The organism is Pseudomonas sp. AFG_SD02_1510_Pfu_092 (genome assembly GCF_003331055.1).
Lineage (GTDB): Bacteria > Pseudomonadota > Gammaproteobacteria > Pseudomonadales > Pseudomonadaceae > Aquipseudomonas.
In genome coordinates this window covers 1-57671 of record NZ_PUQD01000010.1, presented here as the reverse complement: position 1 = coordinate 57671, position 57671 = coordinate 1, and the positions used below count along the sequence as shown (strand labels likewise).

The window sequence follows — 57671 nt, the reverse complement described above, 5'->3', positions numbered from 1 at the left end:
CCAGTTCGCAGCCTTCGGCCTGCTGCACGTAGATGATGGTGTCGTGCAGGTTGCCGCGCCAGGCCTCTTCGTGGGTGACGTTGTCGTAGCCGTCATCATGCAGCTGGCTGCTCAGCAGGCTCAGCAGTGCGCTGTGGTCATGTTTCCTGTCGCACATCAGCAGGTGCAGGCGCGCGCCGGTGACCCCGGCGATCAGCTTGGCCCGGGTCAGCGCCCGGCTGTGGGCGTGCTCGGGGTCGAGGACGACGAGGATGCTGCGGACCGCTTGCATGGGGTCAACTCCGTTCAGAGAAAGTGGCAAGCCGATGGGCTTGGCAAACTATAGTCGGCACTCGCCGCGCGGGCGCTTGATGCACATCAAGCATAGTCACTGGCGCCGCCCGCCGCCGCCGGTATAATCGCCGGCCCTGCCTGTTCTGTGTGGTTGCACGCTTATGTCCCTGATTCCCGAAATCGACGCTTTCCTGGGTTGCCCGACGCCAGACGCCTGGATCGAAGCGGCGCTCGCCGACCAGGAAACCCTGCTGATCGACCACAAGAACTGCGAATTCAAGGCCGCCAGCACCGCCCTGAGCCTGATCGCCAAGTACAACACCCACCTCGACCTGATCAACATGATGTCGCGCCTGGCCCGCGAGGAGCTGGTGCACCACGAACAGGTGCTGCGCCTGATGAAGCGGCGTGGCGTGCCGCTGCGCCCGGTGTCGGCGGGGCGTTATGCCTCGGGCTTGCGGCGCCTGGTGCGCGCCCACGAACCGGTCAAGCTGGTGGATACCCTGGTGGTGGGCGCGTTCATCGAGGCGCGCAGCTGCGAGCGCTTTGCCGCGCTGGTGCCGCACCTGGATGAGGAACTGGGGCGCTTCTACCACGGCTTGCTGAAAAGTGAGGCGCGCCACTACCAGGGTTACCTGAAGCTGGCGCACAACTATGGTGATGAGGCAGACATTGCCCGCCGGGTGGCGCTGGTGCGCGCGGCCGAGGTCGAGCTGATCCAGTCACCCGACCAGGAGCTGCGCTTTCACAGTGGTATCCCGCTGGCGCAGGCCGCCTGATTCGCACCAGGCGGCGCCCGGCGTCAGTGACGGCGGCCCAGCAGCAGGCCGGCGACCAGGCCGAGGCCTGCGGAAATGGCCACGGTCTGCCACGGGTGGCCGCCGATGTAATCCTGGGTGGCCTCGACCACCGGTTGCGCGCGGCTGCGCACCTTGTTGGCGGCATGGCGCGCCTGGCGCAGCTTCAGGCTGACCTGCGCGCGCAGGGTTTCCGCCTCTTCACCGACCAGTGCGGCGCTGTCGTTGAGCAGTTTTTCCGATTCTTCGATCAGCGCCTGCAACTCGCTGAACACCTGGTCCTTGATTTGATCGCTGTCGGCCAGCGCGGCGTTTTTCCGGGCCATGAACTCGTCCTCGTCGATGGTGTGGTTTGAACAATGGATACTTGCGCGCCAGAAAAGTTGCTTCGGCGTGCGGCTGGGCTGTTGGTGTAAGATAGCCGCCATTTACCGTCAGGCAGGTGAGTCATGAGTTTCAATCTGGCCAACATGAGCTTCGAGGAACGGGCGCAGATCGAGGCAGAGAAGGCCCGGCTGTTCGAGCTGTGGCAGAACAACCTGGGCAAGGCCAAGGGCGAAGCGGCCCGGCTGATCGCCGAAAAGCCACGGCGCAAGGGCAAATGGGCCGAGTGGGTGCGCGCCGAGCTGGACGGCATGGCGCCGCCCGAATACGCCAGCATGGTGCGCAGCGAAGTCAACAAGCTGATGGCCGCCGCCAGCGCCAGCCGCTGACGGCACCGCGCCCGGCGCTTACCAGGCGGCGCCCTTGGGCAGGTCCAGCTTGCCCTCATCGGTAAAGCGCACGGTGCCCAGCAGGCCGCCGGCGAGCTTGCCGCGCAGCACGTAGGGCAAGCCCTGCAGCGAATCTACCCGGCCCAGCCCGTAGGCCTGGCGCAGGAAGGAAAACGCCGTGATGCTCACCGGCACCACGATCACTGCCTCGCCATAGCGGCCAATGTGCCCTTGCTGGTCACTGACCCCGGCCGCCAGCGGCTGGCCGTTCACGTCCAGTTTCACGGCAATGCCGTTGTAGTCGATCGGCGTCTCGTTGGGGTTCTGCACCCGCATCTTCACCGCCATGCGCAGTTCCAGCTCCTGCCCGGGCAGCGGCTCGATACCGATCACGCTGATGTTCACCGGGTCGCGCGCCTGCAACAGCGTGCAGGCGCCCAGGCCGCAGGCCAATAGCAGGATCAGCGACAGCCGGGCGTAGCGGTTCAGACGGGCAACCATGGGTACGACCTTGCCAGAGTGGGTGAGCGGGCAGTGTGGCAAATGCGCGTCGGCGTTGAAAGTCTGCCTGCAGATGAAAGATACTGTTTCTCATTAACGCCCGATAATTTCTCCTGATGGCGGTTCCCAAACCCATGCTGACCTCACCCGTGTCGGGCCTGCTGGCGAGTTTCCAGGAGCACTACGACGACCTGCTGCATTTCCTCACCCGGCGCATGAACGACCGTCAGCGCGCCGCCGATGTGGCGCAGGAAACCTACCTGAAGCTGGTCACCCTCGACCAGCAGGCGCTGCCGGTGCGGCATGCGCGCAGCTTCATCTTCCGCGTGGCCGGCAACCTGGCGATCGATGCCTTGCGTCGCGAGCGGCGCATTGCTGCCAACCATGGCGACAGCGACCAGGCGGGCGAGGTGGCCTGCCCGGCGCCGGCCCCCGAGGCAGCGCTGTTGGCCCGGGAGCGCCTGCGGATTCTCGACCAGGCGCTGCTGCAGCTGCCCGACAATGCCCGCCAGGCACTGCTGCTCAACCGCGTCGAAGGCCTGACCCAGAAGCAGGTCGCGCAACAGCTGGGGGTTTCCGAAAGCATGGTGGCCAAGTACATCGGCCAGGCCTTGCGCCATTGTCGCGACTGGCTGAAACAGGCCGGTGTGGCGGCTTCGGTAGTGGTGCTGATTGCCGCTGCAGCCGGTTGGCAGCAGGCGCCGCTGTGGCTGGCCGATTACCACACCGCGGTGGGTGAGCGGCAAGTGATCACCCTGGCGGATGGCTCGCGGATAACCCTGAACAGTGCCAGTGCCGTGAGCGTGGTGTTCGACGAGCACGAGCGGCGGGTAGTGCTGGATGCCGGCGAGGCGCTGTTCGAGGCCGCTGACGAGGCACGGCCGTTCGTGGTCGAAAGCGGCGCTGAGCGGGTGCAGGGCAACGCTGCCACCTTCAGCGTGCGCCGCGATGGCCGTGTGCTATTGGCACGTGGCCAGGCCCGGGTCGGCGAGCATGAGCTTGCGTTGGCGCCCGATGCCGAGGCGCAGACCGCCTGGCGGCGGGGCAAACTGATTTTCAACGGCAAGCCGCTGGGGCAGGTGCTGGCGGAGCTGGAGCGTTACCGGCATGGGCGGATCGTGTTGTCGGACAGCAGGCTGGCGGCAATGGAGGTCAGCGGGGTGTTCGACCTGAATGAGCCGGAGGCCCTGTTGCGGAGCCTTGAACAGCGTTATGGGCTGAAGGTGACCTACCTGCCGTGGTTGGCTGTGGTTCATTGATCAGTCTGTGCCGGCCTCTTCGCGGGTGAACCCGCTCCCACACGGGACGGCGTATGTCTCGGGAGCACACGGTACCTGTGGGAGCGGCTTTAGCCGCGAAGGGTCCGGCACAGGAATAAAAATATTTTCCATTCAGCACTGCAAGTTCCCGTCAGTCAGATCGTCGTAGTGGGACTGTCAGCAACCCATTCTCATTTACGACTTGTCTGGAAGCTCATTCGTGCCTCTGATGCTCAAGCCCCTACACCGCCGTCGCGGTACGTTTCACCACGCACTGATGTCCTGCAGCGCCCTGGCCATGCTGGTCGGCCCGCTGCACGTATCGGCCACCAGCGCTGCCGAACCGGCCCAGAGCCAGGCCCGCCAGGTCCAGCTCGACCTGCCCGCGCAGCCGCTGGACCAGGCCCTGACCTCGTTCGCCGACCAGGCCGGCCTGCACTTGCTGTACACCACCGGCGATGTCGCCGGCCAGGCCAGCCCGGCGCTGCGCGGCAGCTACAGCGTCGAGCAGGCATTGCAGCAGTTGCTGGCCGGCAGCGGCATGAGCTGGCAATTCAGCGATGCCCGCACGGTGACCCTGCGCAAGGCCGACGCCACGCCGCAGGCGGTCAACCTCAAGCCGATCGAGGTCAGCGTGGCCTCGCGCACCAGTACCGCGATCAGCGAAATCCCCGGCACCGTCTGGGTAGTTGACCAACAGCAGCTGCGTGAGCAGATCGACAGCGGCGTCAGCCTGAAGGAAGCCATTGGCAAGCTGGTACCCGGCCTCGACCTGGCGCCGGAAGGGCGCACCAACTACGGGCAGAACATGCGCGGGCGCAACGTGCTGGTGATGATCGACGGGGTCAGCCAGAACAGCTCGCGCGGCCTGTCGCGCCAGTTCGACAGTATTTCGCCGTTCAACGTCGAGCGCGTCGAAGTGTTGTCTGGCGCCAGCGCCATCTACGGCGGCGGCGCCACCGGCGGCATCATCAACATCGTGACCAAGAAGGGCGAACCCGGCCCGGCGCGCTTCGAGACCCAGCTTGGCGCCAGCAGCGGTTTCAACAACAGCGACGACCTGGCCACCCGCTTCGCCCAGTCGGTCAGTGGCGGCAACGAGCGGTTCAACGCCCGGCTGGGCGTTTCCGGCGAGCAGAACGAGGCCTTCTACGACGGCGCCGGCGAGCAGATCTTCATCGACAACACCCAGACCGACCTGCAGTACAACCGCACCCTCGACGTACTCGGCACCTTGGGGATGCAACTGAACGACCAGCAGAGCCTGGACCTGCTTGCCCAGTACTACGATTCGGGCAACCACGGCAGCACCGGTATCTACTTCCCCAACCTCAACCACAACGCCCCGTCCGACCTGGAAGACGCCGAATTGCGCAGCGGCTATTCCTCGGGCCTGGAGCCGCGCACCCGGCGCCTGCTGCTGAACGCCAATTACCACCACACCGACGTGCTGGGCCAGGATTTCTACTTGCAGGCCTCGTACCGCAAGGAAGACGACAATTTCTACCCGTTCCCGTACTACAACCGCGCCACGCCCACCGGTTCGCGCGGGGTGTACTTCGCCGCCTCGCAACAGAACTTCGAGGTCAGCAGCCTCAAGGGCCTGTTCGCCAAGCAGTGGGACACATTGAAGCTGACCTACGGCGTCGACCTGGACCGCGAGCGCTTCAACGCCGAGCAGACCACCTTCAACGCGCAGACCTCTTCCGAGTCCGGTGGCCTGCAGCTGGACAAGGACAGCAAGGCCGCACGCTACCCCAGCTACCGGGTCGATGGCGTGTCGCTGTACGGCCAGCTGGACTGGCATGCCAGCGATAACCTGACCCTGTCCGGCGGCGCCCGGCACCAGCAGATGGATGTGGATGTCAGCGACTTCAAAGGCGTGCCGGGCGGCAGCAACGACTACCAGGTCAACCTGTTCAACCTCGGCGCCATCTACGACTTCAACAATGGCCACCAGGTGTGGACCAACTACGGCGAAGGCTTCGACCTGCCGGACCCTGCCAAGTACTACGGCAAGCCCGGCCTGAGCGTGGCGGACAACCCGCTGGCCGGCATCAAGAGCCGCCAGGTGGAGCTGGGCTGGCGCTATGCCGACCTGGACTGGGATGCCCAGGCGGCGCTGTACTACATCTGGTCGGACAAGATCATCAACGTCGACTCGCAGAGCTTGACCATCGATGTGGAAGACCAGAAAAGCCGCGACTTCGGCTTTGAAGGTGCGCTGACCCGGCACTTCCAGAGCGGCTGGGAAACCGGTGGCACGCTGCACCTGACCCGTTCCGAGGAAGAGGACGTCGATGGCGGCTGGCGCAAGCGCGATGCCCGCTATGCCTCGCTGTCGAAGGCCACCGCGTTCGTCGGCTGGAAGGGCGATGGCCGCAGTGCGCGGTTGCAGGCCAACCATGCCTTCAGCCTGAAGGACGATGCCGACCACGAAATCGACGGTTACACCACCTTCGACCTGCTGGCCAGCCAGGACACCGGCTTCGGCACCTTCAGCGCCGGGATCCAGAACCTGCTGGACAAGCAGTACAGCACGGTCTGGGGGCAGCGTGCGACGCTGTTCTACTCGCCGACCTACGGGCCGGCGTACCTGTATGACTACCAGGGGCGCGGGCGCACCTACACACTGACCTGGAGCATGGCTTACTGACACTGCGCGGTTCTGTGGGAGCGGCCTTGTGTCGCGAAAGGGCCGCAAAGCGGCCCCGGCACTATGTGCTGCGGAGTTGAAGCCTGGGGGCGCTTCGCACCCCTTTCGCGACACAAGGCCGCTCCCACAGAGACCGCACATGCCTGAGGAAGTCGCGGTCCCTGTGGGAGCGGGTTTACCCGCGAAGAGGCCGGCTCAGGCGAATGCTGCCAGCAAATCCTGCGCAAACGCCTGCTGCGCCTCGCCAACCACCTGCGCCCGGTGCCTGGCCAAGGTAAACGGCACGACGAAATCCAGCCCCGGGTCCAGCGCCCACAGCAACCCCTCGGCCTGCCATTGCTGCGCGCAATGACACGGCAGATAGCCGATGTGCCGCCCTGACAGAATCAACGTCAGCACGCTCTCGATCTGCTCTGCCACCGCCATGCTGCGCCGGCTCTGGAACGGCTCGCCGCCCTTGAGCAAGCGGTACGGGTGGCGTACCTGGTCGATGTCCAGCAAGCGCTCGCGCCCGACATCCGCCGCGCCGAACAGCACATGGCCCTTGCCGCAATACAGCCGTTGCCGTTCTTCGAACAGCGGCTGGTAGTCGAAGGCGGCCTGGTTACCGGAAAAGTAGCTGATCGCGTAATCCAGCCGCTGCTCCAGCAGCAGCCGTTCCAGCTCTGCCGGCGGCGCGCTGATCAGCTCCAGCTGCACCGCCTCCTCGCGCCTGCGAAACGCTGCGATGGCCGCCGCCAGCTTCAGGCTCACCGTCTTGTCCTGGTTCTCCGCCATGCCGATGCGCACGGTGCCCAGCAGCCGCCCGGCAACGCCATTGGCCTGCTGGCGAAACTGCTCGATGTTCAGCAACAACCCACGGGCGGCGTCCAGCAGCAGCGCACCTTTTGCCGTCAGCTGAAAACCACCCTTGCCGCGGCTGCACAGGCGGTAGCCCAGGCGCGCTTCCAGCTGGGCCATGCGCTGGCTGATGGTGGGCTGGCTCAAACCCAGCACGCCCTGCGCGGCGCTGAAGCCACCGGCCTCGACTACAGTGACGAACAGCCGCAGCAGGTGCAGGTCCGGGTCGTGCACTTGTCCGAGCATTGCATTGCTCCTGATGAATGTCAGCTTTGCAAACTTGCCATTTCTGCAATGTAACCCGGCTGGCATGCTCGCGGCATCCACCCATTTGCCGAGGTGCCCGCCATGCGTCGATCGTTGTGTCTGCTGTCCCTGGTCCTGGCCTTGCCGTTGCAGGCCGAAGAACGGGTCGTCAACCTGTACAGCTGGGCCGATTACGTCGCCCCGCAAACCCTGCAGCGCTTCGAGCAGGAAACCGGCTACAAGGTGCGCTACGACACCTTCGACACCACCGAGGTGCTGGAAACCAAGCTGCTGACCGGTGGCAGTGGCTACGATGTGGTGGTGCCGTCCTCGGCCGTGCTGGCCCGGGCGCTCAAGGCCAATGCCTTGCAGCCGTTCGACCTGCAGGCCATGCCCGGCTACGCCAACCTCGACCAGGACCTGCTGGCCAAGCTGGCCGAGGCCGACCCCGGCAACCGCCATGCGCTGCCCTACACCTGGGGCACCCTGGGCCTGGGGGTGAATGTGCAGGCCGTACGCCAGCGCCTGGGCGAGGTGCCCCTGGACAGCCTCGACCTGCTGTTCAAGCCCGAGTACGCCAGCCGCCTGAAAGACTGCGGCATCGCCATGCCCGACTCGCCACAGGAGGTGATCGGCGTGGCCCTGAATTACCTGGGCAAGGACCCTTACAGCCAGGACAAGGCCGACCTGGCTGCCGCGCAACAGCTGCTGGGCCAGTTGCAGCCGTCGATCAGCTATGTCGCCAATGGCCGGCAGATCAGCGACCTGGCCAACGGCAGCGTGTGCCTGGCGCTGACTTACAACGGCGACGCGGCGATGGCCGCCGAACAGGCGCGCCGTGCCGGCAAGCCGTTCGAGCTGATCTACCGCATCCCCCGCGAAGGTACGCTGGTGTGGCAGGACAACCTGGTCATCCCCAGGGACGCACCGCACCCCGAAGCGGCGCGGGCCTTCATCGCCTTCATGCTCAAGCCCGAATCCGTGGCTGCGCTGACCAATACGCTGTTCTTCGCCAACGCCAACCAGGCCGCCACGCCGCTGGTCGACGAAGCGGTGCGCAACGACCCGGACATCTACCCGCCGGCCGAGGTGCGCCAGCGCCTGTATGCCGACCGCAGCATGGCGTTGGCCGACCTGCGCCAGCGCAACCGCTTGTGGACCGCCTTCCGCAGCCGCCAGTAACCCCCAACCACACAGGAGCCCGACCGTGGAGCAAGCAGCAGAAAACGACCAGGCCATGACCCGCGACAGCCTGTACGGCACCGCCGCGGAAAGTACCTACGCCGGCATTACCAGTTTCTCCCGCCGCCGCTACAGCCGCGACTTGCGCGGCGTCGATGTGGTGGTCAGCGGCGTGCCATTCGACACCGCCACCAGCAACCGGCCAGGTGCGCGCTTCGGCCCGCGGGCGATCCGCGCCGCCTCGGTGCAACAGGCCTGGGCCCGGCACTGGCCGTGGGCGTTCGACCCGTTCGAGCAGCTGGCCGTGATCGACTATGGCGATTGTGCGTTCGACAGCGGCACGCCGCAGGCGGTGCCAGACACCATCGAGGCGCATGCCGAGCATATTCTGCAGGCCGGTTGCGCCATGCTCACCCTGGGCGGCGACCACTTCATCAGCTACCCGCTGCTCAAGGCTCATGCCCGCCGGCATGGCCCGCTGGCGCTGATCCACTTCGATGCGCACAGCGACACCTGGCCGGACGAGGAGGGCCGGCGTATCGACCACGGCACCATGTTCTGGCATGCCGCCCGCGAAGGCCTGGTCGACCCGGCCAGCTCGGTGCAGATCGGCCTGCGCACCACCAATGAAGACAGCCAGGGCTTTGCCATCCTCGACGCCCGCCAGGTGCACCGCCAGGGCACCGAGGCGGTGGTTGCAGCGATTCGCCAGCGGGTGGGCGAGCGTCCGGTGTACCTGACCTTCGACATCGACTGCCTCGATCCGGCCTATGCGCCGGGTACCGGTACGCCGGTGTGTGGTGGCCTGAGCACGGTGCAGGCGCTGGAGATTCTCGGCGGCTTGCGTGGTATCAACCTGGTGGGCATGGACCTGGTGGAAGTGGCACCGGCCTATGACCATGCCGATATCACCGCGCTGGCGGGGGCCACCCTGGCGATGGAAATGCTGTGCCTGTATGCGGCGCGGCACAAGGTGGACAAGGGCCAGTGACCTGGGGCCGCTTTGCGGCCCATCGCGACACAAGGCCGCTCCCACAGGGATCGCGTACCCCTGTAGGAGCGGCCTTGTGTCGCGATGGGCTGCAAAGCAGCCCCCAGACCCCATACTGAAACATCAGGAATCATCTCCACCCGCATTCACACTTTTGCCGCGAACCCTTCGCGCCTTAGGCTATCAAACCCACCAGGCGCGGCATTTCGTGCAGGAGGTTAAGCATGACCCCGACATTGCCCATTCTGGCCCTCGGCCTGGTGCTTTGCCTGCCCGCGCAAGCGGCCGGCGAGTCACCCTTGCAACTCGCCGCCGGCAACAACAACCCCTACAACAGCCCGATCCAGCGCGCCAACCCCAATAGCCGCCAGGGCAGCGTGCCAGCCACGCCGCCCGTGCGCGGCCCGTCCACCGACCCGTACCAACGCACGCCCAGCCTGGACAACCGTGGCATCGGCAACGGCGACAACCTGCGCCGTCAACAGCAAACCCCCAACCTGGAACCCACCCGGCCACCGCGCGACAACCCGCGCGCGCCGTGACCTGCCGACGAAAGGAATCCTGCATGCTTCGAGCACCCTGGCTTGCCACCCTGACCGCCGCCGCCCTGCTGCCCCTGCTGGCGCAGGCCGCCAGCGAACAGCAGTTTCGCAGTGAACAAGGCACCTTGACCGTCAGCACCGTCGCCGACGGCCTGCGCAACCCGTGGGCGCTGGCTTTTTTGCCGGGTGGCAAGGACATGTTGATCACCGAGCGCGCCGGCAACCTGCGGGTGGTGAACGCCGAAGGCAAGGTCGGCGCGCCGATCAGCGGTGTGCCCAAGGTCTGGGCCGAAGGGCAGGGCGGCCTGCTGGATGTGGTGCTGTCGCCGGAATTTGACAAGGATCGCACCGTGTACCTGTCCTTCGCCGAAGCGGGCAGTGATGGCAAGGCGGGGACTGCGGTCGGCCGTGGCCAGCTGTCCGAGGACCGTGCCCGGCTGGAGAACTTCAACGTGATCTTCCGCCAGCAGCCCAAGCTGTCGGACGGCAACCACTTCGGCTCGCGGCTGGTGTTCGACCGTAATGGCTACCTGTTCATTGCCCTGGGCGAGAACAACCAACGCCCCACCGCGCAGGACCTGGACAAGCTGCAAGGCAAGGTCGTGCGCATTCTGCCGGACGGCGAAGTGCCCCGGGACAACCCCTTCGTCGGCCGCGACAACGTGCGCCCGGAGATCTGGTCGTTCGGCCACCGCAACCCGCAAGGCGCCGCACTCAACCCCTGGACGGGCCAGCTGTGGACCCACGAACACGGCCCGCGTGGCGGCGACGAGATCAACATCCCCAAACCGGGCAAGAACTATGGCTGGCCGATCGCGACCCACGGCATCAACTACTCGCTGCTGCCGATCCCGGAGGCCAAGGGCAAGCATGTGGAGGGCATGGTCGACCCGCACCATGTCTGGGAACAGTCGCCGGGTATCAGCGGCATGGCGTTCTACGACAGCCCGACGTTCAAGGCCTGGGAGCACAATCTGTTCATTGGCGCGCTGGCGACCCAGGAGCTGATCCGCCTGCAGCTGAAGGGCGACAAGGTGGTGCATGAGGAGCGTCTGCTGGGTGAGCTGAAGGCACGTATCCGCGATGTGCGGGTGGGGCCGGACGGCTATGTGTATGTGCTGACCGATGACAAGGACGGCGCGCTGTTGAAGGTCGGGCTGGGCGACACCTGATTTCTGACTGTGGTACTCGCCCTCTGTGGGAGCCTTTAATACTGTCGTTTTACCTGCGTAGAATGCCGCGCATGGCTATCGACCCCCACTCCCTCTACCAGCAAGCCCTGACCACCCAGGGCTACGTCGCCGACCCCGCCCAGGCCCGCGCCGTCGCGGCCTTGCAAGCCTGTTTCCAGGCCGTCGAACAGGGCCGGCCGACCCATGGCATCTACCTCTGGGGCCCGGTCGGCCGCGGCAAGACCTGGCTGATGGACCAGTTCCAGCGCTGCCTGCGGGTAACCAGCCGGCGCCAGCACTTCCACCATTTCATGGCCTGGGTCCACCAGCGGCTGTTCCAGCTCAACGGCACCGCCGACCCGCTGCTGGCGCTGGCCGGGGAGCTGGCCGGGCAGATTCGCGTACTGTGCTTCGATGAGCTGTTCGTCAACGACATCGGCGATGCCATCATCCTCGGCCGCCTGTTCCAGGCCCTGTTCGACCAAGGCGTGGTGATCGTCGCCACCTCCAACCAGCCACCCGAGCAGCTGTACCGCGACGGCTTCAACCGCGAGCGTTTTCTCCCGGCCATCGCCGCCATCCAGCGGCACATGCAGGTGCTGCCGGTCGCCGGGGAACAGGACCATCGCCTGCACCCCGGCGCCGAGCGCCAGCGCTACTGGGTCGCGCAAGCAGGGCAGGCCAGCCAGCTGGAGGCGGTGTTCCACCAGCTTAGCCCGGACGATGCGGGCTGCGCCCTGCCGCTGGCCATCGGCTCGCGGCAGGTGCAGGTGGTGCGGCGCAGTGCCCAGGCGATTTGGTGCCGTTTCAGCGACCTGTGCGAACAGCCGCTGGCGGCCATGGAGTTCATGGCCCTGTGCGACCGTTTTCCGGCCATTCTGGTGTCGGGTATTCCGGCTTTGGGCGGTGAGCAGCGGGCCGGGCGCATTGCCCGAGGCACCGAGGATGCGGCGGCGCGGGTGGTGGCGGGCGACCGCGAACTGCCGGCGCTGTCACCCAAGGACGATGCGGTGCGCCGCTTCATCGCCCTGGTCGACGAATGCTATGACCGCCGGGTGGCGCTGTACCTGGAAGCCCAGGTAGCGCTCGAGGCGCTCTACACTCAAGGGTATCTGGCGTTCCCGTACCAGCGCACCCTGAGCCGGCTACGGGAGATGCAGCTGCAACGCTTCGCCTGAAAAGGAGCCGAACCATGGAGCCGTTGTCGCATCACCTGCTGACCCAGGCCTACAACAATGGCTGGGCCAACCACCGCCTGTACAAGGCCTGCCTGCAACTGACCCAGGACGAGTTCGTCGCCCCGCGCTGCAGTTTTTTCCCGTCGATCAAGGCCACCCTCAACCACCTGCTGACGGTGGACTGGTTCTACCTGCACATGCTCGAGTGCGAGCAGCGTGGCGAATTGCCCGGCGCCGAGGGTGAGCGTTTCTTCGACCCCGAACAGCCGTTCGCCACCTGCACCGACCTGCATGCCGAGCAGGCCCAGGCCGACCACCGGCTGATTGCCTATTGCCGGACGCTGAGCGATAGCGAACTGCGCCGCTATGTGAGTATCGTGCGGCCCGAGCGGGTACAGCGCGAGCAACGGTTGCGGTTGTTGGCGCACCTGTTCGAGCACCAGGTGCACCACCGTGGGCAGGTGCATGCGATGCTCAGCGACACGGCGGTCAGGCCGCCGCAGCTGGATGAGTTTTTCTGCGAAGAAGAGGCGGGGTTGCGGGCGGTGGATTTTGCCGAGTTGGGCTGGACCGAGCAGCAGGTCTGGAAGGTTTGATGGCCGAACACCGGCGCAGCCGGTGCCATCTTCCGCGTCGTCTGCTTCGCGGGTGAACCCGCTCCCACAGGGAACGGTGCAGCCCCGGGCTTACGCGGTACCTGTGGGAGCGGCCATGGCCGCGAACACCGGCGCAGCCGGTGCCATGCACCGCGTGGTCTGCTTCGCGGGCTTGCCCGCTCCCACAGAGAACGGTGCAGCCCCGGGCTTACGCGGTCCCTGTGGGAGCGGCCATGGCCGCGAACACCGGCGCAGCCGGTGCCATGCACCGCGTCATCTGCTTCGCGGGCTTGCCCGCTCCCACAGGGAACGGTGCAGCCCCGGGCTTACGCGGTACCTGTGGGAGCGGCTTTAGCCGCGAACACCGGCGCAGCCGGTGCCATGCACCGCGTGGTCTGCTTCGCGGGCTTGCCCGCACACAGGGGACGGTGCCGCGCCGGATTTATGCGGCGCCTGTGGGAGCTGGCTTGCCGGCGATGGGCCGCACGGCGGCCCTCAGTTGACGGTCTGGCGCCCCAGCCACTCCACCAGTGTGCGGTTGAAGCGCAGCGGTTCTTCGATCTGCGGCGCGTGCCCCATGCCTTCGAAGATGATCAGCTCACCCTTGGGTATCAGCCTGGCCACCTGCGGCCCGAGTACCTTGTAGTTGCCCAGCTTCTCCTTCACCTGCGGCGGCGCGATATCACTGCCGATCGCCGTGCTGTCCTGATCGCCGATCAGCAGCAGGGTCGGCATCTGCAGGTCCTTGAACTCGTGGTACACCGGCTGGGTGAAAATCATGTCGTAGATCAGCGCCGAATTCCACGCCACCCGTTCATGCCCCGGCCCCTTGTTCAGGCCCACCAGCATCTGCACCCAGCGCTCGTACTCCGGCTTCCAGCGCCCGGCGTAGTAGGTCTTGCGTTCATACTCGCGCACGCCTTCGGCATCCAGCTTGAGCTCGCGGGCATACCACTGGTCCACCGTACGATAGGGCACGCCCAGGGCCTTCCAGTCTTCCAGGCCAATCGGGTTGACCATTGCCAGGCGCTGCACCTGTTGCGGATACATAAGCGCGTAGCGGGTGGCGAGCATGCCGCCGGTGGAGTGGCCAAGCACGATGGTCTGTTTCACCCCCAGGCGTTCGAGCAAGGCATGGGTGTTGCTCGCCAGTTGCTGGAAGCTGTACTGGTAATGCGCCGGTTTGCTGGAACTGCAGAAGCCGACCTGGTCGGCGGCGATGACCCGGTAGCCGGCCTTGCTCAGGGCCTCGATGGTGCTTTCCCAGGTGGCGGCGCAGAAGTTCTTGCCGTGCATCAGCATCACGCTGCGGCCGTTGGCCTGGCCTTGGGCGGGCACATCCATGTAGCCCATCTGCAGGGCCTGGCCCTGGGAGGTGAAATCGAAATGCTTGAGTGGGTGCGGGTAGCTGAAGCCTTCGAGCTGGGGGCCGTAGGTGGGCGATTCGGTGGCGACTGCCGAATTGCCGACGAGGCAGGCCAGGGCCAGGGCGGTTGCGCGCAGCATGGGGGCACTCCGTGTAAGGCCATGTAGGAAGGGGCGACTCTAGCAGTCAGTGGACCGCGCCGAGCGCAAAAGGTGTTACCAGGCGTGAAACCAGCCCAGGGTAACCAGCGCCAGCACGGCATAGCGGCCGGCCTTGGCCACGCTCACCAGCAGCAGGAAGCGCCAGAATGGTTCGCGCATGATGCCGGCAATCAGCGTCAGCGGGTCGCCGATCACCGGCATCCAGCTAAGCAGCAACGACCATTGTCCCCAACGCTGGTAGCGCCGTTGCGCGCGCTCCAGCTGGGCAGGGCTGAACGGGAACCAGCGCTTGCCCCGCAGCTGTTCGATGGCCCGGCCCAGCAGCCAGTTGACCACCGAGCCCAGCACATTGCCCACTGTCGCCACCAGCAGCAAGCTGGCCCAGGCTTCGGGCTGGCGCAGCAACAGGCCGACCAGCACGGCCTCCGATTGCAGCGGCAGCAGGGTGGCGGCGCCGAAGGCGCTGAAGAACAGCGCCCACAGGCTGAGCATCAGTAGTTGGCGACCACGCTGTCCTTGCCGTCCCGGGTCACGCCGATGACCTGGTAGGCGTCCTTGTGGTCACCCATTTCCATGCCCGGCGAGCCCATCGGCATGCCCGGCACGGCCAGGCCTTTGAGGTCGTTGCGCCCGGCCAGCAGGCGCACCTGCTCGGCCGGCACGTGGCCTTCGACGAACTTGCCGTCGATCACCCCGGTGTGGCACGACGCCAGGCGTGGCGCCACGCCCAGGCGCTGCTTGACCGCGCTCATGTTCGGCTCGACATGGTCGTTGACGGTGAAGCCGTTGTCGCGCAGGTGGCTGATCCAGGCCTTGCAGCAGCCGCAGTTGGGGTCGCGGTAGACGTCGATGGTCTCGGCCGCCTGGGCCAGGCCGCTGAGGGCCAGCAGACCCAGGGTCAACAGATGTTTGCGCAGCATGGTCAAGCACTCCTTCCGGCGGTAGATCGGCAGCATAGCCTAAGCGACTGGCGCGATGTTCGCCGCTGGCCGCTGACAGCCAGCTGAGGCGCACATTACAGGATTGTCAGCTGGCCGCCTCGTCGGCGCCGAGGTCGCGCATCAGCAGGGCGTAGTCGAGCGCGACCTGCTCCGGGATCGGCAGGTACACCACGTGGCCGTCACCCGGTGCCACCTCAATCGCCTGCTGCTGGCGGTCGCACAGGCGGTGCAGGTCGAAATGGTAGTTGCCGCGCGGCGTCATCAGCTCCAGGTGGTCGCCGATGGCGAAGCGGTTCTTCACCTTGACCTCGGCCAGGCCCTCGACGCGCACGCCAGTCAGCTCGCCAACGAACTGCTGGCGTTCGGAAACCGAATTGCCGCGCTGGTAGTTCTGGTATTCGTCATGCACATGGCGGCGCAGGAAACCTTCGGTGTAGCCGCGTTGTGCCAGCGATTCGAGGTTGTCCATCAGTGCGCGGTCGAAAGGCCGCCCGGCCACGGCATCGTCGATCGCCTGGCGGTACGACTGCACCGCGCGGGCGCAGTAGAAGTGCGACTTGGTGCGGCCCTCGATCTTCAGCGAGTGCACCCCCATGCCGGCCAGGCGCCCGACGTGCTGAATGGCGCGCAGGTCCTTGGCGTTCATGATGTAGGTGCCGTGTTCATCCTCGAACGCCGGCATGTCCTCGCCGGGACGGTTGCTCTCCTGCAGCAGGAACACCTGCTCGGTCGGTGCACCCAGGCCCAGGGTCGGCTGCACTTCGCGCACGATGTCGCCGCTGGCGTTTTCAGTGGCGGGCGTGGCGTCATACTTCCAGCGGCAGGCGTTGGTGCAGGTGCCCTGGTTGGCGTCGCGCTTGTTGAGGTAGCCCGACAGCAGGCAGCGGCCGGAATAGGCCATGCACAGGGCGCCGTGGACGAACACCTCCAGTTCCATGTCCGGCACTTGCTGGCGGATCTCCTCGATCTCTTCGAGCGACAGCTCGCGCGACAGAATCACCCGGCTGATGCCTAGCTGCTGCCAGAACTGCACACTGGCCCAGTTGACCGTGTTGGCCTGCACCGACAGGTGCACCGGCATCTGCGGAAAATGCTGGCGAACCAGCATGATCAGGCCGGGGTCGGACATGATCAGCGCATCCGGTGCCATGGCTATCACCGGCGCCAGGTCCTTGAGAAAGGTTTTCAGCTTGGCATTGTGCGGGGCGATGTTGACCACCACGTAGAAGCGCTTGCCCAGCGCATGTGCCTCCTGGATACCAGCGGCCAGGTTGCCGTGATCGAACTCGTTGTTGCGCACCCGCAAGCTGTAGCGTGGCTGGCCGGCGTAGACCGCGTCGGCGCCATAGGCGAAGGCATAGCGCATGGTCTTGAGGGTGCCGGCAGGGGCCAGCAGTTCGGGCTTGGCGGTAGGGATCATGTGCGCACCGGGGCAAAAGGTGCGGATGCTAGTGCCGGTGGACACGGTGAGTATTGATTTGCATCAAGCCAGGCGTGGCACTTTTACCCAGGCGGCGCGCACTAATATCGCAGAAGCCACTCGAGGACATGCGATGAACGAAGCCGCTTTACAGAACAAGGCCCTGGCAGTGCTGCTGGCGCTGGTGACCATTGCCTTCGTGTGGATCCTGTTGCCTTACTACGGGGCGATCTTCTGGGCGGTGATACTCGGCATCCTGTTCGCGCCGTTGCAGCGCCACCTGCTGATCCGCTTCGGACGGCGGCGCAACCTGGCGGCCGCCACCACCTTGCTGGTATGCCTGCTGGTGGCGGTGTTGCCGGTGATCATCACCAGTGCGCTGCTGGTGCAGGAAGGCGCCATGCTGTACCAGCGCATCGAGAGCGGGCAGCTGGACATCGCCGGTTATGTCGAACGCGGCATGGACATGCTCCCGGCCTTTGTCCGCCACGGCCTGGACAGCATGGGCATGGGCAACCTCGACGGGCTGCGCGACAAGATCAGCAAGTGGGCGACCCAGGGCAGCCAGGTGCTGGCCAGCCAGGCGTTCAGCTTTGGCCAGGGCACCTTCGAGCTGGTGATCAGCTTCGGCATCATGCTGTACCTGCTGTTCTTCTTCCTGCGCGAGGGCGCGGAAGTGGCCCGCCGTGTGCGCCTGGCGGTGCCGCTGCCCGAGCAGCAGAAGCGCCGTTTGCAATTGAAGTTCAACCGCGTGGTGCGAGCGACGGTGAAAGGCAACGTGCTGGTGGCCATTACCCAAGGGGCGCTGGGCGGCTTCATCTTCTGGGTACTGGATATCCCCAGCGCGCTGGTGTGGGCGGTGCTGATGGCGTTTCTGTCGCTGTTGCCGGCGGTGGGGGCGGGCATCGTGTGGGCGCCGGTGGCGGCGTATTTCCTGCTGTCCGGGGCGATCTTGCCGGGGGTGATCCTGACCGCGTTCGGGGTGCTGGTGATCGGCCTGGTGGACAACCTGCTGCGGCCGATCCTGGTGGGCAAGGACACGCGCATGCCGGATTACCTGATTCTGGTGTCGACGCTTGGTGGGCTGGCGGTGTTCGGGCTCAACGGCTTCGTCATCGGGCCGCTGATCGCGGCGTTGTTCCTGTCGAGCTGGGCGATCTTTGCCGCGACCAAGCCGCAGGTGCAGCTGCCGGAGTAACGCCCGCGGCAGCAGCTGCCTCGCTCGAATGTTAAAAGCTGGCGCGATCGGTGTGGGAGCCGGCTTGCCGGCGATGGGCCGCAGCGCGGCCCCGCCGGCGGGTCAGGCTGTTTGCGGCATCTCGCCCTTGGCCAGGCGCCGGTTGATATCAGCGATCACTTCAGGCAATTCGTTGATGGTGTCGATCAGGTAGTGCGGGCGGGAGCCGGCGAACAGTGCGTGGATACGCTGGCGCTCGCTTTCCAGCTTCTCGGCGCTCAACGCGCGGTAGCCTTCCCAGGTCAGCCCCAAGGCATTGCCCGAACACACCAGGGCGACGGTCCACATGCCGGCACGGCGGCCTTCGAGGATGCCCGGCACGGTATCGTCGACCTTCACGCAGGCCGCCACATCGTCAATGCCCAGGGCAATCACGTTGGCCAGGGCCTGGGCCGGCCAGGGGCGGCCATTCGGCGTCTCGTCGGTCGCCACCACGTGGTCGGCCACGTAGCCGTTCTGCGCGGCCAGCTCCACCACCTTGTCCATCACCACTTTCGGGTAACCCGAGCACGAGCCGATCTTCAGGCCGTCCTGGCGCAGCCCGGTGAGGGTGTCCAGCGCGCCGGGGATCAGCGCCGAGTGCACGGCGATCTTGTCGATCTGCAAGGGCATGAAACGGTTGTAGATGGCCGTGACATCCTCGTCGGTCGGGGTACGGCCGAACACCTTGCGGTAGCGCTCGGCAATTTCCGGCACGTCGCACAGGGTGCGGATGTGGTCCCACTTGCCCATGCCCATCGGGCCACGGGCCTCTTCGATGGACACCTGTACATCGAATTCGGCGAAGGCTTCGACAAAGATCTGGGTCGGCGCGAAGGAGCCGAAGTCGACCACGGTGCCGGCCCAGTCGAGGATCGCGGCTTGCAGCTGGGTGGGGTTGCTGTAGTTCATGTGCGCTAATTCCTGAAGTCGGGTGGGCAAAAGGTCAGATGTCCAGCACTTCCATTTCCCGCAGCACCTCGGCCACGGCATTCACGGCGGCCTGCATGCCGTCCGCACCGACCACGCCGATGCAGCCGACACGGAAGGTTTCCACCTGGGTCAGCTTGCCCGGGTAGAGGATGAAACCCTTGGCCTTGACCCGCTCGTAGAAGTCCTTGAACTGGTAGCGTGGATCGTTCGGTGCGTGGAAGGTGACGATGATCGGCGCCTGGATCGCGGCGGGCAGGAAGCTGCGCAGGCCGAGGGCGGCCATGCCGTCGAGCAGGGTCTTGCAGTTGTCGGCGTAGCGTTGGTGGCGGGCGGGCAAGCCACCTTCCTCGTTATATTGCTGCAGCGCTTCGTGCAGGGCGGCGACCACGTGGGTCGGTGGGGTGAAGCGCCACTGGCCGGTCTTGGCCATGTAGCTGTGCTGGTCGTGCAGGTCCATGGCCAGCGAGTGCGCATTGCCTTCGGCGGCGGCCAGGGCAGTTTTTTCGGCGAACACGAAGCCCATGCCTGGCACGCCTTCCAGGCATTTGCCGGAGGCGGCGATCAGTGCTTCGAACGGAATCTCGCGAGCGTCTATCGGCAGGGCGCCAAACGAACTCATGGCGTCAATGATCAGCCGCTTGCCGTGACGCTGGACCACCTGGGCGATCTCCGGCAGCGGGTTGAGGATGCCGGTGCTGGTTTCGCAGTGGATCAGCGCGACATGGCTGATGGCCAGGTCGGCGGCCAGCAGGCGGTCGACGTCGGCAGCCGTGGTCGGCTGGTCTTCGGCGGTTTCGAAGGTGCTGTAGGCGCGGCCCAGCACCTTGCAGATCTTTGCCAGGCGTTGGCCATACGCGCCGTTGATCAGCACCAGCACCTTGCCATTGCGCGGCACCAGGGTGCCGATGGCCGCTTCGACGGCGAAGGTGCCGCTGCCCTGCAAGGGGACGCAGTGGTGGCTGGTGCTGCCGTCGATGATGGCCAGCAGTTGCTCGCAGACACTGGCGGTCAGCTGGTTGAAATCGCGGTCCCAGGAGCCCCAGTCCACCAGCATGGCTTGGCGGGTGCGGATTGATGTGGTCAGGGGGCCGGGGGTCAGCAGAATCGGGGCGTGGCTCATTCCGTTATTCCTCACAAGCGGTGGGCTGAAACTACGGGGCCTAGGTTGCAATCGGCGCTGTCATCAATCAAATTGTTTGTTGTTATCCAAACTATAAGTCAGGCCGATGCCAATGAACCTGTTCCAGTTGCGTGCCTTCGACGCCGTGGCCCGTGAGGGCAGCTTTACCCGTGCTGCCGCCCGCCTGTTCATCAGCCAGCCGGCAGTGACCGGGCACATCAAGGCGCTGGAGGAGCACTACCAGATCACCCTGCTGCGGCGCACCGCGCGGCGCGTCGAGCTGACCGAAGAGGGCACCCGCCTGGCGGCCATCACCCGTGCCATGTTCGGCCTGGCCGAGGAGGCGCAGGCCATGCTTGAAGCCAACCGGCAGTTGCTGACCGGGCGCCTGGAGGTGGCCGCCGACGGCCCGCACCGGGTCATGCCGATGCTGGCGCTGCTGCGTGAACGCTACCCGGGCATTACCGTCAACCTGCGCCTGGGCAACGCCCAGGAAACCTTGGCGGCGCTGCTCGGCGAGCATGCCGACGTGGCCGTGCTGACCGAGATCGAGCCGCGCAAAGGCCTGCATCTGCAGAGCCTTTGCCAGTCGCGGCTGTGCGCCTTGCTGCCGGCGGGGCACGCCTGGGCCAACGCCAAGGAGGACTTGCCATTGGCCGAGCTGCACCAGCAGATCATGGTGCTGCGCGAACCCAGCTCGACCACCCGGCGCACCTTCGACAAGGCCTGCAGCACGGCCGCCGTGCAACCTCGCGTGCTGCTGGAGCTGGACAGCCGCGAAGCGGTGACCGAAGCGGTGGCGTCGGAGCTGGGCATTGGCGTGGTGTCGTCCACCGAAGTGGCCAATGACCCCCGGGTGGTGGCGCGCCCGCTGGCCGGCGAGGGCCTGGTCAACCAACACTTGATCGGCTGCCTCGAGCGCCGCCGCGAACTGCGCCTGATCCAGGCCTTTCTTGGCCTGGCGGCCGGGCTGTGATGGCTGTTTTCGACGAGGCGGCCTAAGATGGCCGGCATTCAGCCGACAGGACCGTCGATGAGCGAAAAAGACACCATTTCCATGCAGCTGGTGCGCGAGGCGCTGTTGCAGACCTGCCCTGCCGGGCAGCCCGATACCGGCCTGTTGGCCCGGGCCGGCATCGCTGTCGAGCAATTGCACCTGCCGGCGGCCAGGGTCAGCGCCGAATCCTATGCCCGGCTCTGGCGCTTGCTGGCGCGGCGCTGCAACGACGAGTTCTTCGCCATGGACCCGCGCGGCCTGCGCAGCGGCAGCCTGGCCTTCATGTGCCGCGCCAGCATGGGCCAGCCGACCCTCGGCGCGGGCCTGGAGACCGCGCTGGCGTTCCTCTCGCTGATGCTCGAAGACCTGCAACCGAGCCTGGTGCGTCAGCAGGGCCTGGCCGAGATCGTCATCAACGAACCGCGTGACGCGCCGCGCCGGGCGTTCACCTATTTCACCTTCTGGATGATCGTGCACGGCGTGGCTTGCTGGCTGGCCGGGCGGCGTATCCCGATCCTGGCCATCGACCTGCGCTGCGCCGAGCCACCGTTCTGCGACGACTACCGGGTAATGTTCTCGGAAAGCCTGCACTTCGAGCGCCCGCGCACGCGCATGATCATCGCCGCCGACTGCCTCGAGCTGCCGCTGCGGCGCACGGCGGATGACCTGCAGCGTTTTCTCGCCGAGGCGCCCGGCAACATCCTGGTCAAATACCGCGACCCGGCCAGCCTGGGCCGGCGCATCCGCGCCGACCTGCTGCAACTGGCCCCGGCCCGCTGGCCCGATGCCGACGCGCTGGCGCGCCAGCTGAGCCTGTCGCCCTCGACGCTGCGCCGGCGCCTGTCCGAAGAAGGGCAGACCTACCAAGGGTTGAAAGACAGCGTGCGGCGCGAACTGGCCATCGCCTGGCTCAGCCGGGCGGAGCAGCCCATGGCCGAGATTGCCGAGCGGTTGGGGTTTGCCGACAGCAGCTCGTTCTACAAGGCATTTCGCAAGTGGTTCGGTTGCAACCCAGGCCATTACCGGGCGTTGGCCCAGACGCGCGACACGCACGGTTGAGAGGCGGGTACTTCCTGCTGTCGGGCAGCGCCGCACAGGCGCAGGGTGGCGGCCGTACTTTCAACGGAATACGACCATGCCCGAATCCACGCTGCATCCCAAGCTGCAATCCCCGGCCAACGATTTCATTGTCGAACACCTGCCTGCCTGGCTGAAAGATGCCGGCCCTGCTCAACTCGCAACCTTGCGCACCCGCGTGGCGGCGCACCTGCAAAGCCAGAAGCGCATGGCGGCGACGTTGCAGAAACTGCTGCCACTGCAGCAGTTCGCCACTCGGCACTTCGAAACGGCGCTGAAAGCGCGGTTGCAACTGGATATCGAGCTGTCCAAAGCGCGCTGGCGAGAGGAGCGGCGGCGATTGACAGTGGTACAGGGCTCGCTGACAGAATTCGAGGCCTACTTCGTCACGGTGCCGCTGCTGCAGAAGCTCTTGCAGAACTTCAAAGCCGGCGAGTCGTTCTTTCCCGCCACCGCTGTCACTTGCGAACCCGCGGTGCTCGGTGGGCCCGAGCAGATTCTTACGCAGCGCATCGATGATGTCGTCAGCATGTGCCGCAGTGCCGACGTCGGGCTGGCTTATCAGCAGCACCTGGACCAGATACTCACCGCCCGCTTCAGCCACGAGCTGGCCGAGGACAGACGGCTGGAACTGGCCCTGGCCGTCGAGATCGCGGCCATGAAGGGGCAGTTGGCGGGCAGCGACCTGCGTATGCTGCGCCAGCTCGGCCAGGGCCAGACCCCGGAACTGCCTTCGACGTTGCGCCTGGCTGCCGGCCCTTTGCAGTTGCTGGGGCAACAGCTGGACGGGCCTCTGGCTTTCGAACTGATCGGTACCGTGAGCGGGATCGGCGGTCTGGTATTCAACCCGGAGCGTTTGCAGGCGGTGTTGCTCTACCTGCCGGATGATCGCGAGCAAGCGTTTCGCCGTTTTGACGATTGGTCATCGGCGAATCGTGCGCTGGTTACGGCTATGCAAGGTGCCGGCTTTCGCCAGGCGATCACCGGGCGTATCGCCCTCGAACACCGCTCGGCTTATCAACTGCTGTTGGGCAAACGCCTGCTGGATGACGCGCCGGATCTTGAGCCCGGCCGGGTTGCCGGAACGAGTGAAGTGTTCACCCGACTGGCTGCTGGGCATGTGCAACGGATCAAGGCCGATGCGGCGTTTCTGGCTGTGCCGACGGCTCAGGCGGACGCCGGGGCGGCCGCCGAGCGGTTACGCAGCCTGGAGGCCGCAGGGCTGGTGTTGCTGAACCTGGTGGGCACATTCGTGCCGGCCATTGGCGTATTGCTGTTGGCCGATCTGACCCGGCAGGTGCTTGATGATGTATTCGAAGGGGTTGGCGATTGGGCTCAGGGGCACCAGCATGAAGCCCTGGAGCACCTGTTGCAGGTCGCCTCGACAGTGGCCGCTGGCGCCGTGATCGGGGCAGGTGTGCATACCTTGCGTAGTGCTTTTGTCGAACAGCTGCAGCCGGTAACGACCGAGGCGGGCGGGGAACGGTTGTGGCAATACGACCTGCAGCCGTATGCGCTTACCACGCGCGCGCCCGTACTGACCGAACTCGATAATGGGCTACTCAGTGATGGCCAGACCTGTTACTGGCGCCGCGAGGGGGTGCTTTACCGGGTAAGACGGGCGCCGACGGGCACTTGGCGATTGCTGCATCGTGACGGCCCAACGGTGTTCGGCCCGGTACTGGAAAATAACGGCGAGCGGGCCTGGCGGTTGAGTTACGAGCGGCCGCTGGAATGGCACGGTGCGGACATGCTGCTGAAATGTCTGTGGCCTGGCGCGGCCGAGCTTGCCCCGGAACGGATCGAGCAAATACTGAACGTAGCGGACGTCGACGAGGCCCATTTGCGTGGCTTGTTGGTAGAAGGGCGGCCCATGCCGGTCAGGCTGCGCGACACACTGGAGCGTTTTGCCGTCGATGCGAGAATCGACCTGTTCTTCGCGCAGCTGGGGGGGCAGGCTGTCGATACCGAAGCCATGCAGTGGTGTGTCGACAGGCTCGGCCTGCAAGGGCAGAACCTGGAAGAACAGTTCGCCTCGATCCAGGCGTGGGCCGATGAGCTGCGCACCCCGATGCTGGAGCATTTTGCCAGTGCTTACCTGCCCGAAGACCCGCTGCTGGCCGTTCTGCAGCGCAGTTTTGCCGGGCTGCCGGACGCTTACGCGCTGGCGTTGCTGAAGGATGCCAGCGCTGCCGTGCGCCAACGTATGCTGAGCGAAGCCCGCGTGCCACTGGCGCTGGCTGAACAGGCACGGGCAATGCTGCAACAAGCCCGTTTGACCCGTGCGCGCGAAGCGTTCTATCTGCGTAGCAGCTACCATGCCGATGCCGTCACCCTGGCGTTTTCCCTGCTGCGTCGTCGCGGCCTGGCGCCTGGCGGGGTAAACCTGGTATTGCGCGAGCGCTCCAGTACCGGCCCAGTGTTGGAGCGGCTGTTTCCCGAGCAAGGCGGCGCGGGGCAGGTCACGGTGCTGGTCTGGCGCAACGGAGGGTTCGAGCTCTTCGACGACCGGGGCCGCGGCAGTGACATCGAGGTGGCACAACCACAGGGTTTGTTCGAGGTGCTGAGTGCCTGTCTGCCCCCTGCATTCATGCAACGTCAAGGATGGGCCGGCGAAGACGTCGCGGGCCACATTCGCTTGTCCATGCAGGGTTGGCTGCCGCTAGATCGTCTGCAACTGATACGGCTGCTTGGCTGGCGCGAGGCGAGGCCCGTGCCTGCGCCCCTGCATCGCTTGCCTGACGGGCGGGTGGGTTATCTGCTCAGTGGCCGCGGCGCTTCGGCAGGTCGGCATGGGCAGACGTTGCGTAACCGCATTCGCGGCCTGTACCCGTCGTTCGATGACGCAGGTGTCGAACGCTACCTGCAACTGTTGCTGAGCCATTCGGAACCGGCATTTTCCATTTTGTTGCGCCAGGAACAGGAGTATCGCCGGCTTGATGAAAGCCTGGGGCGCTGGACAGACGCCGTGGCCGGACCTGACCGTGGGCACCGGCGAGCAGTGGCAGACGCGTTTCGCCGGGCGTGGCGCCTGGAAGGTGAGCAACTGATCTACAGCAATGGCGACCCGGGCGGCATGCGCCTCAGTATCGTCGGCATACCTGCAGGTGGGCTGCCCGACCTGCCGGTCGGTACGGATTTTCGCCACATTACCGACATGGTACTCACCGGGTTGCGCCTGGAGGCGCTTCCGGCCGGGTTCCTGACGGGCTTTCCCGAACTGCGTCGCCTGGACCTGAGCAACAATGCCTTGAGCGCAATTCCGGATCACCTGGCCTGGTTGGCCAGGCTGCGTCATCTGCGTCTGGCCCGCAACCGCATTCGCATGACAGGGTCACAGGTGGAGGCGCTGACCAATCAGGTCCACCTGCGTACCCTGGACCTGAGCGACAACGCCTTGGGTTCGATCAGGTTGCGTTTCACTCAGCTGTCGCGTTTGCGTGAGCTCCATCTGCGCCGAACGGGCCTGCGAGCGGTGCCGGAGGGCCTTGAATGGTGTGGTTTGCTCGAACACGCAGACCTGCGCGACAACCAGATTTCCAGTTTGCCCGAGGCACTGCTCGACGCACCGAGGGCCCTGCGGCAGGTGGTGCAACTGCACAATAACCCGTTGTCGGTGAGCGACCTCGAGCGCCTGTACGCACCGGCAGCGGTTCGGCTCGATGGCCCGGCGAGCGATCCCCTCCAGGTCGAGGCGCAAGCGATCCTGCATGCCAGGGCCGCCTGGCTCGGAGCAGTGGACGATCCGGGCCAGGCGCTGAGGGCTGAACAATGGGACACGTTGGCGCTGGAACCTGGCCACCGGCAGTTTTTTCTGCTGCTGGCGGAGCTGACCGCTAGCTCGGACTTTCGCCTGGCGCGTACGGACCTGTCGCGCAGGGTGTGGGCGATGATCGAAGCGGCCAGCGACAGTGTCCAGGTACGTACAGAACTGTTCGAACGGGCAGCCGACCCGCGTACCTGTGTCGACAGCGTAGCGCACTGTTTCAGCCAACTGGAGGTGTATATGCGGGTGCAGCAGGTGACGCTTGGCGGGGACCCGCTTGCCACGCGCAATGCCCGATTGCTGCTGGCCCAGCGCTTGTTCCGCCTCGACCAGGTGGAGCGCCTGGCGCGCGCCGACTATCTGGGCCGGGCTGCCGAGGGCCGTGGGGTGGATGAGGTCGAAGTCAGCCTGGCCTACCGCACCGGCCTGGCGGGTAGCCTGGATTTGCTTGGTCAACCGCGCACCATGCAATTCCGCCCGGTTGCTGGTGTCGGCCAAGCACAACTCGACCAGGTATACGCCGCGGTGCTGATGGCCGAAGCGAGTCACGAGCGAATCCGTTATATCAGCCAGCGGGATTTCTGGTTGTCTTACCTGCGCGCCAGGTACCCCGAGGCGTTCGGGCGGATTTCCGACGATTTCGACAAACAGCTGGACGCGCTGGACGAACAGAAGGAAGCCCTCGGCAGCGGTGCTTACGTGCACCGCTGCGAGCAGCTCAGGGATGCGACCGGGCAAGCCTTCGAGGCGCTTGCCCTGCAGCTCACCGAAGATGAATTGAACAGGCCGTTGTAAGCAGTGCGCTGGCTCGGCGGCCGGGGCGGGACGCTTCCCTCTGCGTCGTGACCGGGCATTTGCACACCATGGTCGGCTCCTACCACGACCCAGGAGCCGACCATGTCTGATTATCTGACTGGCCCCGATCATTTCATCGCAGCCAGGCTACCGGCCTGGCTCAAGCGCGCTTCCAGGGCGCAGATCAGCACCCTGCGCATCAGCCTCAACGCTCACCACGCCAGCCAGGCCCGATTGCGCGGGCTCACCCAGGCGCTGTTGCCGCTGCCGCAGTTCGCCGAGAAGCACCTGACAACCCTGCTGGATAAGCCGTTACCTGACGGGCAGGCATTCGCCCAGCTCGAATGGCTGCAGGTACAACCGCGCTTCGGCAGGCAGCCAGGCACCTTGCAACTCACTTACGAATACAGCCAGTCGCGTGAAAACGGCTTGCTGCGGCTAATGCGCAACTTCCCTGGCAACACCACGTACTACGACGGCACAGGGCTGGTCCAGCCAGGCCGGGATCGCCCCTTGAATGCCTCGCTGGATACCCTGATCGCTGCTTGCCGCGCACTGGATGTCGGCCGGCGTTATCAGGATGAACTGGAACGCATCTTTCACCCGGCCGCCCAGGCGATTCTGGCCGAGGACAAGCGTTCCGGATTGCGGCTTGCAACCGAAGTGGCAGCGTTGCAGGGGCACATCCGCAGCGATGTGCAGATAGCCTTGCGCGAGCTGGCGGGGGACGGCCAGGTGCATCGACAGGGTGGGCTGAAAGGCCACCCCGGGTTGCTGGAAGCCTTGGGCCAGGCAGTGGCCGATGGCTTGCTCATAACGCTGCGCGATGAACAGGGCAATGCCCGTGGCGTCGTGCTGTTTCTGCCTAGCGACCCCGAGCAAGCGCTGCGCTATTTCGACGATGACATGTTGATGAACGAGGCCATGGCCCAGCTGCTGCAAAAGGCTGCCTACCGGCAGTATTTCATCCAACTGATCAGCCTTGAGCACCGTGCAGTATTTGCCGACACCCTTGCCAAGCGCGTGCAGGACGCTCAACCCGACCTGCAACTTGAAGGTGTCGCAGGCACAGGGGCGGTTTTCACGCAACTGGCCAGCCTTCAGGTGCAAAGGATCAAGCAAGATGCCCGGTTGTTGCTGGTGAGCACCGCCGATGCCGACAGCGCTGCCGCACGCGCCAGGCGCGAGGCCTGGCAGGCCGCCGGGCTGGACCTGGTGAACCTGGCCGGCTTTTTCATACCAACCATCGGTGCCTTGCTGCTAGGGCAGTGGGTGGTTCAGACCTGCTCGGAGGTGTTCGAAGGGGTAGCGGCCTGGAGCAGAGGCCACCAGCACGAAGCACTGGAACACATGCTGGGGGTTGCCGAGACCTTGGCGGCGACGGCGACAACCGTGGCAGCTGTGAGTTTCGTTCGCAGTGCATTCGTCGAAAGCATGGAGCCCGTCAGCCTGGGCGGCGGGCGCAGTCGCCTGTGGCATTTCGAGCCTGCCGATTATGAGTCCACGCCGGGCACCATTGCCTTGCGCAGCGACGGGCTCTTCGGGGTTGGCGGCCGCCGCTGGGCGCGTATCGACGGGCATTACCTGGAGGTGCATCGGCCGCTCGCCGATGGCCCTTACCGCTTGCGCGGAGCAGCGGGAAGCGGCGGTTATGGCCCGGTCGTGCTGCACAACGGTGAGCGTGGCTGGCGCCTGATGCGCGAGCAGCCGCTGACCTGGCAGGCGCCGGCACGCATGCTCGATGCGTTGTGGCCGCAACACCCGCCCCTGAACCCACAACGGGCCTGGCAAGTACTGCAGGTGGCGGGGGTCGACCTGGACGAACTGCGTGGCGTTCTGGTCGAGAACCGGACGGCGCCGGTGAACCTTCGGCAAACGCTGCAAGCGTTCGAAGCGCAGGCGCGTATCGACACGTTCTTCGAGCGCCTTGATCTGCAGGCCCTGATGCCGGCAGACAGTGAACTGCTGGCCTGGTGCGAGCTGCAGCCAGAGGTGGGCAAGGGGCTGGAGCGGGTGCAGGGGCAGGCAACCGCGTTGCGGCCGCGCTTGTTCGCCCACCTGACACAGCAACCGGTCAGCACCGGGCCACTGGCCGGTCTGGTCCGGCAGGCGTTTCCTGGCCTGCCTTGGGCTTACGTGGACGAGGTGGTCAGCCAGGCGGACGAGCACGCGCACGAAGCGGCAAGGGTCGAGCAACGCCTGCTGTTGTCGTGCGCGGAACAGGCCCGCTCGGCGTTGCGCCTGGCACGTTTGAACCGGGCGCTGGCCGGGCTCTACCTGAGTGCAGCCTACAACGATGAAACCGGCGCTTTGGTGCTGGCGCTGCTGGACAGCCTGGAGCTTGAAGGGCTCAGCATTGCCCTGCACGAGGGCGCGGTGGATGGGCGCCTGATTCACCAGGCCGGTGCCGGCGGGCAAGGCGCGCAGGCGCGGATACTGGTCCGCGACGATGGCCGCTTCCGGATCTACAACGGCCTGGGAGAGGAACAAGTGGTTGCGCTGGGCGACCCGGGCTGCATCTTCGAGGCTATCGTCGCAGCGCTTACCCCAGCGCAAAAGGCCGCGCTTCAGCTGGTAGATGGTGCCGCGATGGAGCAGTTGCGTGAACAGCTGTTGATGCATCTACCGGCTTCGCATCGGGGTGTTGCCCGCCTGCTGCGCTGGCCGGAGTCGGGCGCCTGGCTCAACCTCGGGCATTGTCTGGATGACGGACGGGTGGGGTACCTGTTGAGTGGCCGCCCGTCCACGGCGGCCAGCAGCCTGCAGGTAACCGTACGTGAGCGCCTGCGTGCGCTGTATCCAGGCCTGGATGATCAAGCGCTGGCAGAGGAAGAACGGCGTTTGCAGCGAGGTACGCGACCGCTGCTCGAGCGCCTGGTCGAGCTGGAAGATGACCATGAGCAACTGACGCAGCATCTGAATCGCTGGGTCGGTAGCGAGTTGCAGGAAAGCCGGCAAAGCGCGCGCAGGGCAACGGCAGACAGCATCCTGCGCGCCTGGCGGCTGCAAGGCGAAAGTGTCCAGGCGGGCGAAGGGCGAGCGCCGGGGCAGCGCTTGTCGCTGCGTGGCAGCCAGCTGCGCACGCTGCCGGCATTGCCGCCGCAGATCGATTTTCACCGGGTGACCGTGTTGAGCGTGAACGACTCGCTGATCAGTGACATGCCGGTCGATTTTCTGCGCCCGTTCAGCGGCCTGACCGAGCTGAACCTGGGCAACAACCAGTTGCTGCGCTTGCCATCGGGTATTGCCTATCTGCCGACGCTTCGCGTGCTGCGCCTGGGGCATAACCAGATCCGTCTCGATGCCCAGGCGGTAGGGATACTGCAAGCGCTACCCGACCTCACCCATCTGGACCTCAGCTATAACCGGGTGGAGTCGCTCGATCTGAGGTTTCACCACCTGTCCCGACTGGTCAGCCTGAACCTGCGCCATTGCCGGCTCGGTGCCTGGCCCCAGCGCCTGGAGTTGTGTGGCCTGCTGGAGCGCGCCGATCTGCGCGACAACCAGCTGCGCACGGTGCCGTACGACATCCTGCAGATGCCCTACGCGTTTCGCCGCGCCATCCTGGTCGAGCGCAATCCGCTTTCGGCCCTGCAGGTACAGGGTTTGTACGCCCTCGATGTGATCGACGAACATGGCCACTTGCCGGAAGCATCGACGCCGGTCGATTTGCCTGCTGCGCAGGCGCTCTGGGTCGGGCATGTGGAAGCTGCGCAGCGGCCAGCGCGCGAGGCGTTGTGGCAGCGCTTGCTGGTGCTGCCGGACAGTGGCGGGCTGTTCCGCCTGCTGGCGCGGCTGGCACAGACGGCCGACTACCAACAGGCGGGCGAGGGGCGCACGGCGCTGGCGGAGGGCGTGTGGAGCCTGCTGGTGGCGCTGGACGAAGACCCGGTGCTATGCCGACGATTGTTCGAACGTGCTGGCCTGCCATTGCCATGTTCGGATGCGGTAGCCAGCCGCTTCAGTGCGCTGCAAGTGCTGCTGCTGCAGGCTCAGGCCGAGGCCGGGCAGGCCGGCCTGGATAACCGCAGCGCGTTGCTGCAACTGGGCCGGCAGTTGTTTCGCCTGGAGCAGCTGGAGCGAGTCGCCTACCAGGACTGCCGCCAGCGCCAGATCGCCGGAGAACATTTCGACCAGTTGGCGCTGATCCTGGGCTATCGAGTACGTCTGCGCGAGCGCTTGCAGTTGCCAGCCCAGCCGTATGCCATGCGCTACCCTGACGCCGCCGAGCTGACGCAGGCGCAGCTTGACGACGCATTTCAGCGGGTGACCCAGGCGCAGACGCTGGAGGCTTTGACCGATAGCCTGAGCCAGCGGGAATTCTGGCGTCGCTACCTGCGTCGCGAGCATGGGCGAATGTTCGATGCGCTCAGCGCCGACTATGTCCAGCGCACGCTCCGCGTGCAGGCTCAGCAGCCTGCGCTGACGCCGCTGGAGCGCCAGGCGTTGCTCGACCGCTTGCAGGAACAGGAGCTCATCGCTGTTGAACGCCTGGTCAGCGGGCTCACCCAGTCCTATCTGCAGGCTACCGGCCGGGGAGGTGCCTGAGCCGGGCGGCCAAACCGGTCATCGAGATTGACAGCTTTGGCCATTGCCGCAGGGTGTGTGCGGCGCGAACATCGTCGGACCGATGGTTCACTCCAAAAACAAGAAACCAGGAGTCCGACGATGCGTGATTACGCCGAGGCCGTGCGTGCGTTCGACCATGCCCAGGCCGCTGCCGCAGCGCTGCATGGCAACCTCGATACCCTCAATGCCTGTGTCGAATGCTGCGACCGCCATGCCGGCGCAGGCAAGCTGGCGCTGGTCCATGAAGACCGCGATGGCAACACCACGCGCTACACCTTCGACCAGCTCAAGGCGCAGGCTGCACGCTTTGCCAATGTGCTCAAGGCACAAGGGGTAGGCCCAGGTGACCGGGTTGCCGGGCTGATGCCGCGTACCCCGCAATTGCTGGTGACCATTCTCGCGACCTGGCGCCTCGGCGCGGTGTATCAACCCCTGTTCACCGCCTTCGGCCCCAAGGCCATCGAACATCGCCTGGAGCAGTCGCAGGCCCGCGTGGTCATCACCGACATCCACAACCGCGCCAAGCTCGACGATGTGCATGGCTGCCCAACCATCATCACGGTCAACGCCCGCAGTGGCGAGCTGGACTTCCAGCAGTGCCTGGACCAGGCGGCGGCAACCTGCGAGCCGGCCATGCGCGCGGGCGACGACCCGTTTCTGTTGATGTTCACCTCCGGTACCACCGGCCCGGCGAAACCGCTGGAAGTGCCGCTGCGCGCCATCGTCGCCTTCCAGGGCTACATGCGCGACGCCATCGACCTGCGCCCCGAGGACAATTTCTGGAACCTGGCCGACCCGGGCTGGGCCTATGGCCTGTACTACGCAGTCACCGGCCCGCTGTCGCTGGGCCATGCCACCACCTTCTACGATGGCCCGTTCAGCGTCGACAGCTGCGCGCGGGTGATCGACAAGCTGGGCATCACCAACCTGGCCGGCTCACCCACGGCCTACCGCCTGTTGATTGCCGCCGGCGCTGACTTCGCCAGGCCGATCAAGGGCCGCCTGCGGGTGGTCAGCAGCGCCGGCGAGCCGCTCAACCCGGAAGTGATCCGCTGGTTCGCCGACGAGCTGGGCGTGACTATCCACGACCACTACGGGCAGACCGAACTGGGCATGGTGCTGTGCAACCACCATGGCCTGCAGCACCCGGTGCACCTGGGCTCGGCCGGCTTCGCCATCCCTGGCCACCGCATCGTCGTGCTGGACGAGCAGGGCAACGAACTGCCCGCTGGCCAGCCGGGCATCCTTGCCGTCGACCGCGAACAGTCGCCGCTGTGCTGGTTTGCCGGTTACCACGGCCTGCCGACCAAAGCCTTCGTCGGCAAGTACTACCTCAGCGGCGACACCGTCGAGCTGAACCCGGACGGCAGCATCAGCTTCGTCGGGCGTAGCGATGATGTGATCACCACCTCCGGCTACCGGGTCGGCCCGTTCGATGTCGAGAGCGCATTGATCGAACACCCGGCGGTGGTCGAGGCGGCGGTGGTCGGCAAGCCGGACCCTGAGCGCACCGAACTGATCAAGGCCTTCGTGGTACTGGCCAGCGGTTACCTGGGCAGTGCCGAGCTGGAAGAAACATTGCGTCAGCACGTGCGCCAGCGCCTGTACGCGCATGCCTACCCCCGAGAAATCGAATTCGTCAGCGAGCTGCCCAAAACCCCGAGCGGCAAGCTGCAACGCTTCATCCTGCGTAACCAGGAAGTTGCCAAACAACAAGCGCAACAGGCCACCCCTGCCAGCGCCTGAAAGGAACCCGATCATGCAAATAGCCAACAAACACTTCATCGTCAGCGGCGCCGCCTCCGGGCTGGGCGCAGCTACCGCGCAGATGCTGGTCGAAGCCGGCGCCAAGGTCATGCTGGTCGACCTCAATGCCCAGGCCGTCGAGGCCAAGGCCCGCGAACTGGGGGACAACGCACGCTTCGCAGTGGCCGACATCAGCGACGAGCAGGCTGCCCAGGCGGCGGTCGATGCCGCTGTCAGCACCTTTGGCAGCCTGCACGGGCTGGTCAACTGCGCCGGCATCGTCGGTGCCGAAAAGGTATTGGGCAAACAAGGCCCGCACGGCCTGGCCAGCTTCGCCAAGGTCATCAATGTCAACCTGATCGGCAGTTTCAACCTGCTGCGCCTGGCCGCCGCGGCCATGGCTGAAGGGCCGGCCGATGAGGGCGGCGAACGCGGGGTGATCATCAACACGGCTTCCATCGCCGCCTATGACGGCCAGATCGGCCAGGCCGCCTATGCAGCCTCCAAGGGCGCGATTGCCAGCCTGACCCTGCCGGCCGCCCGCGAGCTGGCGCGCTTCGGCATCCGCGTGATGACGATTGCCCCGGGCATCTTCGAAACGCCGATGATGGCCGGCATGACCGAGGAGGTGCGCGCCTCGCTGGCCGCCGGTGTGCCGTTCCCTCCGCGCCTGGGCCGCCCGCAGGAATACGCCGCGCTGGCCCGTCACATCATCGAGAACAGCATGCTCAACGGCGAGGTGATCCGCCTCGACGGTGCACTGCGCATGGCTGCCAAGTAAGGAGAACGAACATGACCCTCGCCAACGACCCGATCGTTATCGTCAGCGCCGTGCGCACGCCCATGGGTGGCCTGCAGGGCGACCTCAAGAGCCTCACCGCGCCGCAACTGGGCAGTGCGGCCATTCGTGGCGCTGTCGAACGCGCTGGTATCGATGCCGCCAGTGTCGAACAGGTGCTGTTCGGCTGCGTGCTGCCGGCCGGCCAGGGCCAGGCACCGGCGCGCCAGGCTGCGCTGGGTGCCGGGCTGGACAAGCACACCACCTGCACCACCCTGAACAAGATGTGCGGCTCGGGCATGCAGGCGGCGATCATGGCCCATGACCTGCTGCTGGCCGGCACCGCCGATGTGGTGGTGGCCGGTGGCATGGAAAGCATGACCCATGCGCCCTACCTGCTGGACAAGGCCCGTGGCGGTTACCGCATGGGCCACGGCAAGATCATCGACCACATGTTCATGGACGGCCTGGAAGACGCCTACGACAAAGGCCGCCTGATGGGCACCTTCGCTGAGGACTGCGCCCAGGCCAACGCCTTCAGCCGCGAGGCCCAGGACCAGTTCGCCATCGCCTCGCTGACCCGTGCCCAGGAGGCGATCAGCAGTGGCCGCTTCGCTGCCGAAATCGTGCCGGTGGAAGTCACCGAAGGGAAGGAAAAGCGCCTCATCAAGGACGACGAGCAGCCGCCCAAGGCACGCCTGGACAAGATCCCGCAGCTCAAGCCGGCGTTCCGCGAAGGCGGCACGGTGACTGCGGCCAACTCCAGTTCGATTTCCGATGGTGCCGCGGCGCTGCTGTTGATGCGCCGCTCCGAAGCCGACAAGCGCGGCCTCAAGCCGCTGGCGGTGATTCACGGCCACGCGGCCTTTGCCGACACACCGGCGTTGTTCCCGACCGCACCGATCGGTGCCATCCACAAGCTGATGAAGCGCACCGGCTGGAACCTGGCCGAGGTCGACCTGTTCGAGATCAACGAAGCCTTCGCCGTGGTCACCCTGGCGGCCATGAAGCACCTCGACCTGCCGCACGACAAGGTCAACATCCATGGCGGCGCCTGCGCCCTGGGCCACCCGATTGGCGCGTCCGGCGCGCGCATCCTGGTGACCTTGTTGTCGGCGCTGCGCCAGAACAACCTGCGCCGTGGCGTGGCGGCCATCTGCATCGGCGGTGGCGAGGCCACGGCCATGGCTGTCGAATGCCTGTATTGAGGTGAACCATGCTGGTAACTGATGAGCAACAACAGATCGCCGACGCCGTCCGCGGCTTTGCCCAGGAGCGCCTGAAGCCGTTTGCCGAGCAATGGGACAAGGAACACCGTTTCCCCAAGGAAGCCATCGGCGAGATGGCCGAGCTGGGCCTGTTCGGCATGTTGGTGCCAGAGCAGTGGGGCGGTAGCGACACCGGTTATGTGGCTTACGCCATGGCCCTGGAAGAGATTGCCGCCGGCGATGGCGCCTGCTCGACCATCATGAGCGTGCACAACTCGGTGGGTTGTGTGCCGATCCTGCGTTTTGGCAGCGAGCAGCAGAAGGAGCGCTTCCTCACCCCGCTGGCCAGCGGCGCGATGCTTGGCGCCTTTGCCCTGACCGAACCGCAGGCCGGCTCCGACGCCAGCAGCCTGAAGACCCGTGCGCGTCTGGACGGCGACCACTACGTGCTCTCTGGCAGCAAGCAGTTCATCACCTCCGGGCAGAACGCCGGGGTGGTGATCGTGTTCGCGGTGACCGACCCGGACGCTGGCAAGCGCGGCATCAGCGCGTTCATCGTGCCCACCGATTCGCCGGGTTACCAGGTGGCGCGGGTCGAGGACAAGCTCGGCCAGCACGCTTCGGATACCTGCCAGATCGTTTTCGACAACGTGCGCGTGCCGGTGGAAAATCGCCTGGGCGCCGAGGGTGAGGGCTACAAGATTGCCCTGGCCAACCTTGAAGGCGGCCGCATCGGCATCGCTTCGCAAGCGGTGGGCATGGCCCGTGCGGCGTTCGAAGTGGCGCGCGACTATGCCAACGAGCGGCAGAGTTTCGGCAAGGCCCTGATCGAGCACCAGGCGGTGGCGTTCCGCCTGGCCGACATGGCGACAAAAATTGCCGTGGCCCGGCAGATGGTGCTGCACGCCGCCGCGCTGCGCGATGCCGGGCGCCCGGCGCTGGTGGAAGCGTCGATGGCCAAGCTGTTTGCCTCGGAAATGGCCGAAAAGGTCTGTTCGGACGCCTTGCAGACCCTGGGCGGTTATGGCTATCTGAGTGACTTCCCGCTGGAGCGGATCTACCGCGACGTTCGGGTCTGCCAGATTTACGAAGGCACCAGCGACATTCAGCGCATGGTCATTGCGCGCAATCTTTGAAGGAGCAGACTGCATGGCATTTGAAACCATCCTGTTGGACATCCACGGCAAGGTCGGCCTGATCACCCTCAATCGCCCGCAGGCGTTGAACGCGCTGAATGCGCAGATCGTAGGCGAGATCAACCAGGCGCTGGACCAGCTCGAGCGTGACCCGAACATCGGCTGCGTGGTGCTGACCGGTTCTGCCAAGGCATTTGCCGCTGGCGCCGACATCAAGGAAATGGCCGAGCTGCAATACCCGCAGATCTACGTTGATGATCTGTTCAGCGATGCCGACCGGATTGCCAACCGGCGCAAGCCGATCATTGCTGCGGTGTCTGGCTTTGCGCTGGGCGGTGGCTGCGAGTTGGCGATGATGTGCGACTTCATCCTGGCGGCGGATAACGCCAGGTTCGGTCAGCCGGAGATCAACCTGGGCGTGCTGCCGGGCATGGGCGGTACTCAGCGGCTGACGCGTGCGGTGGGCAAGGCCAAGGCCATGGAACTGTGCCTGACGGGGCGTCTGATGGGCGCTGAAGAGGCCGAGCGCGCGGGCCTGGTGGCGCGGATCGTGCCGCAGGCGGAGCTTGTGGAAGAGGCGCTGAAAGTGGCGGCGACCATTGCCAGCAAGTCGATTCCGGTGAGCATGATGGTGAAAGAGAGCGTCAACCGAGCGTTCGAAGTCACCCTTAGCGAGGGTGTGCGCTTTGAGCGGCGGGTGTTCCATGCGGCGTTTGCCACCGAGGACCAGAAAGAAGGCATGGCGGCCTTCATCGCCAAGCGTGAGGCGCAGTTCAAGGATCGTTGATCAGACTCGATTCGTGCCGGTGCCGGTGCTTTTGCTTCTAAGCGCGCGGTAGTTCAGGCGCCGCAGATTGCGACTTCAGGAGGCCGAGCGAAGGGACTGCGGAGGGAGGTGACGGGCATGGATGCCCGTCAAGCGCTGAGGCCCCATGGATGGGGCCTGCAGCGCGTACTCCCGGGAGCAGGCCCGTAGCGAGGGAACCCCGGAGCGCAGCGCAGGGGCCGTATGATGGAGCGCAGCGTTTTTTGGTTACTTTTTGTCGCGTTTGACAAAAAGTGACCCGCCGTAAGGGCGGAAAGGTGACTCAGCGCCACCTGCGCGAATGAATGTCTACCCGATGTGAAAGCCCACATTTTCGGAAAAGCAAGAGCGAGAGCAAGAGCTTATGTGGCGGTTTTCAAACGGAGAAAAGTCCGTTTACGATGGCGACGCTTACTCACCTTTTCGCCCTTACGGCGAGTCACTTTTTGTCAGACGCGACAAAAAGTAACCAAAAAACGCTGCGCTCCCGTCATCCGGCCCCTACGCTGCGCTCCGGGGTTCCCTCACTCCGGCCTTGCTCCCGGGAGGACCGCGCCGAAGGCCCCATCCTGGGGCCTCAGCGCTTGACGGGCATCCATGCCCGTCACCTCCCTCCGCAAGGCCTGCGTTCGGCCTCCTGAAGTCGCGAAGATCAAGATCAAGATCAAGATCAAGATCAAGATCAAGATCAAGATCAAGATCAAGATCAAGATCAAGATCAAGATCAGCTAGCGAAGCAGCACAGTACAGTTTTCGCTGGTTATTTCGGTTGACTGTATTGCTCGGTCACTCCGCATAATGGCACCTCAAATTGACCCGGAGGTGGCATGCGCAAGACAGTCCTGGTACTGGTGGAAACCGTCGACGATTACCTGCCCATGCTGGAACAGGCCGGCTATCGCCTGATTCGCGCCCCCTCACCGCAACTGCGCGCCCAGGCCATCCAGCGCCATGCCGACGACATCGACGCCGTGCTCACCCGCGGCCCGCTCGGCCTGACCGCCAGCGAAATCGACGCCCTGCCCAAACTGCAGATCATCTGCGTGATCGGTGCCGGCTACGAACAGGTCGACCTCGCTGCCGCCGCCGCGCGCGGCATCACCGTCACCAATGGCGCCGGCGCCAATGCCGACGCCGTAGCCGACCACACCCTGGCCCTGCTGCTGGCGCTGCTGCGCGACATCCCCCGCGCCGACGCCAGTACCCGCCGCGGCGAGTGGAACCGCGTTATCAGCCCCTCGGTCAGCGGCAAACGCCTGGGCATTCTCGGCCTCGGCGCCGTCGGCCTGGCAATCGCCAAACGCGCCCACCTCGGCTTCGACATGCCCGTCAGCTACCACAGCCGCACACCACGCCAGGGTACCCCCTACACCTGGTACGACAGCCCCCTGCGCCTGGCCGAAGCCGTCGACATCCTGGTCGTGGCCACCCCCGGCGGCGCCAGCACCCGCCACCTGGTCGATGCCCAGGTGCTCGCCGCCCTGGGCGCCGAGGGCTACCTGGTGAATATCGCCCGCGCCAGTGTGGTCGATACCCAGGCCCTGGTCGCCGCGCTGGGTGACGGCCAGCTGGCGGGCGCGGCACTCGACGTGTTCGACGACGAACCGGCCGTACCCGATGCCCTCAAGGCCCTCGGCAACACCGTGCTCACCCCCCACGTGGCCGGCCAGTCGCCAGCGGCCGCACGCGATACGGTGGCCCTGGTGCTGCGCAACCTGCAGGCGTTCTTTGCCGGCGAGGCCGTGTTGACCCCGGTACGCCAGTAACCCTTTTCATACAATCTGCCTGGCATCGGCCTGGCAACAAGGAGTGTGTGCATGCAGCTAGAAATCTTTCAGGTCGATGCGTTTACCGCCGAGCCGTTCGGAGGCAACCCGGCTGCGGTGATCCCGCTGCAAAGCTGGCTGCCGGACGATGTGCTGCAGCGCATTGCCGAAGAAAACAACCTGTCGGAAACCGCCTATTTCGTGCGCAACGGCGAAGCCTTCGACCTGCGCTGGTTCACCCCGACCGTGGAAGTCGATCTGTGCGGCCATGCCACCCTGGCCTCGGCCTATGTGCTGTTCGAACAACTGGGCGAGCAGGCCCAGGTGCTGCGCTTCAACACCCGCAGCGGCGAGTTGCGCGTCAGCCGCAATGCCGACGGGCTGCTCGCCATGGACTTCCCGGGCAAGCAGCCGCTCGCCGTGGAAGCGCCCGCCGGGCTGCTGCAGGCGTTGGGCCTGAGCCAGGCGCAGGCGATCTATCGCAGTGACGACTATGTGGTGGTGATCGATGACGCCCTGCTGCTCGACACCCTGAAGCCAGACTTCGTCGCGCTGTCGGCCTTCGATGTACGTGGCATCGCCGTGACCGCGGCAGGCCGTGGCTTTGATTTCGTCACCCGCTGGTTCGGCCCGCGAGTGGGGGTGAACGAAGACCCGGTGACCGGTTCGGCGCATACCTCGCTGGCGCCGGTGTGGGCGCAGCGGCTGGGCAAGCATGTGCTGAGCTGCGAGCAGGGCGGCGCGCGCAAGGGGCAATTGCACTGCGAAGTACCGGGCAATGGCCGCGTGATCATCAGTGGGCGGGCGGCGTTGTACCTGCGCGGTACGCTGTACATCTGACCCCGGAAACCCCTGGGCTGCCTGTGCCGGCGCTAAGGCCGCCACAGGCGTCTATACTGGCTGGCCCATCTTCTGCTGAGGGAACCAGCCATGCCCCTGACCAAACACGGCAGCTGCCTGTGCGGCGCCACCCGCCTCACGGTCACCGTCGACAATACCCAGATCAGCGCCTGCCACTGCAGCATGTGCCGCAAGTGGACCGGCGGCCCCCTGCTGGTGGTGCATTGCAGTCAGCCACCGCTGATCGAAGGGCGCGCCGCCAGCGTCTATGAATCTTCCGAATGGGCCCAGCGCGGTTTCTGCGGCCAGTGCGGCACGCACCTGTATTACCGGCTCAAGGCCAATGATTTTCACGCCGTGCCGGTCGGCCTGCTCGACGGCGACCAGGCATGGGAATTCGACCTGCAGATTTTCGTCGAAGAAAAACCCGCCTGGTATTGCTTCGCCAACCAGACCAAGGAACTGACCGGCCAGCAAGCTTTCGAGCAGCTCGGCTGAACAGCGCCTGGCTTGCCAAAGCGGCGCATTCCTGAGAAAACGGCGGCTTTGTTTTCAGCGTTGGAGTTTGCCCGTGAGCCAAGAACTGCAGATCATCGACCTGGTCGAGGGGGATGGCAAAGCCGCCGTCAAAGGTGCCCTGATCACCACCCAGTACACCGGCTGGCTGGCCGACGGCAGCGAGTTCGATTCGTCCTGGTCGCGCGGCAAGCCGTTCCAGTGCGTGATCGGTACCGGCCGGGTGATCAAGGGCTGGGACCAGGGCCTGATCGGCATGCGCGTTGGCGGCAAGCGCAAGTTGCTGGTACCGGCGCAGCTGGGCTATGGCGAGCGCAGCATGGGCAAGATCCCGCCGAATTCGGACCTGACCTTCGAGATCGAACTGCTGGAAGTGCTGACGCGGGATGATTGATCAGCACGCTACCCGCTGCTTTCACAATCCGGCAACACCCGCCCCTTAAGGTAAGCCTTGCCAAGGGAACGGCATTCACTTCCAGGGAGGAACCAAACGGGTTCCGGGCACTCTCACCCACACTCGTTGCCAAGGACGGCATTCACTACAAGGATGCCCCGCGGCGCTGCTGGCGGGGCGATGTGGCGGGTCAACCCGATTCTTTCTGCCACACGAGCCTGCCTTGATGAAGTTGCCCACATTCTTCCGCCGTCGTCGTCACTCGCTGCTGAGCCTGGCCCTGGCAGCGGTCGCCGTACCGTTGGCGCTGGAGGCTGTCGACAGCCGGGCGCAACCGGCCGATGGTACCCAGACCCTGGTGTTCCTGCGCCACGCCGAGAAGCCGGGCGAGGGGCTGGGCCAGTTGAACTGCCAGGGCCTGAACCGCGCGCTGGACCTCGCGACCGTGCTGCCCGAGCGCTTTGGCAAGGCCGACTACGTGTTCGCTGCCAACCCTTCGCGGCATGTCGAAGAAGGCAGCAAGGACGAAAGCTACAGCTACATTCGCCCGCTGATGACCATCAGCCCCAGCGCGATCCGCCTGGGCCTGCCGGTGAACATCGATTACGGCGCCAACGACACCGAAGCGCTGGCCGACGAACTGCTGCGTGACAAGTACCGCAACGCCACGGTGTATACCGCCTGGTCGCATGGCTACCTGCCCGAGCTGATCAATACCGTGGCAGGCAAGGCGCTGGGAGAGGAACGGGTGATTACCGAGGACTGGAGCGGCGACGACTTCGATACCCTCTACGTGCTGACCCTGACCTGGCACGATGGCAAGGCCAGCCTGCTCAGCCGCAATGTGCGCCAGGGCCTGAACGATGGGGCGCGTAGCTGCCCGACCTGATCCGCTGGTACTGCACGCAGTGGTTGGCCAGAATGATGCTTCGACAGGACCGGCCTCTTCGCGGGTAAACCCGCTCCCACAGGTACTGCACAGCCCCCGCGAGCAATGCGGTCCCTGTGGGAGCGGGTTTACCCGCGAAGAGGCCGGGTCAGCGAAAGATACCTAACGGCCGAAACGCATCGGCCAACCCAGCACTTTCTTCGGCCTGGGCGTGGCATAGGTGCGCACCTTGGAGGTGCTCAAGCCCATGCGCACCAGCGCCTCGGCAATGGTCACCGCCGCGCTCACACCGTCCACCACCGGCACCCCGGTGCGTTGACGGATCTGCTCGTCCAGCCCGGCCATGCCGCCGCAACCCAGGCAGATCACCTCGGCCTTGTCGTCACGCACGGCGCGTTCGGCCTGCTCGACGATCGCCTCGACGGCGCGCTGCGGGTCGGCTTCCAGCTCCAGCACCGCCAGGCCACTGGCGCGCACCGAGGCGCAGCGCTCATACAGGCCGGACAGCTTCAGGCGGTCTTCGATCAGCGGCACGGTGCGGTCCAGGGTGGTCACCACCGAGTAGGCGTGGCCCAGGTACAGGGCGGTGCTGGCGGCGGCATCGGTGATATCCACCACCGGCACGTCGAGCAGTTCCTGCAGGCCTTCGCGGCCGTGTTCGCCGTAACCCGCCTGGATCACGGCATCGTACGGGCCCTCGTAGGCCAGCACCCGGTCCATCACCGCGATGGCGGCCAGGTAGCTTTCGAAATTGCCTTCCACCGATTCAGCGCCGAACCACGGGGTGAGGCCGATGATTTCGGTGCCGGGCGCGGCTACCGCACGGGCCTGCTCGGCAATGGCCTGGGTGATGGCTTCGGTGGTGTTGACGTTGGCGATCAGGATACGCATGGGTTGTCCCCCGGGTCAGTGGCTGCTGTGGTCGACGGCAATGCATTCGCCGCTGACGTCGTGGTACTGGCGGTTGCGTGGCGCGATCAGCAGGTAGACCGCCGCGGCGATGCCGGCGCCGATCAGCCAGGAGAACGGCGCAATGCCATGGAAGTTCGGCACCAGGGCCAGGACGATGGCCAACAGCGCGGCCGGCACGAAGGCGGCCACGGCGCGCAGGTTGATGCCTTTGCTGTAGTGGTAGGCGCCGGCCGGGTGCTCGGTGTACAGCTCCGGCACGTTGATACAGCCTTTGCGCAGCAACCAGTAGTCGGCCATGATCACCCCGTACAGCGGGCCAAGCAGGGCGCCCAGGCCGGACAGGAAGTACACGATCACCAGCGGGCTGTTGTACAGGTTCCACGGCAGGATCAGCACGGCCAGGGTGGCGCTGATGAGCCCGGCCCGGCGGAAGTTCAGATGACGTGGGGCCAGGTTGCTGAGGACGAAGGCCGGGGCGACGAAGTTGGCCATGATGTTCACCGCCACGGTGACGATCAGGAAGGCCAGGCAGCCGAGTACCAGGAACGGTGTGCTGGGAATGGCGGCGACGATCTGCGTCGGGCTGTCGATGATCTGGCCGTTGATCTGGAACTGCGCACCGCACAGCACCACGGTGATCATGGCGAACACCAGGATGTTCACCGGCAGGCCCCAGAAGTTGCCGACGCGGATGGTCTTGCGGCACGGCGAGGAGCGGGCGAAGTCGCAGAAGTTGAGCACCAGGGTGCCGTAGATCGCCAGCCACAGCGCGCCGCCAGCGAAAATGTTGCGCCACATCTCGTAGCCGCTCAGCGGCGCCGCCACCGACCAGGCGATGCGGGCGTCGGCCTTGAGGTACATGAACACCGCCAGGGCGGCGACGGTCAGCAGGATCACCGGGCCGGCGAAGGCCTCGTAGCGGCGCACCATCTCCATGCCGTAGGCGAGGATCACCAGCTGCGCCAGCCAGATCGACACGAAGCACACCCAGCCCAGGCTCGACAGGCCGAGGATGCTGTCGTGGTCGTAGGCTGCCATCTGCGGCCATACGGCGGTGAGCAGCACGCGCAGCACCACCGAGGCCAGATAGGTCTGGATACCGAACCAGGCGATGGCGATGACCGCGCGGATCAGCGCCGGGATCTGCGCGCCATGGATGCCGAAGGCGATACGGCTGATGACCGGGAACGGCACGCCGGTCTTCTGCCCCATGTAGCCGGACAGGTTCATGAAGAAGTACACCAGCGCTGCGCCAATCGCCAGCGACAGCAATATTTGCCAACCACCCAGGCCGAGGGCGAACAAGCCCATGGCGAACGAGTAGTTGGCGATGTTGTGCACATCGTTGGTCCACAGCGCAAAGATGCTGTAACCGCCCCAGCGGCGGCCTTCGCTGCGCGTGGGGGCGAGGTCGCGGTTATGCAGGCGCGGGCTCAGGGCAAGTTCCGGCTGGCTGCCGGCGAGCGGCGAAGCGGGGTGGGTGCTGGCGACGGATAGTTCAGGGGCAAGGTCGAGGCTGGTACTCATTCCGGCGGGCTCCTGATGCACGTGGACTGCGATGAGCGGGCATGCGCACGGGCTCGCCATCTCGTCGGTGCAGCGTTGGCATCACAGGGTTCTGGGCGCGACGGCCGAAGTCTGTTCGGCGCCGCGGGTTCTTGTGTATTTATGTTTTGCTCGGTTTGTATACAAAACACGAACACACAAAAGCCAGTTCCATGCCAAGGGAACAGCAACTTTCAACTTGCCATCATTTTGAATCTATCTCTTTGAAAGATAAGTTTATGAAACGCGGGCGATATAAGTTGACCGAATGAACAGTTTTAATTTTTCAGAGGTATTGTTAGTTGATCAAATGGTCAAAATTAGTTGCGGGAAAGGTGTAACGTATTGGGGCGTTACCTTGGAAAGTGCACACAAAAATGGCACCTAAGGTGACATTCTTGTGTACAAAAAATAGTCAGCTTTTTCCGGGCCGGCCTCTTCGCGGGCGCGCCCGCTCCCACAGGGACCTCACAGGCTGTGGATTTCCTTGTGGGAGCGGGTTTACCCGCGAAGAGGCCGGCACAGCAGGCAATCAGCCCATCGGCGGCAACCGCCGCTTCACCGGGCTTTTCTTGATGATCGCGGTATTGGTCTCGGCCAGCACATTGATGCGGTCGAGCAGGGTGTCGAGCTGTTCCATCGAGCGCACATGCAGCCGGGCAATGAAGCAGTCCTCGCCGGTGACCTTGTCGCACTCGGTGAATTCGGCAATGGCAATGATCTGCCGCTCCACCTCCTGCAACTGCCCGGGCAGCGGGCGAATGCGTACGATGGCCTGCAACTGGTAGCCGAAGGCGCGCGGGTCGACCTCGACGGTATACCCACGCAGCACACCGCGTTCCTCCAGGCGGCGCAAGCGCTCGCTGACACTCGGCGCAGACAGCCCGCTGACCTGCGCCAGGGCCTTGAGCGAGCGGCGTGAGTCTTCCATCAGCGCATTGATCAGCAGTTGGTCGATGGCATCGGTCATGTTCACCTCAACAGGTCATTGGCGGAATTTGCCTTGATAGTAAAGGCAAGCATGGAGTTATGCCTTGGTTATCCGCTGGAAGGCTGACCGACAACCTTTGCATACTGTAGTCATCGTCAACAGGAGGTGTGAGATGGACAGTTCATTGCGTCGTGGCTCGCTGGAAATGGTCGCCGCCATGCTGATTTCCGGGACCATCGGCTGGTTCGTGCTGGTGTCCGGCCAGCCGGTGCTCGAGGTGGTGTTCTGGCGCTGCGTGTTCGGCGCTGCGACCTTGCTGGTGATCTGCGCGGGCTTCGGTTACCTGCGGGCCGGTGTCATCAGCCGCACGGCCTTCTTGCTGGCGATTGCCAGCGGCGTGGCCATCGTCGGCAACTGGCTGCTGCTGTTCGCCTCCTACTCGCGGGCATCGATTGCCATCGGCACGGCGGTGTACAACGTGCAGCCGTTCATGCTGGTGGGCCTGGCCGCGCTGTTCCTCGGCGAGCGCATCACCCTGGCCAAGGTGACCTGGCTGAGCGTGGCCTTTCTCGGCATGCTGGCCATCGTCAGCGCCCATGGCGCGGGGCAGGGCGGCGGCGAGGACTACCTGCTGGGCATTGCCCTGGCGCTGGGCGCGGCATTCCTTTATGCCATCGCGGCGTTGATCATCAAACGCCTGAGTGGCACGCCACCGCACCTAATCGCGCTGATCCAGGTGGCCACGGGGGTGCTGTTGCTGGCACCATGGGTCAAGCTTGGCGGGTTGCCTGCTGAAGTGCCGGCGCTGGCCAGCCTGGTGACCCTGGGCATGGTGCACACCGGTTTGATGTACGTGCTGCTGTACAGCGCCATTCAGCGCTTGCCCACGGCGTTGACCGGGGCGCTGTCGTTCATTTACCCGATCGCGGCCATTCTGGTGGACTGGGTGGCGTTCGGGCATCGGTTGGCACCGTTGCAATGGCTGGGGGTAGTGTTGATCCTGCTGGCTGCCGCGGGCATGCAGCAGGGCTGGTGGTTCCGGCCAGCGCGGGTTGTGGCCGAGGAATGAGGTGGCCTTGCGGGCCTCTTCGCGGGTAAACCCGCTCCCACAGGGATTTCACATCGCTTCAGGATGGTGGGGGCCTTGTGGGAGCGGGTTTACCCGCGAAGAGGCCCGCAAGGTAGAATGCCGCTCTTTGCCAGCATGCGACCCATAATGACTTCGCCCATCCAGACTCTGGAGCAACACCTGCTCGCCGCCCTCGACCCTGCCCCGCAGGAAACCCGCCGCCTGTTCCATGGCCGCGGCCGCTGCTGGGCGGGCCTGGAGCAGGTCACCGTCGACTGGCTGCAAGGGGTGCTGTCGGTGGCCCTGTTCCGCGAACCGCCCGAGGGCCAGTTGGGCGAACTCGAGACCATGTTGCGCAGCCTCGTCGAGCGCCCGCAGTGGCGCGGCCAGGCCATCCTCATCCAGCACCGCTACCTGCCCGACAGCCCCGGCCAGTGGCTGCTGGGCGAGCCGTGCCAGCAGCGCGAAGTGGTCGAAGACGGCCTGACCTACCTGCTGGACCTGGGCGTGCGGCAGAACAACGGCCTGTTTCTCGACATGCGCTACGGGCGACGCTGGGTGCGCCAGCAGGCGGCGGGCAAGCGGGTGCTGAACCTGTTCGCCTACACCTGTGGTTTCTCGGTGGCGGCGATTGCCGGCGGTGCCGAGCAGGTGGTGAACCTGGACATGGCCAAGTCGGCACTGTCGCGCGGGCGCGACAACCACCGCCTGAATGGCCACGACGCATCGCGCGTGGCGTACCTGGGCCATGAGCTGTTCAAGTCGTGGGGCAAGGTGCGCAAATACGGCCCCTACGACCTGATCATCATTGACCCGCCCACCTTCCAGCGCGGCAGCTTCGTGCTGACCCAGGATTACGCGAAGATCCTCCGCCGCCTGCCGGAGTTGCTGAGTGCGCAAGGCACGGTGCTGGCGTGCGTCAACGACCCGGGGATCGGGCCGGAGTTTCTGATCGAGGGGATGGCCGAGCAGGCGCCGGGGCTGGCGTTTGTCGAGCGGCTGGAGAACCCGCCGGAGTTTCCGGATGTGGACCCGGCGGGGGGCTTGAAGGCCTTGGTATTCCGCCAGGTCTGATGTAGCCCTTGCTGGCCCCTTCGCGGGTAAACCCGCTCCCACAGGGTTACCACAGGGCTGAATGTTGTGGGGTCCCTGTGGGAGCGGCTTTAGCCGCGAAGAGGCCGAGCCTGCCTACATCAATTACTGATTGTTGCTGTAAACCTGGTCAAACACCCCACCATCATTGAAGTGGGTTTTCTGCACGGTACGCCAGTCACCAAAGGTCTTCTCGACCGACAGGAAGTCCACTTTCGGGAAACGGTCGGTGTACTTCGCCAGTACCGTCGCATCACGCGGGCGCAGGTAGTTTTGCGCGGCGATTTCCTGAGCCGCTGGCGACCACAGGTACTTCAGGTATTCCTCGGCTGCGGCCTGGGTGCCTTTCTTCGCCACCACCTTGTCGACCACGCTCACCGGCGGTTCGGCTTCGGCGGAAACGCTCGGGTAGACCACTTCGAACTGGTCGCGGCCGAACTCGCGGGCGATCATTTCGGCCTCGTTCTCGAAGGTCACCAGCACGTCGCCGATCTGGTTGGTCATGAAGGTGGTGGTGGCGGCACGGCCACCGGTGTCCAGCACCGGCGCCTGGCGGAACAGCTTGCCGACGAAATCCCTGGCCTTGTTTTCGTCACCGCCTTGCTTGAGCACATAGCCCCAGGCCGACAGGTACGTATAGCGGCCGTTACCCGAGGTTTTGGGGTTGGGCACGATCACCTGCACGCCGTCCTTGAGCAGGTCGGGCCAGTCTTTCAGGGCCTTGGGGTTGCCCTTGCGCACGATGAACACGGTGGCTGAGGTGAACGGCGCGCTGTTGTTCGGCAGGCGGCTGACCCAGTTGTCCGGCACCAGCTTGCCATTGTCGGCCAGGGCGTTGATGTCGGTGGCCATGTTCATGGTGATGACATCGGCCGGCAGGCCATCGATCACCGCCCGTGCCTGTTTGCTCGAGCCGCCGAAGGACATCTGCACGTTGACCTTCTCGTTGTGCTCGGCTTCCCAGTGCTTCTGGAAGGCCGCGTTGTAGTCCTTGTAGAAGTCGCGCATCACGTCGTAGGAAACGTTGAGCAGGGTAGGGGCGGCCTGGGCGAAATTGCCCAGGGCCAGGCCTGCGGCGAGCAGCGAGGCGGTGAAGAGTTTTTTCACGTTGCTTCCTTGTTGTCGAGAAGGTGTTGGCAGTTTGCCTGCGACTATAGCGGGTGGGTTTGTAACGGTTAAAGAACTAAAACTGCTTTGGTTATGCTGCCACCTTTACTGGCCCTATCGCCGGCAAGCCAGCTCCCACAGGTACTGCGCAGGTCCTGGGCATGTGCAGTACCTGTGGGAGCTGGCTTGCCGGCGATAGGGCCAGTGCAGGCGACATCAGTGCTTGGGAAACAGCACATTACCGCAGCGGGAGCAGTACGCCGCCCCATGCTCATGGCTTTTCTTGCTGCAGGTCGGGCAGTCATGCTGCAGCTGTTCCCCACGCATGGCATTAGCCAGCTCAGCGGTGAATATCCCGGTCGGCACGGCAATGATCGAATAACCGATGATCATCACCAGCGACGAAATCACCTGCCCCAGCGGCGTCTTCGGCACGATGTCGCCAAACCCCACCGTGGTCAGGGTGACGATGGCCCAGTAGATCCCTTTGGGAATGCTGGTGAAGCCGTGTTCCGGCCCTTCGATCACGTACATCAGCGTACCGAACACCGTCACCAAGGTAGAAACGCTGACCAGGAACACGATGATCTTCTGCTTGCTGCCGCGCAGCGCTTCTATCAGGTAGTGCGCCTGCTTGAGGTACGGGCTGAGCTTGAGCACGCGGAAGATCCGCAGCATGCGGATCACGCGGATGATCAGCAGGTACTGGGCGTCGCTGTAGTACAGGGCGATGATCCCCGGCACGATCGCCAGCAGATCGACCAGGCCATAAAAGCTGAAGGCATAGCGCAAAGGCCTGGGCGAGCAGTACAGGCGGGTGAGGTACTCGGCGAGGAAGATCGCGGTAAAGCCCCATTCGATCCCGGCCAGCAGGCCGGCGTAGCGCTGGTGCACCTCGTCGATGCTGTCGAGGATGACGGTAACCAGGCTGGCCAGGATGATCAGCAGAAGAATCTTGTCGAAGCGTCTTCCAGCTACGGTGTCGGACTGGAAGACCATGATGTAAAGCCGCTCGCGCAGGCTTGCAGGGTTGTTCATCGGCTCGTTCCCAATTGCGATGGGCTGAGCCTAGGGGCTGCGTTTCAGCTGTGCAAGCGGCTGGCATCACGCTGCCGGGGCTGGGCCAGGTGGCTGCCCAGGTGCATCAGCCAGCAGGCGGCGACGAAGGGGGCGGTCAGGCCGGGCACCGGTAGCAGCTTGAACAGCGGTTGCAGCAGCAGCGCGAGGGCGATCGCCAGCAGCGTTACCCAAGGCTTTTCACCTTGCCTGCTGAAAGCCAGCGCCGCCAGCGCAGCGTTGAAACCATAAAGGCCCAACCACGCCGCCTGCGCCTGGTCGGCGAGCAATGCCACGCCCCCCCCAATGGCCGAGCCGATCACCGCCCACAGCGCGGCATAAGGGTTGGCTATCAACATCCCGACAATGATCAGCAACCCGGCCAGCGGCTGGTCGAGCAGGAAAATCTGCCCGACGCCGCGCGCCAGTGCATACAGCGGCTCGGCCTCGACGAAGCCGCTGGGCGCGGGGCTGGCGACCAGCAATACCGCCCAGCCAAGCAGCACGAACGGCGCGGTGTAGGCGACCAGCAGCTTGCCGCCGCGCTTGCGCCATTGGTGGGTGATGATGCTCGACAGGCCGCCAGCAGCGAGGATCACTGGCGGCAGGATGGCCGACCAGGGCAGCACGGCGCTGATCAGGATGCCGATCAGTACGCCGTTGTAGCAGTACAGGCCGGCCTGGCGGTCGGCGCGGTCGTAGCCGCGGCGCTGCGCGGTGAGCAAGCCGGCGAGAGCGCCGAGCAGGGCGCCGCCGACCAGGTCGGGGGCGGTCAGCAAAATGGCCAGCAGGCAGCACAGGCCGCACAAGGGGTTGCGCAGCAGCAGCACCCGGCTGAAGCCGTTGAGTAACGCCGTGGCCCAGTCGGGGCACGGGTTGACGAAATGTTTGCTGTACATGGGGCAGTCAGTGAGGTTGATGGCGTGCGGTGGGCCTCTTTGGGCCTCGGGTTTTCCGCAGGTTTGGTGTTCGGGGAGGGCTTTGCCCTCCAATCGCGACACAAGGCCGCTCCCACAGGGGCCGTATTATCTTGTGCTGACGCGGTCCCTGTGGGAGCGGCCTTGTGTCGCGAAAGGGGCGCAGAGCGCCCCCGGCATTCTCAGATCAAGTTCTCGATCCGCAGCGTGTTAGTCGACCCTGGCTTGCCGAAAGGCACACCGGCGGTGATCAGCAGCGTGTCGCCACGGCTGGCCATGCCTTGTGCCTGGGCGATCTCCAGCGCGGTAGACACCACTTCATCGACCTGGCGCAGGCGGTCATTGACCACCGAATGCACGCCCCAGGCCACGCTCAGGCGGCGTGCGGTGGTCAGGTTCGGGGTCAGGTTGAGGATCGGTGCCCGTGGCCGTTCGCGCGCCGCGCGCAGGGTCGAGGCGCCCGATTCGCTGTAGTTGACCAGCACCGCCACCGGCAGGATGCCGCTGATCCGGCGGATCGCGCAGCTGATGGCATCCGACACGGTGGCCTCGGCCTTCGGCCGACCGACATCGAGCTGGGCCTGGTAGTCCGGGCCGTTCTCTACCTGGCGGATGATCTTGCTCATCATCTGCACGGCTTCCAGCGGGTAGTCGCCCGAGGCGGTCTCGGCCGACAGCATCACCGCATCGGCGCCTTCGGCGACGGCGTTGGCCACATCGGTGACTTCGGCACGGGTCGGCGCTGGCGAGAAGCGCATCGACTCGAGCATCTGCGTGGCCACGACCACCGGTTTGCCCAGCTGGCGGCAGGTGCCGATGATGCGTTTCTGGATCTGCGGCACGCTTTCGGCCGGCACTTCCACGCCCAGGTCGCCACGCGCCACCATGATCGCGTCAGCCAGCTCGGCGATAGCTTGCAGTTGTTCGACCGCAGATGGCTTCTCGATCTTCGCCATCAGGTAAGCGCGGTCGCCGATCAGCTGGCGCGCTTCGACGATGTCTTCGGGGCGCTGCACGAACGACAGGGCTACCCAGTCCACGCCCAGCTCCAGGCCGAAGGCCAGGTCGCGGCGGTCTTTCTCGGTGAGCGGCGAAAGGTCGAGCACCGCTTGCGGTACGTTGACGCCCTTGCGGTCGGACAGCTCGCCACCGTTGAGCACTTCGGTGTCGATGGCGTCACTGTGCTTGGCGGTGACGCGCAGGCGCAGCTTGCCGTCGTCCAGCAGCAGGTCCATGCCGGGCTCGAGCGCGGCAATAATCTCCGGGTGCGGCAGGTTGACCCGGCGGCTATCGCCCGGGGCCTTGTCCAGGTCCAGGCGCAAGGCCTGGCCGCGTTGCAGCTGCACCTTGCCGTCGGCGAAGCGGCCGACCCGCAGCTTCGGCCCTTGCAGGTCCATGAGGATGCCCAGCGGGTAATTCAGCTGCTGCTCGACTTCGCGGATCCACTGGTAACGCAGGGCGTGGTCGGCGTGCTCGCCGTGGCTGAAGTTGAGGCGGAAGATGTTCACCCCGGCTTCGACCAGTTGGCGGATGTCGTCGATGCCGTTGATCGCAGGGCCAAGGGTGGCGAGGATTTTGACTTTTTTATCAGGCGTCATGATTGGGCAGTCTCGAGGATCAGGATGGCGCGGAAGTCGTTGACGTTGGTGCGGGTCGGCTCGGTGACGATCAGCGCATCCAGCGCGGCGAAATAGCCGTAGCCGTTGTTGTTGTCCAGCTCGTCGCTGGCCGACAGGCCGAGCGCTTCGGCGCGGGCGTAGCTGCTCGGGGTCATGAAGGCGCCGGCGTTTTCTTCCGAACCGTCGATGCCGTCGGTATCACCGGCCAGGGCGTACACGCCCGGCAGGCCTTTCAGGCTTTCGGTGAGGCTGAGCAGGAACTCGGCGTTGCGCCCGCCACGGCCATTGCCGCGCACGGTCACGGTGGTCTCGCCGCCGGAGAGGATCACGCAGGGCGCCTTCAGCGGCTGGCCGTGCTGGACGACCTGGCGGGTGATACCGGCGTGGACCTTGGCCACTTCGCGCGACTCGCCTTCCAGGTCGCCGAGGATCAGCGGGCTGAACCCGGCCTGGCGGGCTTTGACCGCGGCAGCTTCGAGCGACTGCTGGGGCTTGGCGATCAGCTGGAAGTGGCTGCGGGCCAGGGCCGGGTCATCGGCCTTGACGGTTTCCGAGGCGGGGTTGTTGAGCCAGTCGATGACGGCTTTCGGCGCTTCGATGTTGTAGCGTTTGAGGATGGCCAGGGCATCGGCCGAGGTGCTCGGGTCGGCCACGGTAGGGCCGGAGGCGATCACCGTGGCGAGGTCGCCCGGTACATCGGAAATGGCGTAGGTGTACACCGTGGCCGGCCAGCAGGCCTTGGCCAGGCGGCCGCCCTTGATCGCCGAGAGGTGCTTGCGCACGCAGTTCATCTCGCCGATGGTGGCGCCGGATTTGAGCAGCGCCTTGTTGATCTGTTGCTTGTCAGCCAGGGTCAGGCCTTCGGCGGGCAGGGCCAGCAGGGCAGAGCCACCGCCGGACAGCAGGAAGATGACGCGGTCTTCTTCATTGAGGTTGCTGACCAGCTCCAGCACGCGCTTGGCCACGGCCAGGCCGGCGGCATCGGGGACCGGATGGGCGGCTTCGACCACCTCGATCTTCTGGCAGTTGGCGCCATGACCGTACCGTGTGACGACAAGCCCGGAGACTTCGCCCTGCCAGCTTTTCTCGACCACTTCGGCCATGGCGGCTGCGGCCTTGCCGGCGCCGATGACGATGACCCGGCCGCTGCGGTCGGCGGGCAGGTAGGGTTCGAGGACTTGACGGGGGTGGGCGGCGGCGATGGCTGTGTCGAACAGCTCGCGGAGAAGTTTTTGCGGATCGACCGACATGGCAGGCTCCCAATTATTGTTGTTCTGCAGAATCGAAAACGCCCCTGGAACTGCCTCCGTGCAGGCCGAACCAGGGGCGGGTGTTGCTCGGTGCCACCTATGGGCCTGTGGTCGCAGGTTCATAGGTGTTGGCTTCTTCGCGGCGGTTCGGCGCTCCGACTTGCCCGCTCCCACAGGATTTTCGCTGCCCTCAGGCCTGTGGAGTACCTGTGGGAGCGGGCATGCCCGCGAAGAGGCCGGTGAAGGTTATAAAGTGTTTATTTGTCGTCGCGGATCGAGAAGTTGGCCATGTGCTCCAGGCCTTTGATCAGCGCCGAGTGGTCCCAGTTGCCACCGCCCAGGGCCTGGCAGGTGTTGAACACTTGCTGGGCGTTGGAGGTGTTGGGCAGGTTGATGCCCAGTTCCTTGGCGCCTTGCAGGGCCAGGTTCAGGTCCTTCTGGTGCAGGTTGATGCGGAAGCCTGGGTCGAAGGTGCCTTTGATCATGCGCTCGGCGTGCACTTCGAGGATTTTCGAAGAGGCGAAGCCGCCCATCAGGGCTTCACGTACCTTGGCCGGGTCGGCGCCGTTCTTGGCGGCGAACAGCAGGGCTTCGGCAACGGCCTGGATGTTCAGGGCGACGATGATCTGGTTGGCGACCTTGGCGGTCTGGCCGTCACCGTTGCCACCGACGCGGGTGATGTTCTTGCCCATGGCTTCGAACAGCGGCAGGGCGCGCTCGAAGGCTTTCGGGCAACCACCGACCATGATGCTCAGGGTCGCGGCCTTGGCGCCGACTTCACCGCCGGACACCGGGGCGTCCAGATAGGCAGCGCCAGTGGCCTTGACCTTCTCGGCGAAGGCTTTGGTGGCGGTAGGCGAGATCGAGCTCATGTCGATCACCACCTTGTTCGGGCCCACGCCTTCGGCGACGCCGTTTTCACCGAACAGGACGCTTTCGACCTGTGGGGTGTCCGGCACCATGATGATGATGAACTCGGCTTCCTGGGCCACTTCCTTCGGGTTGGCCAGGGCCACTGCGCCAGCGGCGATCAGGTCGGCCGGGGCGGCGTCGTGGTGGGTGGAAACGAAGATGCTGTGACCTGCTTTCTGCAGGTTCTGCGCCATGGGCTTGCCCATGATGCCGGTGCCGAGGAAACCGATTTTAGCCATGAGAAATTACCTCTTTGTATTTGTTGAATCTCGATGGAGCAGACTGTGTAGGTTCCCTTGTTGGACACAAAACCCTGTGGGAGCGGGTTTACCCGCGAAAGCGGCAGTGAAGCCAACATCGCATTCGCGGGTAAACCCGCTCCCACAGTGTCTGGTGTCTCCCGGGGGCCTGTGTTCAGCCGTTCAGATTGCGTTATGGGTCTTCAGCCAGCCCAGGCCCGCTTCGGTGGTGGTCAGCGGCTTGTACTCCGCGCCCACCCAGCCCTGGTAGCCGATGCGGTCCAGGTGCTCGAACAGGAAGCGGTAGTTGATCTCGCCGGTGCCGGGTTCGTTGCGGCCCGGGTTGTCGGCCAGCTGGATGTGGTTGATCAGTTTCAGGTTGGCTTCCATGGTCCGCGCCAGGTCACCTTCCATGATCTGCATGTGATAGATGTCGTACTGCAGGAACAGGTTGTCGCTGCCAACCTCGGCCTGGATTTCCAGGGCCTGCTGGGTGGTGTTCAGGTAGAAGCCGGGGATGTCGCGGGTGTTGATCATTTCCATGACCAGGCGGATCCCGGCGGCTTTCAGCTTGTCGGCGGCGTAGCGCAGGTTTTCCACGAAGGTCTTGCGTACGGTGGCGCAGTCCGGGCCTTGTGGACGAATGCCGGCCAGGGCGTTGACCTGGGTGTTGCCCAGCACCTTGGCGTACTCGATGGCCTTGTCTACGCCAGCGCGGAATTCTTCGACACGGTCGGGGTGGCAGGTGATACCGCGCTCACCTTTCGACCAGTCGCCCGCCGGCAGGTTGAACAGCACCTGGGTCAGGCCGTTGGCCTCCAGCTGCTGCTTGATTTCGGCGGCGCTGAAGTCGTACGGGAAGAGGTATTCGACGCCGCTGAAACCAGCGTCGGCGGCAGCCTTGAAGCGGGCCAGGAAGTCCTGTTCGGTGAACAGCATGGACAGGTTGGCAGCGAAGCGAGGCATGGTTGTCTCCTTGCGATGAAGGCCCCCAGGGCAAGCCTGGGGGCGTCAGGCGATCAGTCCAGCAGCGAGATGGCGGTTGGCGCGTCGTTGCCGACCAGGGCCAGGTCTTCGAACTCGTTGACCGCGTTGATCTCGGTGCCCATGGAAATGTTGGTCACACGCTCGAGGATCACTTCGACCACGACCGGCACGCGGAACTCTTCGGCCATCTTCTGCGCCTTGAGCAGGGCAGGGGCGATCTCGGCCGGCTCGAACACACGGATGGCCTTGCAACCCAGGCCTTCGACCACGGCAACGTGGTCGACACCGTAGGTGGCGGCGTCGGTCGAGTTGATGTTCTCGAACGCCAGTTGTACACAGTAATCCATGTCGAAGCCACGCTGCGCCTGGCGGATCAGGCCCAGGTAGGCGTTGTTCACCAGTACGTGCACGTACGGCAGGTTGAACTGCGCACCCACCGCCAGTTCTTCGATCATGAACTGGAAGTCGTAGTCACCCGACAGGGCCACGACCTTGCGCTTGGGGTCGGCCTTTACCACGCCGAGGGCGGCAGGAATGGTCCAGCCCAGCGGGCCGGCCTGGCCGCAGTTGATCCAGTGGCGTGGCTTGTACACGTGCAGGAACTGCGCGCCGGCAATCTGCGACAGGCCGATGGTGCTGACGTAGCAGGTGTCCTTGCCGAATACCTGGTTCATTTCTTCGTACACGCGCTGCGGCTTGACCGGCACGTTGTCGAAGTGGGTCTTGCGCTGCAGGCTGGCCTTGCGCTGCTGGCAGTCTTCCAGCCAGGCCTTGCGGCACTTCAGCTTGCCGGCGGCTTTCCACTCGCGGGCCACTTCGAGGAACACGTCCAGTGCCTTGCCGGCGTCGGAAACGATACCCAGGTCCGGGGTGAACACGCGGCCGATCTGGGTTGGCTCGATGTCCACGTGGACGAACTTGCGGCCTTCGGTGTACACGTCGACGGAACCGGTGTGGCGGTTGGCCCAACGGTTGCCGATACCGAACACCAGGTCGGATTTCAGCAGGGTGGCGTTGCCGTAGCGGTGCGAGGTCTGCAGGCCGACCATGCCGACCATCTGCGCGTGGTCATCGGGGATGGTGCCCCAGCCCATCAGGGTCGGGATTACCGGTACACCGGTCAGCTCGGCGAACTCGACCAGCTTGTCGCTGGCGTCGGCGTTGATGATGCCGCCACCGGCTACCAGCAGCGGGCGTTCGGCGTCATTGAGCAGGGCCAGGGCTTTTTCGGCCTGGACGCGGGTGGCGGACGGCTTGTGCACCGGCAGCGGCTCGTAGGCGTCGATGTCGAATTCGATTTCGGCCATCTGCACATCGAACGGCAGGTCGATCAGCACAGGGCCAGGGCGGCCGGTGCGCATTTCATAGAAGGCCTTCTGGAAGGCGTAAGGCACCTGGCCTGGCTCCAGAACGGTGGTGGCCCACTTGGTGACCGGCTTGACGATGTTGGTGATGTCGACAGCCTGGAAGTCTTCCTTGTGCAGGCGGGCACGTGGCGCCTGGCCGGTGATGCAGAGGATCGGGATGGAGTCGGCGGAGGCACTGTACAGGCCGGTGACCATGTCGGTGCCGGCTGGGCCGGAGGTGCCGATGCACACGCCGATGTTGCCCGGGTTGGCGCGGGTGTAACCCTCGGCCATGTGCGAGGCACCTTCGACGTGACGAGCGAGGACGTGATCGATGCCACCGACTTTCTTCAGGGCCGAGTACAACGGGTTGATGGCAGCCCCCGGGATGCCGAACGCGGTATCTACACCTTCACGGCGCATGACCAGAACGGCTGCATCGATTGCTCTCATTTTGCTCATGGTTTGTGCCTCATCGATTTTGTAATTGTATACAACTTGCTTTGTGCCAGAGTGTATTCATGGCTGGCGGCTCAGGTCAACGGGTTTTCGTCGCCTGCGATCGCTTTCGTTTGAGCGCCCGTGAAAACGGCGGTTTGCGCCATCGCATACGATCGTTTCAAAATATTGTATACAAAAATACATCCCGTTGTGTTCTATTTGTTCTATCGGTTTTCAACTGCCCTCAGGGCTTCTCACAACAAGAAGAGGACCTTTCCATGAACGCTTTGAACCTGAAAGTCGCGGTCAGCCTGGTGAACGCCGCGCTGGCGGCGGGCCGCAAGATCAACGCCGCGCCACTGACCGTGGCGGTGCTCGATGCCGGTGGCCACTTGTTGGCGCTGCAACGCGAGGATGGCGCCAGCCTGATCCGCCCGCAGGTGGCCACCGGCAAAGCCTGGGGTGCGGTTGCCCTGGGCAAGGGCTCGCGCTTGCTGGCGCTGGATGCGCAGCAGCGGCCGGCATTCTTTGCCGCGTTGAACGGCCTGGGCGAACGGCCGGTGGTGCCGGCGCCGGGTGGCGTGCTGGTGCGTGATCAGGACGGCAAGGTGCTGGGTGCGGTCGGGATCAGCGGGGATACGTCGGATATCGACGAGCAGTGCGCGATCAGTGCGATCGAGGAGGTAGGGTTGCGGGCGGATGCTGGGGTAGCCGCGTAAGGCTCAAGATAGTTGGGGCCGCTTTGCGGCCCAATCGCGACACAAAGCCCCGCCCCCCCGGGGTTTTGAAAAAGCAGGGGGGGCGGGCGTGTGGGGGGCTTGGGGGGGCAAACACCCCCCCAGGCCCCCGCCGGGCCCCCCAGG

The 57671-nt window shown here is 65.1% G+C and carries 50 protein-coding genes (1 of these 50 running past the window's edge); 29 read left to right on the top strand and 21 right to left on the bottom strand.

The window, feature by feature from the left end:
* Positions 1–271 carry the 5' end (the start) of a universal stress protein gene (locus C6A77_RS07260; RefSeq protein WP_114168851.1) on the bottom strand. Its footprint begins 593 nt before the window's first position, so 271 of the gene's 864 nt are visible here — the first part of the coding sequence; its start codon is at positions 269–271; its stop codon lies off the left edge, out of view.
* Positions 272–434: 163 nt separating this feature from the next.
* Here C6A77_RS07260 and miaE point away from each other — a divergent pair, with 163 nt between their 5' ends.
* A complete protein-coding gene (miaE, locus tag C6A77_RS07255) occupies positions 435–1052 on the top strand; it encodes a tRNA isopentenyl-2-thiomethyl-A-37 hydroxylase MiaE (protein ID WP_114168850.1) in 618 nt (205 codons plus the stop codon).
* A gap of 23 nt (positions 1053–1075) precedes the next feature.
* Here the strand turns inward: miaE and C6A77_RS07250 are convergent, their stop codons facing one another.
* Positions 1076–1396: a DUF883 family protein gene (locus C6A77_RS07250; RefSeq protein ID WP_114168849.1), complete on the bottom strand. Its 321-nt coding sequence runs from the start codon at positions 1394–1396 to the stop codon at positions 1076–1078.
* A gap of 123 nt (positions 1397–1519) precedes the next feature.
* Between C6A77_RS07250 and C6A77_RS07245 the strand changes: the two genes are divergently transcribed.
* A complete protein-coding gene (locus C6A77_RS07245) occupies positions 1520–1783 on the top strand; it encodes a hypothetical protein (protein ID WP_114168848.1) in 264 nt (87 codons plus the stop codon).
* A gap of 18 nt (positions 1784–1801) precedes the next feature.
* Here C6A77_RS07245 and C6A77_RS07240 read toward each other — a convergent pair whose 3' ends face one another.
* Positions 1802–2284, bottom strand: a complete 483-nt coding sequence (locus C6A77_RS07240; protein WP_114168847.1) for an LEA type 2 family protein — start codon at positions 2282–2284, stop codon at positions 1802–1804.
* Positions 2285–2418: 134 nt separating this feature from the next.
* Here C6A77_RS07240 and C6A77_RS07235 point away from each other — a divergent pair, with 134 nt between their 5' ends.
* Positions 2419–3543 (top strand): sigma-70 family RNA polymerase sigma factor, encoded by a 1125-nt coding sequence (locus C6A77_RS07235; protein ID WP_114168846.1) that lies wholly within the window; start codon positions 2419–2421, stop codon positions 3541–3543.
* 229 nt (positions 3544–3772) lie between these two features.
* On the top strand, positions 3773–6199 hold the full coding sequence (locus C6A77_RS07225; RefSeq protein WP_114168845.1) for a TonB-dependent receptor: 2427 nt from the start codon (positions 3773–3775) through the stop codon (positions 6197–6199).
* A gap of 195 nt (positions 6200–6394) precedes the next feature.
* Here the strand turns inward: C6A77_RS07225 and C6A77_RS07220 are convergent, their stop codons facing one another.
* A complete protein-coding gene (locus tag C6A77_RS07220; RefSeq protein ID WP_114168844.1) occupies positions 6395–7285 on the bottom strand; it encodes a LysR family transcriptional regulator in 891 nt (296 codons plus the stop codon).
* Between the two features lie 102 nt (positions 7286–7387).
* Between C6A77_RS07220 and C6A77_RS07215 the strand changes: the two genes are divergently transcribed.
* The 6 genes from C6A77_RS07215 (at position 7388) to C6A77_RS07190 (ending at position 12946) form a co-directional block, all read left to right on the top strand.
* A complete protein-coding gene (locus C6A77_RS07215) occupies positions 7388–8467 on the top strand; it encodes a polyamine ABC transporter substrate-binding protein (protein WP_114168843.1) in 1080 nt (359 codons plus the stop codon).
* Between the two features lie 25 nt (positions 8468–8492).
* Positions 8493–9458, top strand: a complete 966-nt coding sequence (speB, locus tag C6A77_RS07210; protein WP_114168842.1) for an agmatinase — start codon at positions 8493–8495, stop codon at positions 9456–9458.
* Positions 9459–9682: 224 nt separating this feature from the next.
* Positions 9683–10000, top strand: coding sequence for a hypothetical protein (locus C6A77_RS07205; protein ID WP_114168841.1), 318 nt, complete (start codon positions 9683–9685; stop codon positions 9998–10000).
* Between the two features lie 23 nt (positions 10001–10023).
* On the top strand, positions 10024–11172 hold the full coding sequence (locus C6A77_RS07200) for a PQQ-dependent sugar dehydrogenase (RefSeq protein ID WP_114168840.1): 1149 nt from the start codon (positions 10024–10026) through the stop codon (positions 11170–11172).
* 71 nt (positions 11173–11243) lie between these two features.
* A complete protein-coding gene (gene zapE, locus C6A77_RS07195) occupies positions 11244–12350 on the top strand; it encodes a cell division protein ZapE (protein WP_114168839.1) in 1107 nt (368 codons plus the stop codon).
* A gap of 14 nt (positions 12351–12364) precedes the next feature.
* Positions 12365–12946, top strand: coding sequence for a DinB family protein (locus C6A77_RS07190; RefSeq protein ID WP_114168838.1), 582 nt, complete (start codon positions 12365–12367; stop codon positions 12944–12946).
* Positions 12947–13441: 495 nt separating this feature from the next.
* Here C6A77_RS07190 and C6A77_RS07170 read toward each other — a convergent pair whose 3' ends face one another.
* The 4 genes from C6A77_RS07170 to yegQ all read right to left on the bottom strand — a co-directional run bounded on the left by C6A77_RS07170 (position 13442) and on the right by yegQ (position 16834).
* Entirely contained in the window at positions 13442–14452 is a 1011-nt protein-coding gene (locus C6A77_RS07170) for an alpha/beta hydrolase (protein WP_114168836.1), read from the bottom strand.
* A 75-nt stretch (positions 14453–14527) separates the two neighbouring features.
* Positions 14528–14965 carry a YqaA family protein gene (locus C6A77_RS07165; RefSeq protein ID WP_114168835.1) on the bottom strand — a complete coding sequence of 146 codons (438 nt, stop codon included), beginning with the start codon at positions 14963–14965 and terminating at the stop codon, positions 14528–14530.
* Positions 14965–15393 (bottom strand): DUF411 domain-containing protein, encoded by a 429-nt coding sequence (locus tag C6A77_RS07160; RefSeq protein WP_114168834.1) that lies wholly within the window; start codon positions 15391–15393, stop codon positions 14965–14967. Before C6A77_RS07160 ends, C6A77_RS07165 begins: the two co-directional genes overlap by 1 nt.
* 106 nt (positions 15394–15499) lie before the next feature.
* Complete coding sequence (yegQ, locus tag C6A77_RS07155; RefSeq protein WP_114168833.1) at positions 15500–16834, bottom strand: tRNA 5-hydroxyuridine modification protein YegQ; 1335 nt, start codon at positions 16832–16834, stop codon at positions 15500–15502.
* Between the two features lie 133 nt (positions 16835–16967).
* On the opposite strand from yegQ, the gene C6A77_RS07150 reads away from it, so the two are divergent.
* Positions 16968–18032 carry an AI-2E family transporter gene (locus tag C6A77_RS07150; RefSeq protein ID WP_114168832.1) on the top strand — a complete coding sequence of 355 codons (1065 nt, stop codon included), beginning with the start codon at positions 16968–16970 and terminating at the stop codon, positions 18030–18032.
* A 102-nt stretch (positions 18033–18134) separates the two neighbouring features.
* On the opposite strand, the gene phnX is transcribed toward C6A77_RS07150, so the two are convergent.
* Complete coding sequence (gene phnX, locus C6A77_RS07145) at positions 18135–18962, bottom strand: phosphonoacetaldehyde hydrolase (RefSeq protein ID WP_114168831.1); 828 nt, start codon at positions 18960–18962, stop codon at positions 18135–18137.
* Between the two features lie 34 nt (positions 18963–18996).
* On the bottom strand, positions 18997–20103 hold the full coding sequence (locus C6A77_RS07140) for a 2-aminoethylphosphonate--pyruvate transaminase (protein WP_114168830.1): 1107 nt from the start codon (positions 20101–20103) through the stop codon (positions 18997–18999).
* 112 nt (positions 20104–20215) lie between these two features.
* Here C6A77_RS07140 and C6A77_RS07135 point away from each other — a divergent pair, with 112 nt between their 5' ends.
* The 15 genes from C6A77_RS07135 to C6A77_RS07065 all read left to right on the top strand — a co-directional run bounded on the left by C6A77_RS07135 (position 20216) and on the right by C6A77_RS07065 (position 41385).
* A complete protein-coding gene (locus C6A77_RS07135; RefSeq protein WP_114168829.1) occupies positions 20216–21079 on the top strand; it encodes a LysR substrate-binding domain-containing protein in 864 nt (287 codons plus the stop codon).
* 57 nt (positions 21080–21136) lie between these two features.
* Positions 21137–22159: an AraC family transcriptional regulator gene (locus C6A77_RS07130; protein WP_114168828.1), complete on the top strand. Its 1023-nt coding sequence runs from the start codon at positions 21137–21139 to the stop codon at positions 22157–22159.
* 76 nt (positions 22160–22235) lie between these two features.
* Entirely contained in the window at positions 22236–26738 is a 4503-nt protein-coding gene (locus C6A77_RS07125) for an NEL-type E3 ubiquitin ligase domain-containing protein (RefSeq protein ID WP_114168827.1), read from the top strand.
* Between the two features lie 102 nt (positions 26739–26840).
* Positions 26841–31286, top strand: coding sequence for an NEL-type E3 ubiquitin ligase domain-containing protein (locus tag C6A77_RS07120; RefSeq protein ID WP_114168826.1), 4446 nt, complete (start codon positions 26841–26843; stop codon positions 31284–31286).
* 120 nt (positions 31287–31406) lie between these two features.
* Positions 31407–33053, top strand: a complete 1647-nt coding sequence (locus C6A77_RS07115; RefSeq protein WP_114168825.1) for an acyl-CoA synthetase — start codon at positions 31407–31409, stop codon at positions 33051–33053.
* 13 nt (positions 33054–33066) lie between these two features.
* Positions 33067–33834: an SDR family NAD(P)-dependent oxidoreductase gene (locus C6A77_RS07110; protein ID WP_114168824.1), complete on the top strand. Its 768-nt coding sequence runs from the start codon at positions 33067–33069 to the stop codon at positions 33832–33834.
* 11 nt (positions 33835–33845) lie between these two features.
* A complete protein-coding gene (locus C6A77_RS07105) occupies positions 33846–35039 on the top strand; it encodes an acetyl-CoA C-acyltransferase (RefSeq protein WP_114168823.1) in 1194 nt (397 codons plus the stop codon).
* A gap of 8 nt (positions 35040–35047) precedes the next feature.
* A complete protein-coding gene (locus C6A77_RS07100; RefSeq protein ID WP_114168822.1) occupies positions 35048–36175 on the top strand; it encodes an acyl-CoA dehydrogenase in 1128 nt (375 codons plus the stop codon).
* A 13-nt stretch (positions 36176–36188) separates the two neighbouring features.
* Positions 36189–36962 carry an enoyl-CoA hydratase gene (locus C6A77_RS07095; RefSeq protein ID WP_046615913.1) on the top strand — a complete coding sequence of 258 codons (774 nt, stop codon included), beginning with the start codon at positions 36189–36191 and terminating at the stop codon, positions 36960–36962.
* A gap of 615 nt (positions 36963–37577) precedes the next feature.
* Entirely contained in the window at positions 37578–37712 is a 135-nt protein-coding gene (locus tag C6A77_RS26100) for a hypothetical protein (protein WP_275937123.1), read from the top strand.
* Between the two features lie 95 nt (positions 37713–37807).
* Positions 37808–38746, top strand: a complete 939-nt coding sequence (locus C6A77_RS07085; RefSeq protein WP_114168820.1) for a 2-hydroxyacid dehydrogenase — start codon at positions 37808–37810, stop codon at positions 38744–38746.
* Positions 38747–38797: 51 nt separating this feature from the next.
* Complete coding sequence (locus tag C6A77_RS07080) at positions 38798–39586, top strand: PhzF family phenazine biosynthesis protein (protein WP_114168819.1); 789 nt, start codon at positions 38798–38800, stop codon at positions 39584–39586.
* Between the two features lie 90 nt (positions 39587–39676).
* Entirely contained in the window at positions 39677–40084 is a 408-nt protein-coding gene (locus C6A77_RS07075) for a GFA family protein (RefSeq protein WP_114168818.1), read from the top strand.
* 73 nt (positions 40085–40157) lie between these two features.
* Positions 40158–40496: an FKBP-type peptidyl-prolyl cis-trans isomerase gene (locus C6A77_RS07070; RefSeq protein WP_114168817.1), complete on the top strand. Its 339-nt coding sequence runs from the start codon at positions 40158–40160 to the stop codon at positions 40494–40496.
* Between the two features lie 226 nt (positions 40497–40722).
* Positions 40723–41385 carry a histidine phosphatase family protein gene (locus C6A77_RS07065; protein WP_114168816.1) on the top strand — a complete coding sequence of 221 codons (663 nt, stop codon included), beginning with the start codon at positions 40723–40725 and terminating at the stop codon, positions 41383–41385.
* Positions 41386–41547: 162 nt separating this feature from the next.
* Here the strand turns inward: C6A77_RS07065 and C6A77_RS07060 are convergent, their stop codons facing one another.
* The 3 genes from C6A77_RS07060 to C6A77_RS07050 form a co-directional block, all read right to left on the bottom strand.
* Positions 41548–42276, bottom strand: coding sequence for an aspartate/glutamate racemase family protein (locus C6A77_RS07060; RefSeq protein WP_114168815.1), 729 nt, complete (start codon positions 42274–42276; stop codon positions 41548–41550).
* Positions 42277–42291: 15 nt separating this feature from the next.
* On the bottom strand, positions 42292–43824 hold the full coding sequence (locus C6A77_RS07055; RefSeq protein WP_114168814.1) for an NCS1 family nucleobase:cation symporter-1: 1533 nt from the start codon (positions 43822–43824) through the stop codon (positions 42292–42294).
* A gap of 550 nt (positions 43825–44374) precedes the next feature.
* Complete coding sequence (locus C6A77_RS07050) at positions 44375–44812, bottom strand: Lrp/AsnC family transcriptional regulator (protein ID WP_114168813.1); 438 nt, start codon at positions 44810–44812, stop codon at positions 44375–44377.
* Positions 44813–44945: 133 nt separating this feature from the next.
* On the opposite strand from C6A77_RS07050, the gene C6A77_RS07045 reads away from it, so the two are divergent.
* Positions 44946–45842, top strand: coding sequence for a DMT family transporter (locus C6A77_RS07045; RefSeq protein ID WP_114168812.1), 897 nt, complete (start codon positions 44946–44948; stop codon positions 45840–45842).
* Between the two features lie 117 nt (positions 45843–45959).
* Positions 45960–46916: a class I SAM-dependent methyltransferase gene (locus tag C6A77_RS07040; RefSeq protein ID WP_114168811.1), complete on the top strand. Its 957-nt coding sequence runs from the start codon at positions 45960–45962 to the stop codon at positions 46914–46916.
* A 123-nt stretch (positions 46917–47039) separates the two neighbouring features.
* On the opposite strand, the gene C6A77_RS07035 is transcribed toward C6A77_RS07040, so the two are convergent.
* From C6A77_RS07035 to gcl, 8 genes are all read right to left on the bottom strand, one after another.
* Positions 47040–48041: a sulfate ABC transporter substrate-binding protein gene (locus tag C6A77_RS07035; RefSeq protein ID WP_114168810.1), complete on the bottom strand. Its 1002-nt coding sequence runs from the start codon at positions 48039–48041 to the stop codon at positions 47040–47042.
* Between the two features lie 216 nt (positions 48042–48257).
* Positions 48258–49079 (bottom strand): ion transporter, encoded by an 822-nt coding sequence (locus C6A77_RS07030; protein ID WP_114168809.1) that lies wholly within the window; start codon positions 49077–49079, stop codon positions 48258–48260.
* 44 nt (positions 49080–49123) lie between these two features.
* Positions 49124–49996, bottom strand: coding sequence for an urea transporter (locus C6A77_RS07025; protein ID WP_114168808.1), 873 nt, complete (start codon positions 49994–49996; stop codon positions 49124–49126).
* Between the two features lie 200 nt (positions 49997–50196).
* The gene (gene pyk, locus C6A77_RS07020) at positions 50197–51612 is read right to left on the bottom strand and encodes a pyruvate kinase (protein ID WP_114168807.1); all 1416 of its coding nucleotides are present in this window, start codon (positions 51610–51612) and stop codon (positions 50197–50199) included.
* Complete coding sequence (locus C6A77_RS07015; protein ID WP_114168806.1) at positions 51609–52883, bottom strand: glycerate kinase; 1275 nt, start codon at positions 52881–52883, stop codon at positions 51609–51611. Before C6A77_RS07015 ends, pyk begins: the two co-directional genes overlap by 4 nt.
* Before the next feature lie 257 nt (positions 52884–53140).
* Positions 53141–54034 (bottom strand): 2-hydroxy-3-oxopropionate reductase, encoded by an 894-nt coding sequence (locus tag C6A77_RS07010; RefSeq protein WP_114168805.1) that lies wholly within the window; start codon positions 54032–54034, stop codon positions 53141–53143.
* Positions 54035–54217: 183 nt separating this feature from the next.
* A complete protein-coding gene (gene hyi, locus C6A77_RS07000) occupies positions 54218–55000 on the bottom strand; it encodes a hydroxypyruvate isomerase (protein ID WP_114168803.1) in 783 nt (260 codons plus the stop codon).
* Between the two features lie 53 nt (positions 55001–55053).
* A complete protein-coding gene (gene gcl, locus C6A77_RS06995; protein WP_114168802.1) occupies positions 55054–56829 on the bottom strand; it encodes a glyoxylate carboligase in 1776 nt (591 codons plus the stop codon).
* A gap of 257 nt (positions 56830–57086) precedes the next feature.
* Between gcl and C6A77_RS06990 the strand changes: the two genes are divergently transcribed.
* Positions 57087–57527, top strand: a complete 441-nt coding sequence (locus C6A77_RS06990) for a heme-binding protein (RefSeq protein ID WP_114168801.1) — start codon at positions 57087–57089, stop codon at positions 57525–57527.
* Positions 57528–57671: the final 144 nt, after the last annotated feature.

Coding starts and splice junctions, on each gene's coding strand:
- miaE (WP_114168850.1), top strand. CDS start 435: ATGTCCCTGATTCCCGAAATCGACGCTTTCCTGGGTTGCCCGACGCCA.
- C6A77_RS07250 (WP_114168849.1), bottom strand. CDS start 1,396: ATGGCCCGGAAAAACGCCGCGCTGGCCGACAGCGATCAAATCAAGGAC.
- C6A77_RS07245 (WP_114168848.1), top strand. CDS start 1,520: ATGAGTTTCAATCTGGCCAACATGAGCTTCGAGGAACGGGCGCAGATC.
- C6A77_RS07240 (WP_114168847.1), bottom strand. CDS start 2,284: ATGGTTGCCCGTCTGAACCGCTACGCCCGGCTGTCGCTGATCCTGCTA.
- C6A77_RS07235 (WP_114168846.1), top strand. CDS start 2,419: ATGCTGACCTCACCCGTGTCGGGCCTGCTGGCGAGTTTCCAGGAGCAC.
- C6A77_RS07225 (WP_114168845.1), top strand. CDS start 3,773: ATGCTCAAGCCCCTACACCGCCGTCGCGGTACGTTTCACCACGCACTG.
- C6A77_RS07220 (WP_114168844.1), bottom strand. CDS start 7,285: ATGCTCGGACAAGTGCACGACCCGGACCTGCACCTGCTGCGGCTGTTC.
- C6A77_RS07215 (WP_114168843.1), top strand. CDS start 7,388: ATGCGTCGATCGTTGTGTCTGCTGTCCCTGGTCCTGGCCTTGCCGTTG.
- C6A77_RS07205 (WP_114168841.1), top strand. CDS start 9,683: ATGACCCCGACATTGCCCATTCTGGCCCTCGGCCTGGTGCTTTGCCTG.
- C6A77_RS07200 (WP_114168840.1), top strand. CDS start 10,024: ATGCTTCGAGCACCCTGGCTTGCCACCCTGACCGCCGCCGCCCTGCTG.
- zapE (WP_114168839.1), top strand. CDS start 11,244: ATGGCTATCGACCCCCACTCCCTCTACCAGCAAGCCCTGACCACCCAG.
- C6A77_RS07190 (WP_114168838.1), top strand. CDS start 12,365: ATGGAGCCGTTGTCGCATCACCTGCTGACCCAGGCCTACAACAATGGC.
- C6A77_RS07170 (WP_114168836.1), bottom strand. CDS start 14,452: ATGCTGCGCGCAACCGCCCTGGCCCTGGCCTGCCTCGTCGGCAATTCG.
- C6A77_RS07165 (WP_114168835.1), bottom strand. CDS start 14,965: ATGCTCAGCCTGTGGGCGCTGTTCTTCAGCGCCTTCGGCGCCGCCACC.
- C6A77_RS07160 (WP_114168834.1), bottom strand. CDS start 15,393: ATGCTGCGCAAACATCTGTTGACCCTGGGTCTGCTGGCCCTCAGCGGC.
- yegQ (WP_114168833.1), bottom strand. CDS start 16,834: ATGATCCCTACCGCCAAGCCCGAACTGCTGGCCCCTGCCGGCACCCTC.
- C6A77_RS07150 (WP_114168832.1), top strand. CDS start 16,968: ATGAACGAAGCCGCTTTACAGAACAAGGCCCTGGCAGTGCTGCTGGCG.
- phnX (WP_114168831.1), bottom strand. CDS start 18,962: ATGAACTACAGCAACCCCACCCAGCTGCAAGCCGCGATCCTCGACTGG.
- C6A77_RS07140 (WP_114168830.1), bottom strand. CDS start 20,103: ATGAGCCACGCCCCGATTCTGCTGACCCCCGGCCCCCTGACCACATCA.
- C6A77_RS07135 (WP_114168829.1), top strand. CDS start 20,216: ATGAACCTGTTCCAGTTGCGTGCCTTCGACGCCGTGGCCCGTGAGGGC.
- C6A77_RS07130 (WP_114168828.1), top strand. CDS start 21,137: ATGAGCGAAAAAGACACCATTTCCATGCAGCTGGTGCGCGAGGCGCTG.
- C6A77_RS07125 (WP_114168827.1), top strand. CDS start 22,236: ATGCCCGAATCCACGCTGCATCCCAAGCTGCAATCCCCGGCCAACGAT.
- C6A77_RS07120 (WP_114168826.1), top strand. CDS start 26,841: ATGTCTGATTATCTGACTGGCCCCGATCATTTCATCGCAGCCAGGCTA.
- C6A77_RS07115 (WP_114168825.1), top strand. CDS start 31,407: ATGCGTGATTACGCCGAGGCCGTGCGTGCGTTCGACCATGCCCAGGCC.
- C6A77_RS07110 (WP_114168824.1), top strand. CDS start 33,067: ATGCAAATAGCCAACAAACACTTCATCGTCAGCGGCGCCGCCTCCGGG.
- C6A77_RS07105 (WP_114168823.1), top strand. CDS start 33,846: ATGACCCTCGCCAACGACCCGATCGTTATCGTCAGCGCCGTGCGCACG.
- C6A77_RS07100 (WP_114168822.1), top strand. CDS start 35,048: ATGCTGGTAACTGATGAGCAACAACAGATCGCCGACGCCGTCCGCGGC.
- C6A77_RS07095 (WP_046615913.1), top strand. CDS start 36,189: ATGGCATTTGAAACCATCCTGTTGGACATCCACGGCAAGGTCGGCCTG.
- C6A77_RS26100 (WP_275937123.1), top strand. CDS start 37,578: ATGCCCGTCACCTCCCTCCGCAAGGCCTGCGTTCGGCCTCCTGAAGTC.
- C6A77_RS07085 (WP_114168820.1), top strand. CDS start 37,808: ATGCGCAAGACAGTCCTGGTACTGGTGGAAACCGTCGACGATTACCTG.
- C6A77_RS07080 (WP_114168819.1), top strand. CDS start 38,798: ATGCAGCTAGAAATCTTTCAGGTCGATGCGTTTACCGCCGAGCCGTTC.
- C6A77_RS07075 (WP_114168818.1), top strand. CDS start 39,677: ATGCCCCTGACCAAACACGGCAGCTGCCTGTGCGGCGCCACCCGCCTC.
- C6A77_RS07065 (WP_114168816.1), top strand. CDS start 40,723: ATGAAGTTGCCCACATTCTTCCGCCGTCGTCGTCACTCGCTGCTGAGC.
- C6A77_RS07060 (WP_114168815.1), bottom strand. CDS start 42,276: ATGCGTATCCTGATCGCCAACGTCAACACCACCGAAGCCATCACCCAG.
- C6A77_RS07055 (WP_114168814.1), bottom strand. CDS start 43,824: ATGAGTACCAGCCTCGACCTTGCCCCTGAACTATCCGTCGCCAGCACC.
- C6A77_RS07050 (WP_114168813.1), bottom strand. CDS start 44,812: ATGACCGATGCCATCGACCAACTGCTGATCAATGCGCTGATGGAAGAC.
- C6A77_RS07045 (WP_114168812.1), top strand. CDS start 44,946: ATGGACAGTTCATTGCGTCGTGGCTCGCTGGAAATGGTCGCCGCCATG.
- C6A77_RS07040 (WP_114168811.1), top strand. CDS start 45,960: ATGCCGCTCTTTGCCAGCATGCGACCCATAATGACTTCGCCCATCCAG.
- C6A77_RS07030 (WP_114168809.1), bottom strand. CDS start 49,079: ATGAACAACCCTGCAAGCCTGCGCGAGCGGCTTTACATCATGGTCTTC.
- C6A77_RS07025 (WP_114168808.1), bottom strand. CDS start 49,996: ATGTACAGCAAACATTTCGTCAACCCGTGCCCCGACTGGGCCACGGCG.
- pyk (WP_114168807.1), bottom strand. CDS start 51,612: ATGACGCCTGATAAAAAAGTCAAAATCCTCGCCACCCTTGGCCCTGCG.
- C6A77_RS07015 (WP_114168806.1), bottom strand. CDS start 52,883: ATGTCGGTCGATCCGCAAAAACTTCTCCGCGAGCTGTTCGACACAGCC.
- C6A77_RS07010 (WP_114168805.1), bottom strand. CDS start 54,034: ATGGCTAAAATCGGTTTCCTCGGCACCGGCATCATGGGCAAGCCCATG.
- hyi (WP_114168803.1), bottom strand. CDS start 55,000: ATGCCTCGCTTCGCTGCCAACCTGTCCATGCTGTTCACCGAACAGGAC.
- gcl (WP_114168802.1), bottom strand. CDS start 56,829: ATGAGCAAAATGAGAGCAATCGATGCAGCCGTTCTGGTCATGCGCCGT.
- C6A77_RS06990 (WP_114168801.1), top strand. CDS start 57,087: ATGAACGCTTTGAACCTGAAAGTCGCGGTCAGCCTGGTGAACGCCGCG.